Raw genomic sequence first — 57,250 nt, forward strand, 5'->3', positions numbered from 1 at the left:
GCGCATTATCGATTTGGTCGAATGCACGAGCAGCACCACCGTAAGTTTTAGCTAAAACTGTAGTGATTGCAGCAGTCAGAGTTGTTTTACCGTGGTCAACGTGGCCGATAGTACCAACGTTAACGTGCGGTTTTGAACGTTCAAATTTTTCTTTAGACACGACTATATTCCTTAATATCGCTCCCTCTCACAGAGGGAGCGTAAACTAAATTGAACTCGAAAGGATCTTATTTCGCTTTACGAGCTTCGATAATAGCCTGAGCGACGTTGCTAGGCGCTTCGTTGTACTTCAAGAACTCCATTGAGTATGAAGCACGACCCTGAGTTTGTGAACGCAGGTCAGTTGCATAACCGAACATTTCAGCCAGTGGTACTTGTGCACGAATGATCTTACCAGTAGGTAGATCGTCCATACCTTCAACCATACCACGACGACGGTTTAAGTCACCGATAACGTCGCCCATGTAATCTTCTGGCGTTTCAATCTCAACTTTCATGATTGGCTCTAACAGAATCGGTTTTGCTTTCATGAAACCTTCTTTAAAGGCCATAGATGCAGCAATTTTAAACGCGATCTCTGAGGAGTCAACATCATGGTAAGAACCGAAGTGCAGACGAGCTTTGATATCAACAACAGGATAACCGGCTAAAGGACCTGATTTCAGCTGTTCTTGGATACCTTTGTCAACAGCTGGGATGAATTCTTTAGGAATTACACCACCAACGATATCGTTGACAAACACATAGTTCTCTTCACCACCTGATGGTAATGGGCTAAGGTCAATAACAACATGACCATACTGACCACGACCACCAGATTGTTTAGCGTGTTTACCTTCAACGTCAGTAATTTCTTCGCGAATTGTTTCACGGTAAGCAACTTGTGGTTTACCTACGTTCGCTTCAACTTTAAACTCACGACGCATACGGTCAACTAACACGTCTAAGTGTAGCTCACCCATACCTGCGATGATAGTCTGTCCAGACTCTTCATCACTAGATACACGGAAAGATGGATCTTCTTGAGCCAGACGGTTCAGAGCGATACCCATTTTTTCTTGGTCAGCTTTAGTCTTAGGTTCGATAGCAACAGAGATTACTGGCTCTGGGAATTCCATACGTTCTAAGATGATTGGTGCATCAATTGCACACAGTGTATCACCTGTAGTAACGTCTTTCAGACCGATAGCAGCAGCGATGTCACCTGCACGAACTTCTTTAATTTCTTCACGTTTGTTAGCATGCATCTGAACGATACGGCCAAAACGTTCTTTTTTGTCTTTAACTGGGTTCAGAACTGTGTCACCAGAGTTTACAACACCGGAATAAACACGGAAGAACGTTAAGTTACCAACAAATGGGTCAGTTGCGATTTTAAATGCCAGTGCAGAGAATGGCTCTTCATCGCTTGAATGACGTTCTGCTGGAGTATCTTTACCATCTGGTAAAATACCTTTAATTGCAGGTACATCTGTTGGTGCTGGCAGATATTCAATAACTGCATCCAGCATTGCCTGAACACCTTTGTTCTTAAATGCAGAACCACAGGTAACCAGGATAATTTCGTTATCTAGAACGCGTTTACGCAGCGCAGATTTAATTTCTGCTTCTGACAGTTCTTCACCGCCCAGATATTTGTCCATCAGATCTTCTGATGCTTCAGCCGCAGATTCGATCAGGTTGTTGTGCCACTCATCTGCTAAATCTTGTAGTTCTGCAGGAATGTCTTCGTATTCGAAGGTGACGCCTTGATCTTCTTCATTCCAGCGAATCGCTTTCATTTTGATCAGGTCAACAACACCAGTGAAATCTTCTTCAGCGCCTACTGGGATTTGCAGTGGAACTGGATTTGCAGCTAAACGTGTTTTGATTTGTTCAACTACACGTAAGAAGTTTGCACCCATACGGTCCATTTTGTTAACGAACGCGATACGTGGTACATGATATTTGTTAGCCTGGCGCCATACTGTTTCTGACTGAGGCTGAACACCACCAACTGCACAGTAAACCATAACCGCGCCATCAAGAACACGCATAGAACGTTCTACTTCGATAGTGAAGTCAACGTGTCCCGGGGTGTCGATGATGTTTACACGGTGAGGCTCAAACTGTTTAGCCATACCAGACCAGAATGCAGTAGTTGCAGCGGATGTGATAGTGATACCACGTTCCTGCTCTTGCTCCATCCAGTCCATTGTTGCTGAACCTTCGTGAGTTTCACCAATTTTATGGTTTACACCGGTATAAAACAGAATACGTTCACTTGTAGTGGTTTTACCGGCGTCGATGTGCGCACTAATACCGATATTACGATAACGTGCTATGGGGGTTTGACGAGCCATTTTTTCCTCTCTCGTGGGCGTTCAATTCAGGTAAAGGACAGCATAGCTGTCCTGAAAAGAGTTGCGACTACTTCGCGGATTACCAGCGGTAGTGTGCGAACGCCTTGTTTGCATCTGCCATACGGTGAACGTCTTCACGTTTCTTAACAGCAGCGCCTTTGTTTTCAGCCGCATCAGATAATTCATTTGCCAGGCGAAGAGCCATGGATTTATCACCGCGTTTACGAGCAGCTTCAACAATCCAACGCATTGCTAATGCATTACGACGAACTGGGCGTACTTCAACTGGAACTTGGTAAGTTGAACCACCAACACGGCGGGATTTAACTTCCACAGTAGGACGTACGTTATCTAATGCGATTTCGAACGCTTCCAGTTCAGTTTTGCCTGAACGCTGAGCCAGGGTCTCTAGCGCATTATAAACAATAGATTCTGCAGTAGATTTTTTACCGTCTACCATCAGAATGTTAACAAATTTGGCCAGTAGTTCTGATCCGAACTTAGGATCTGGCAGAATTTTACGTTGACCAATTACACGACGACGTGGCATGGAAATACTCCGTTTAAAATTCAGGGTTGTCCAAAACTCGATGAGTTTATTTTGACATTAATTGTGAAAAAATGTTTGGCCTTACTTAACGGAGAACCATTAAGCCTTTGGCTTCTTCACACCGTACTTAGAGCGACCTTGTTTACGGTCTTTAACACCGGAACAGTCCAGCGCGCCGCGAACAGTGTGGTAACGCACACCTGGTAAGTCTTTAACACGACCACCACGGATAAGGATTACGGAGTGCTCCTGCAAGTTGTGGCCTTCACCACCGATGTAGGAAGAAACTTCGAAACCGTTAGTCAAACGAACACGGCATACTTTACGCAGTGCTGAGTTTGGTTTTTTAGGAGTGGTAGTATATACACGAGTACATACGCCACGTTTTTGCGGGCAAGCTTCCAGAGCTGGAACGTTGCTTTTAACAACTTTCGAGCTACGAGATTTGCGCACCAGCTGATTAATAGTTGCCATTTAAAAAAAGCTCCTGGTTTTTGCTTCGTAAACACGGATTTGAACTCTGTCTTGTCGACAAGACAAAACATGAGGACGCAGAATTTTATTGCTGACGAGCTCATGTGTCAAGAATTATACAGCAATTCTACGCGCCCCAGTGAATTTGTTGGGGGTGTTTTACCGTTAAATCGACAAAATCACCATAATTGATAAGTTTAATCTGATGAGAAACCTGATCTTTTAGGCCTCGCGCGAGAACATCATCAATTAATGCATAAACAGAAATTTGCTGAGCCAGACAATAAATTAATAAAGGATTATCTTCAAGAACGGCTAGTACACCATCTTGGATTAATAAAACTTCATCATGCTTTGTCAATAAAGACAAAAATGCGTCCAAATCACTTTGGTAAATAGAGACGGAGTAAGTATACAACATAACCGTTCATCCTTCTTGACTAACTCATCATTAAAAACGTAATACCACGTCATAGTGACTCAGTTTCTGAGCAATCTCTTGAGCTGTTATAACCTTGGCGTCAAGAATAAACATTGTTTGTGACGATAAACCACGATGAGCTAGATCTTCTTGTGATATATAGACGTTTGTCACATCATACAAGGGGAGGACTTTAAATGTAGCTGCATGATGACGAGAAAGAACGCCTTCAGGCTGTTGATTTTCCAGTAATTGGAACACGCCATCAGAAAGAAAAAAAACACCTATATTTTCGGTTAAGGCGGAAGTTGCTAATAGCGCATCTAAACCTTCACGCCCAGCACTATTACCATGAGGTGCCTGAGTAAAGATAAACGCCACAGAATTCATTTTCTTCATTAAAACTGCACCACACGATCACAAGTTAACATCGCTTGAGCGAGGGCTCCTAAGCCACTTAGCTCAAACTTTGTTGCCATATTGCTGCTCAGTAACCCCTGCTCTTTAGCTTGTTGCTCATCAACAACACCACGCCGTAATGCTGCAGCAACACAAACCTGCAAAGGGATATTGTAGCGTGAAGCCAATGCTATCCAGGCTTTTGGCAAGTCAAATTCATCACTTGCGGGTGAGACCAATTGATTAGCATTGGACACACCTTCACGATAAAAAAATACTTGTGCGATGTGATGACCTTTTTCAAGTAACGCTTTAGCAAATAAATAAGCGCTAGAAGCTTGTTCCGTGCCATAATGTGGCCCAGTCACCAGCAAGCAATATGTCAGATTCATCGTATTACTCTACTCTCCATTTTTAAATTGGCGGATATAGAGATACACAGTATGTTTAGAAATATTCAGTCTATCAGCAACTTGATTTATCGCGTCTTTGATATCAAAGATCCCTTTCTCATAAAGATTTAACACCACTTGTTTATTTTTCGCATTATTAGCCACTTCACGATCGTTATTCACTTCTTCAATCGTAAATTCAAGTGTTTGTGCCACGAGATCATCGACAGAAGAAGCAAAATTCACATCAGAAGCCACTTCATGCGTTTCTTCAGGAATAAAGGTTTTAATAATCTCAGAGAATGGGACATCAAGGTTCATATTAATACATAATAAACCAATAACACGGCGCTCACGATTACGAATAGCGATCGTAATTGATTTCATCAAAGCGCCACTTTTTGCACGGGTAAAATAAGCTTTTGAAAAACTTGAATCTTCATCTGTAATATCATGCAACATTTGTAATGCTAAATCGGTAATAGGTGAACCAATCTTACGGCCTGTATGTTCCCCATTCGCAATTTTAACCGCTGAACATTTCAAATCTTCCAGAGAGTGCAATACGATTTCGCAGTGATGACCAATTAACATGGCTAAACCATCTACTGCAGCCTCATATGACTTTAAAATTTCGTGATCAGTTTGAGTAAAAGGTCGGCTATCTAGTTTTTCAAACTCGTTGCTGTCACCATAGAATAACGGGCTAGACATTTGATTATATAATCCTTAAAGGCTTTAATTATGATAATGACTTGAGGTCTTATTATTTATAATGATTCATCTTCATGAATCAATTCAATATTAAAATTTAAATATAAAGTCCTGTACAATCTTGACGTTAAATCGTCAAGGGATCTACGTCAAGAGTCTTAGAATAAGAGCTTTGTCATAGGTCACAGCTTTGCTTTATTTTCTTTCTATTTTTACATTACTCACGCATTTCTCTTGAGAGAATTACCCTATTTCGGGGATCAAGAAAAAGATCAATGAAGCTAAGCACATCAGCTATATTTAAATATTATGCTATTTTAAGAAGTTGTTAACCCTATTAATATGCTAATTATCTAAAAATTTTAACAAATATCATAAAATATCGATCCGCTGGTGAAACCGACTATATCTACATTTTCTCTCGCTTATTTTATGCAAAAGTTGCTAGAGAAACAGTTTACCTTTAGCACTGTTATGCACTTCTATAATTTATCTGGCTAGAATATATTCATTACTATATGTATGTAGAGAGATTATTACTATTGATTCTCCTATCAGAATGACATAACCGTTATCTCGATATTACTGCTGTTTCTACACACTTTTACAGGTTTACTTATGTTTTTAGGTCAATATTGGGCAAAGTTTGCCCCTACTACGCTTTTTGTTCTACTTTGGAGTAGTGGTGCTATTTTTTCTCGTTGGGGTTTAGATAATGGCAGTTCATTTGCCATTTTGACTTGGCGTTTTGTTATTGCATTACTGTTTCTTACCCTACTTTGTCTCCAACGTCGCCAATTTCTTCCCCCTAAAGGAAGCCGTTTAAAAACAGCATGGGTTGGATTGCTCATTATCGGTGGTTACTCTATTTGTTACTTGTTAGCGCTCGCTAACAGTATTACACCAGGGATGCTCGCCACTATTATGGGTATTCAGCCGATCCTCACTTTATGGATCATTGAACGACACTTTACTGCGAGTCGGTTATTAGGACTATTTATTGCTTTGATAGGATTAGTATTAGTGGTTGCGCAGAGTTTATTTAATACTTCACTCTCATTAACAGGAATGATTTATGCACTCATTGCACTCCTCTGTATGAGCTTTGGCGCAATTTCCCAAAAGAAATTACAATTAGCGCCTATGGAGGCATTGCCGATACAATATGTGGTTAGTTTAACGCTATGCTTATTATTTATTCCATTTCAACCTATGCAGCAATCTTGGGATATTGGTTTTATTGTTCCCGTACTTTGGCTAGCAATTATTATTTCTGTCGTGGCACAATTACTACTCTACCGACTGTTAACTGCAGGTAATCTGGTTAATGTGACTAGCTTATTCTATTTAGTACCGGGAGTAACTGCGTTAATGGATTATATCTTCTTAGGCAATAAAATGTCTTGGCTTAGCTTAGCGGGGATGGGCGCCATTATTATTGGTCTTATTTTTGTATTTAAAAAGTCTAACTCGATGATTGTTGAAGAAAAAATAAAATAAACAAACAAAAATGCTGGAATAGTACTCCAGCATTTTTTCATTAAGCAACTGATTATTTGTCGCTTTCAACACTCAGCAATTCAACTTCAAAGACTAATGTTGAGTTAGCTGGAATGCCACTCGTTGCACGTTGACCGTAACCTAATTCAGGTGGAATAACTAACTTAATTTTTCCGCCTTCTTTAATGTATTTCATACCTTCAGTCCAACCTGGGATAACACTTTTCAGGCTAATAGTTAAAGGCTCTTTACGATCATAAGAACTATCAAATTGTTTACCGTCAATCAGCATACCTTTATAGTTCACAGTAACGCGATCGGCATCTGTTGGTGTTTTACCTTTACCTGGATTTTCAACTAAATACAGTAGGCCTGATTTAGTTTTAACAACACCTTTTTCAGCCGCAAATTCTGTACGGAATTTATCACCAGCAGCTTTATTCTCTGCAGCTTCTTTTTCCATTTTCGCCGTTGCAACCGTACGTACTTGATCTTCAAAAGCTGCCAGCGTTAATTCAATTTCTGCATCTGATAATTTAGATTTATTATTAAAGGCATCTTGAACACCGGCTAATAATTGTTTTGAATCTAAATTAATACCGATATTTTTTTGTTCTGTTAATGCAGCTTCCATATAGCGACCCATTGACGCGCCTAAAGCATATGCATTCTGCTCATCCTGAGTTTTAAACGCGCTATTTAATGTTGGTACTTTAGCTGTCTCTTCTGCCAGTGCATGAGGTGCACTAAATGCAAATGCTAAACTTGTTGCCAACAACGTCGTTTTTAATAAAGATTTCATCCCGTTCTCCAGTTTATGTTAGTGAGTCACTACGCGTTGCAAACGATCATCTTAAATCTTAGCAAATACGTTTTGCATCACTTCTTTCTGTCGTTGCGGAGTAGATCTCATCCGCGGGTAACAATTTTATATGAATTAAAAATATTTGCCGACACCCACAACCGTTAATGTTAGGATTTTCGTCAGCACAGCGTGTTACCACATTAACAAAATAGTCTTTTAACTCAAACCAGATTTATGTCTTACTGTGTATATATCAGTAAATAATATTAAATTTTACTCAGTAATTCACTATATTAGTCATTATATGACATCACATAACAAGGAGAAAAAACCATGGACATTAAGGAAATAGAAGAGTTACTTATTCAATTAGAGAGTAAAATTGCTTTCCAAGATGCCACCATCGAAGAGTTAAATCAGGTGGTCACACAACAACAAATTGAAATTAGTCGTTTTAAAGAGGCCTTAAAAATCGTCACCGAACGATTGAAGTCATCCCAATCGTCAATGCTCGCTCGCCCTGAAGATGAGACCCCACCACCTCATTATTAACTTCAAGTGAGACTGTAGGCAAGAACAAAAAAGGAGCGTTATCACGCTCCTTTTTCAATGGTTTCACAAGATTAATGTTGGCAACCACAACCGCCATGACCGTGGCCGTGACCACCTTTTCCATGACCGCCACCACAACATCCACCTTCTTCACCGTGATCGTGATCATGACCACCACCACAGCATCCGCCTTCTTCACCGTGGCCATGTCCGCCACAACACTCATGACCTTCATCTTCACCATGAACATGACCATGAGCTAATTCTTCTTCCGTGGCTTCACGGATAGCAACGATTTCTACATGAAACTTCAGGTTTTGACCCGCTAACATGTGGTTACCATCAACGATAACTTCGTCACCCTCAATACCGGTAATTTCTACTGGTACTGGGCCTTGATCTGTATCAGCTAAGAAGCGCATACCCACTTCTAACTCATCAACACCAACAAAAACATCTTTCGGTACACGTTGAACTAAGTTTTCATCGTATTGGCCATATGCGTCATCAGAAGCGACTTCAACGTCGAACTTCTCACCAACTTCACGACCCGTTAATGCATTTTCTAAACCACTGATTAAAGAACCACGGCCATGTAGATAGTCTAGCGGTGCACTCACCGGGGACTCATCAACTAAAACACCGTCTTCTGTTCTTACTTGATAAGCCAGACTAACTACCAAGTCGTTTGCTACTTTCATGACATCTCCTACATACCCGTGGGCAAAATTTTCCCGATTGTAACGAAAAATAAATCGTCTGTATCGGGTTATATCAAAAAAACCTACATTTATTGTGGTGTAAAGATCCCGATGACCTGTTCATTTTCACGCACAAGTGCACTAACCTCACCGTCTGTTTGCCTTTGCTGATGACCACATTGAGCGCATTCCACAATATCCACTTTATCTTCTCGCCACATTTTGAGTGTATCTTGGGCTTGACAGTGGGGACATACTGCGCCAGCAATAAAACGCTTACGGGTTGCAGACATGGGGTCAGTTCTCCTGTTTATCAATGGGTCTTTTTTCTCTATTTACTTGAGGGATAGCATCAGTTAACGATTCGTCCCAAATATCAGGCTGGTGGTGCTCTTGTCTCATCTCTTCATTAAACAGCTCTTCTAATTCACGACGAGCCTCTTTAACACGTGAAACATTCGAGACTTCTTCGGGTGATTCGTCCACCAACTTTCTTAATAACTGCATATCTAGACGACGAAAATGCTGTTGTGCACGATAGGCCTGATGTGGATGCATACCAAGTTCAATTAAAGTTTTACGTCCTAGCTCTAAAGCACTCGAGAAGGTTTCTCGACTAAACTCTGTTACCCCTGCTTTTAACAGCTCATGTGCTTCAACCCGTCCTCTTGCTCTCGCAATAATTTGTAATTGAGGAAAATGGCGCTGGCATAAATGGACAATTTCCATTGTCGCCTCAGGCTCATTACTGGTGATCACAATGGCTTTCGCGTGTTCAGCCCCCGCAGCACGTAATAAATTCAAGTCTGTCGCATCGCCATAATAAACTTTATAACCATATTTACGCATGGTACTTAAACTACCAACGTCATGCTCTAATACGGTCACATTGACTTTATTTGCCATAAGTAGGCGCCCGACTACCTGCCCCATACGACCAAAGCCCACCAGGATCACTTCTGGATGGTTATTTTCAACAAAAGGCTCTTCGTCTATCTTTGCATCATTATAACGGCGCGATAACACGGCGTCTGTCATTTGCATCACAAGTGGCGTAGTCATCATTGAAAGCGTTACGACAACCAAAAGCAATGCCATCTGTTCACTATTTAATACCCCCATCGCCATAGAGGTAGAAAAGACGACAAAAGCAAATTCACCGCCTTGGCTTAATACGGCTGAAAACTGTAAACGTGTCGAAAAACGTAATCTCGCTAACCAAGCGATACCATAAAGTACCAACCCTTTAATCAAGACTAAAATAACAACGCCCAGTAACACTTGCGGTAAATAATGCCACAATATACCTATATCAAGGGACATGCCGACGGAGATAAAAAACAACCCTAGCAATAAGCCTTTAAAAGGTTCAATCGAGATTTCTAATTCATGACGATATTCAGAGTCAGCTAATAATACCCCTGCAATAAAAGTTCCCATCACCATGGAAAAGCCAATCATTTCCATAAAGAGTGCTGCCCCTAATACCACTAATAGCGCACCGGCGGTAAAAACTTCTCTCACACCCGATTTAACAATTAAGCGAAATAGTGGGCGCAATAAATAGCGGCCACAAATTAATAATGCAGCGAATGAGACTATTTTTAGGGCAATACGATACCAATCACTACTGGCTGTTTCGCCAGCAAGTAAAGGGATCACCGCAAGAATAGGAATAACGGCCATATCTTGAAAGAGTAAAACCGCAAAACCCAACTGCCCTCCTTCGTTATGATTCATTCCTTTTTCATTCATCAATTGTAAAGCCATCGCAGTTGATGACATGGCGATACCTAGGCCACCAATCAATGCCGCTTGCCACGAAAAAGAAGTTAAGAGTAAAAGTAGCCCTGTGATAATAGATGCAGTAAAGACAACCTGCATGGCGCCGACACCAAATATTGCTCGCCGTAACTCCCAAAGCTTAGCTGGATTTAACTCCAGCCCAATCAGGAACATTAAAAAAACAACCCCTAATTCAGAAAAGTGTAAGATGTAATCAACATCTTTAAATAATCCTAATCCCCAAGGGCCAATCGCAATACCAGCAATTAAATAGCCTAATACCGCACCAATTTTTAAGCGTTGTGCGATGGGGACCATAATCACGGCAGCACATAAGAAAAACAGCACGGCTTTTATCATCCAATTACCTTCCATCCGCGTGTTCCCCCTCTAACGGTGCTTGTAACCATTGGCGATAAGCATCACTAATATGCCCTAGTGTTGTTTTGGACTGTTGCCTTGCGGAGTAAATAATCATCGGCGATAACCAGCGCATACCACACATTTCCGCCATTAACTCGATAGGACGCAATAATTCAGAGAGTGTGTAGTGATTTTTACCATTATGTTGATAAGCATGTTCAGGCTCACCAGTAGTCACCACACAACGGAATGTTTTTCCTTTAAGTTGAGCTCGCCCAACTTTATTAGCAAAAGGGCGCGTGAGCACTCTATCTTGCCACTCTTTTAATAGCGCAGGACAACTATAAGTTTGTAATGGAAACTGAAATACAATGACTTGGTGTTGACACAATAGTGCTTGCTCACGGTGAATATCGATAAAAAAATCAGGGTAAGTGGCATATAAATCATGAATTGTTATATTTTCCAGATCCCTCACCGCACGCAACAACGCTTTATTGGCGATAGATTGACGCGGCTCGGGATGGACATACACCAGTAAAACATTTGATGCGTTTGACATCATTCCTCCTTACAAAACGTGTCAGAAACCTTTTTTTCCGTTACCATGCACGCATTGTGACCAACTGTTACGAACAACTTACTCTATATATTAATTTACATACTCTTAATAGACGACATTTATGATTGTTTTTTCTTCTTTGCAAATTCGCCGTGGTGTCAGGGTATTACTTGATAATGCCAGCGCAACGATTAATCCAGGACAAAAGATTGGTCTTGTGGGTAAAAATGGCTGTGGCAAAACCACACTGCTCTCTTTATTAAAAGGGGATCTACAAGCTGAAGCGGGTAATGTGACGTTTCCTAGCACTTGGTCAATGGCATGGGTAAATCAAGAGACACCCGCTTTAGACGTTCCTGCCATTGATTATGTTATTGATGGTGATAGAGAATACCGCGAATTGGAGCGTCGTCTACAACAGGCGAACGACAATAACGATGGTCATGCTATTGCCCTGATCCACGGCCAACTCGATGCTATTAATGCGTGGACTATCCAATCACGTGCAGCCACATTACTTAATGGCTTGGGATTCAGCCAACAACAACTCACTGAGCCCGTAAAATCATTTTCTGGTGGTTGGCGAATGCGCTTAAACTTAGCACAGGCACTAATTTGTCGTTCTGATCTATTACTACTTGATGAACCGACTAACCACTTAGATTTAGATGCGGTAATTTGGCTAGAAAAATGGCTAAAAAGTTATAATGGTACGTTGATTTTAATTTCCCACGACCGAGATTTTCTTGATCCGATTGTGGATAAAATCTTACATATTGAACAAGAGAAAATATTTGAATATTCAGGTAACTACTCTTCGTTTGAAATGCAACGTGCAACAAAATTGGCACAACAACAAGCACTCTTTGAAAATCAGCAAGCAAAAATTGCCCATTTACAAAGTTTTATTGACCGCTTTAAGGCAAAAGCGACTAAAGCCAAACAGGCACAAAGCCGTGTCAAAATGCTTGAACGTATGGAGCGAGTGGCGCCTGCGCACTCAGATAACCCGTTCCAGTTTAGTTTTCGCCAACCAGAAAGCTTACCAAACCCGCTTCTGTCTATGGAAAAAGTCAGTGCCGGTTACGGTGATAAGATTATCCTTAATAACATCAAACTTAACTTAATTCCCGGCTCACGAATTGGGCTCTTAGGCCGTAATGGTGCAGGTAAATCTACATTAATTAAGCTGTTAGCTGGAGAATTAGCTCCACTACAAGGAAAGGTTGCCCTTTCCAAAGGGATCAAATTAGGTTATTTCGCCCAGCATCAGCTGGAATATTTACGTGCCGATGAATCTGCATTACAACATTTAACTCGTTTAGCGCCACAAGAGACTGAGCAAAAATTACGTGATTATCTAGGAGGGTTTGGTTTCCATGGTGATAAAGTCACCGATGCATGTGGCCAATTTTCTGGTGGTGAAAAAGCACGTTTAGTTTTATCGCTACTGGTTTGGCAACGCCCAAATTTACTACTAATGGATGAACCAACCAACCACCTTGATTTAGATATGCGACAAGCATTAACACAAGCGCTAATTAGCTTTGAAGGTGCGATTGTTGTGGTATCCCATGACAGGCATTTATTACGCTCAACCACAGACGATTTATATCTCGTCCATGACGGTCAAGTAGAGCCATTTGAAGGCGACCTTGATGATTACCAGCAATGGTTAGTCGATCAAAATCGCCAAGAAACTCAAGCTAATAAAACGCAACCCGATCAAGAAACAACAAACGCCTCGAACTTAACGGCTCAAGATAAAAAAGAGCAAAAGCGTAAAGAGGCGGAGTTTAGACAACAAACTCAACCTTTGCGCAAAAAGCTCACCACATTAGAAAGTAAAATGGATAAGCTTAGCCAAGAGCTGACCGCCATCGAAACTGAGCTTTCTGATAGTCAAATTTATGAAGCGAAGAACAAGGCGACGCTTACCGATTGCTTAAGCCGTCAAAGTATTGCCAAATCGGCTTTAGAAGAAGTTGAGATGGCGTGGATGGAATTACAAGAAAAACTAGAAGAGATGACCAACGCTTTTGAGTCTCAATAACTATTTTTCATTAATGCCTAAAAAGGAACTATTAAAATAATATAGTTCCTTTTCATTAAAATACATTTAAAAAATTTATATAACTCATTTAACTTAACGCCTTTATTTCCTGTCACATTAGCACGTTTTACACAAAATTATATCCTCACCTTGTACGCAATTATCCAATTTAAATAGTTATCTATCATTTATTTACCCATTATTTGTATTAAGTAAGGGAAATACTCATTTTCTAGCTAAAGTTTTTAATCTACCAGCCGAATTAATCATTCTGCTAAGTGGAACTCCCACTGGCGAAGAAAAAGGCCAAGCTAATAGGTAGGGTTATGTTAAAACGAATTAAAATCTCTCAAGGTTTAATGTGTGTCCTGACTCTGTTTTGTATTATTCAGGTAATATCTGGAGTACAAAGCATTCACGATGCCTACCAAACTCAAAACAAATTAAAACAAATCTCATACAGTTTCGACCAGTTACGCACTATGGATAACACCTACGCGGCGTTAAATACTTTACGTACTGATATTATTGCGCAGGCGTTTAGTTATATTGCTAATCCACAGGTGGAAGATGCCAATATTACTACATTCATACAAACGATGGATGCACGTAAGGCGGAGGTGGATACGTTGATGAATGAATATGTCGAACTATCTGCACAAACTGGATTTGATCAGCAACGCATGGCAGAGATCAAACAACTTTATCAAAAAAGTCGTTATGACTTAGATCTTCTTGTGCAATATTTAAATGAACGTAATACCAATGCAATTCGTTTGATCTTAAAAAGTCCAGCCAACGATAACTTCACTAATTCATTATATGAAGCAACAGATTTCATTACTGATGACGTTGTTAATCCGTCAGTGATTGAAGCAGAAGATAACTATCACGAGATGCTATGGATAGCCTCCCTATTCATGGGCATATTCCTGATATTTACGACATTAGTGCTCTTTTGGATCCGTAAACATATTATTGTACGCATTAACCAAATGATTGAATATCAAGAGGCGATTGCTAGTGGAGATTTAATTAGTCGCATTGACCATGATATTACAGGCCGCAATGAAATAGACCAACTTATGTTGGGTTTACAACAAATGCGAGCGCGCTTAAAAGAAATGGTTAGCGCTATCCGTAACAGTAGTACAACGATTTATAGTGGTGTTCAAGAAATTGCCGCAGGTAATAACGATTTATCAAGTCGTACCGAAGAACAAGCCAGTGCTTTAGAAGAAACGGCTTCCAGTATGGAACAGCTTACCGCAACAGTCAGAAATAATACCGAAAGCGCACGTGAAGTCACTCAGTTAGTCATGAGCACAGCAGATATTGCCGTTCAAGGTGGTGAGCATAGCAATAAGATGGTGATGACCATGACAGACATTGCCGATCGTTCGCAAAAAATTGGTGAGATCACCGCAGTGATTGATGATATCGCTTTTCAAACCAATATATTAGCACTCAATGCCGCAGTAGAAGCAGCCAGAGCCGGTGAGCAAGGACGCGGTTTTTCTGTGGTAGCCAGTGAGGTACGTAATTTGGCGCAACGTAGTGCGGAGGCGGCAAAAGAGATAAAAGAACTCATTGAATCAACTATTTTACGAGTAAAACAGGGTAATGATCTTGTTGAACAAGTCAGCTTATCTATGGGAGAGATCGTCACATCAGTTAACCATGTATCAGGCTCGATGAAAGAGATTTTAGCAGCATCAGAAGAGCAAACTCGTGGCATTGCTCAGATTAGCCTTGCAGTTAATGAAATGGATAAAGCGACACAACAAAATGCCGCGATGGTGGAACAATCTACAGCTGCTTCAGCAACACTAAGTGAACAAGCCTCAATGTTAGATATGATTGTAAATACCTTAAAGGTAGAACAAGTCGCGGTTACATCACCACGATCACCAACATTCTCGGCTAAGCCAGCTGAACCGGAAATAACAAAAACAGCAACGACATCCACAATAAAATCCCATCATCATGAAGCCGATGACAATTGGGAAAGTTTTTAAGCTAAATAACCTACAATAATATTAACCTGCGACAAAGTTTAAATAACACGTTACATCTGTATTAAAGACCTCTACCGTTAATACCTTCAATCAAATAAGATTGGAGGTATTTCTTAAAATCAATTATAAATTTTCCCATTTTATATAGGTTATAAAAGTCAGACAGCACTTTGCTTGCTGATACTTTTCTTTCTCATCAATCATTAGAAACTTTTAATTACTAATAATTCGCCTTGCTAATAAATCATTTTTTTCCCTAGCACCTTACACCAATCATTAGAAAATTTTAGTTATTAGCGGTTAATTAAAGCGAAAAAAAGCAAAATAAGTCGTTTTCAGTCACAAAATAGATAAAAAAAGTAAAGTTTTCAATTATTAAGCCGAATAAATTTAACTGATGTATGTTTGTCGTTCCTTGCTCTTTATCCTACAAATTAATGAAATAGGTAAGGCTATGCTTAAACGAATAAAAATATCTAGTGGCTTAATGTTTATTTTGATCTTGTTTTGTGCCATTCAGTTGTTTTCTGGTGCTACAGGCATTCGTGATGCTTATTTAACTAATAAGCGAATTTCACAGTTAGCCGATGGTTTTGAACAGATAAAAACCATGGATTATGGTTATGCCGCATTAAATAAATTACGTGAAGATATGCTTAATGTAATGTTTGATGCTCATCTCACCCCAGATCTTGCTGAAAGCAAAATTACAGATTTCCTCTCCTCTTACCCTCAACGAAAAAAAGAAGTCTCTAGCATTATTACCCAATATTTTACCTCCGCTGAAAATGCCGATTTTGATCGCGAAAAAGTGGCGAAAATGAAAAAACTATTTCAGCGTGTCATTTACGATCTTGACCAGCTCGTTTCATGTTTAGAAATACGAGATTATTACGGTTTCCAATCGCTTTATGCTCACAATACGAATGAGCGGTTCACACAATCACTTTATGAGGCAACGGATCATCTTAGTGATAATGTCGTCAACCACGCGATAGAAGCCGCACAGGGTAATTACCAACGCGCGTTGATCTTCGCGTTTATTTTTATGTCGGTATTTATCTTATTTACGGTGTTTGTCATGTTGTGGATACGCCACCATATCGTGTTACGTATTAAACAAGTCATTGATTATATGTCAGATATCTCACAAGGGAATTTACTTGAAAATAGCACCATAAAAGCCAAAGGTAATAATGAGATAGACCAACTTATTAATGGAATACAGTATATGCGGTCTGAATTATCACTGATAGTCAATGCTATTCGCGGAACAAGTCATCATATTTATAATGGTGTACAAGAGCTCAGTGCTGGTAATAATGATCTATCTAGTCGTACTCAAGAGCAAGCGAGTGCTTTAGAAGAAACCGCTTCTAGTATGGAGCAACTAACCGCCACAGTAAAAAATAATACTGAAATTGCTCGTGAAGTATCACACCTTATCAATCAAACCTCTAATATTGCCAGTAAAGGGGGGGATGTTACCCATAGAATGGTAAAAACCATGAACGATATTGCACAAAGCTCTCAAAAGATTGGCGAGATCACAACGGTTATCAACAGCATTGCTTTTCAAACCAATATATTATCACTCAATGCTGCGGTAGAAGCGGCCAGAGCAGGAGAGCAAGGACGTGGTTTTTCTGTTGTTGCCACAGAAGTAAGAGAATTGGCGCAACGTAGTGCAGAGGCGGCAAAAGAGATCAAAGAGCTTATTGATGCGTCGATTAACCGCGTCAAACAAGGTAATCAACTGGTTGAACAAGTCAGTACTTCAATGGATGAGATCCTCACATCAGTTAAACATGTTGAAAGCTCAATGACTGAAATTTTATCTGCATCAGAAGAACAAACGCGAGGCATTTCTCAAGTCTCCTTAGCCGTCACTGAAATGGATAAAGCGACACAACAAAATGCCGCAATGGTGGAGCAATCTTCTGCTGTAGCGAGTTTACTAACCGAAGAGACGGGTGATCTTGAGCAAATTGTTGAGCAATTTAAAACAGCGGAAAGTCTATTTTCGAAGAAGAGTACATTAACAAAACCCGTTGAGAAATCAGCAAATATTGGGTTATCGCCCATAAAAGAAAATCAACAAGACTCAAGAATAAAAGAGCCAAAAAACCATAACCAATCGACATTCAAAGAAGATGAAGATGATGATTGGACAAGTTTTTAACAAGTGCTAATCTATTTATATGTATATCAACACCTCATAAAAATGAGGTGTTGATATACTATTATAAACTGTGAAATTGGGCTTTAATACTATGTGTGATTTAGCGATTAAAATAATACTGCAATATTTTTATAGTATTTAACAGAGAAGTTTAAGTAGTAAATTCGCTCATTTCGCATCATGATTCTTATCTGAGTCTAAATTGTTAATTAAACATAAGGATATTTGCATGGATGATGATATAAATATTAGACCTTTTGATTATAATGATATTGGTAGAGTCTATGACTTTAAATCACCATTAGTTGAAGGAGAGTATTTTGCTCTAGAATTAACTGACACTATACCATCAGGGTCAGTACCTGTCGTCGATGAAGATTCCGGAATGTGCATAGGCTATCTATATGGCATATCTGGAGTTTATGATGTTTATGATGCAACTGGTGAATATTTAGGTAAATATGAACTACCTTTAGTATCACCATTAATTGATCCTTTAGATATAATTTTACTTGGGGGATGGTTTGTTAAAAATGGAGCGAAGCTCACTACTTTACTTAAAGGAGGTGGTACATCTTTAGTCAAAGCAGGAACTATTAAATTAACAGATCATTTAATTTCACTTTTACGTGGACGACTAAAAATAGGATTATCACCTAGAACTTTAAAATTCACACCTAAAGCCGCATCTCACATGGCTGAAGCAGAAAGATATGTTCCAATAACAATTATTGAAAAAGCAATAAGATATGGTCAGAGAGGGATAGACACTAAAGGTAGATCTGCTTTAATACTTAAAAGATATATTACCAAAATAAAAAAGTATCGTTACTCATCAAAAATAAAAAATCTTAATGGTAAAAATATAAATGAAGTAAAAGAATATACTTTAGAAGTTGTTGTTGATGAAAAAACATGGACCGTTACTCATTTTATGTATAAATAGAGGTAATATGTTTAGTATAAACAATGAAATAAATAATATAAAGTTTTCTATTATTGATATACACGATTTCTCTATTGATAGTGAACAATACTCTGAATATGATAAATCATTTACTTTTAATATAGAATTAACCCTTAAAAACGGTTTTTTTAATGTTTTTAATTGTGAATTTTATTATTTTGAATTAAGTGATTTTGTCGATAATATTTTAGATATTATAAACAACGTTAGTCATAAATGTTTATTCACAGATGAGAGAAACATAATTAACATTTCCTTTAAAAAAATAAAAAACTCTAGCGACATTTCAGTTCACTACAAGTTATTTGAATACTTCGATAGTGACTGCTATATAACTGGAATATTTATTATTTCTAAAGAAAAACTATATGACATTATAAATGATATAAAACCTTATCTATTAGAGAAGAAAGCATCTACTTAGTAGATACTTTCTTCTCTAATACTATATCCTGATGTGGATGCCGCTAAATGCCTCCATGTGATATCTCTATAATCTAACAATATGATTTCTTCCGGTTGTCTGTCATTATGAGATATTGAATTAGGATAATCATAAGTTATATTTTTTATGGTGGCCTGTTGTAATGATATACTGTAGTACTTTTCTTGAGCGCCATTTTGACTAGTTCTAAAAAATTCTAGTTTGCAATCTATTAACTCATTATTAGATATGGCGACACCTAGCAGTGGCGATGATTTATCGATGGGTTTTACTATTTCGAATGGATGATGATGAGAGTTTTGGGCTCGAGATATCGAATGTCTAATAGCTAATACAAGTATTTCATCCTCATGACCTTTTTGGTATTTATTTCCAATTGAATCATATGTTGAACACCCTTTAGATATTAATCCTTGTTGTTCCCCAGTTAGGGTCATGTATATAATGTTAGCCATGTGATTTTCCTATTTTATATTTTCAATATTTTATATATAACTTAAGTCAGGACAAAAAACAATCAAAAATCCAAATATAGTAAAATCTCAAATGAAAGAAATAAGAGACACTATTTTTTCCATAATTAATTATTTAATACAATTTAATCAAATAATTACACCTCATAAAAATGAGGTGTTTTATATTATCTGTAAGATCTCTACCTATTTTCTCTCTTCTACTTTTCTTATTATTTAGTGAAATACATGAATGGCTTTTACTAAATAATTCGTTTGTTCTTTCATTTCTCCGGAAATTAACGACGCTTTAGAGACATAATCTGCATTTTCATGTGTTATTGATTCTAACTGCTCTACAGCTCGACCGAGCTCTTTTAATCCTGCACTTTGTTCTGATGATGCAAGGCTGATTTCACCAATAAGACTCGTGACATTTTTTACATGAACCACAATATTTTCCATTGTTTCCACCGTCTCATTTACTTGCTTTGAGCCAATCTTAATATTGTTACTTGATGTATTAATCAATGTTTTGATCTCTTTTGCCGCCTCTGCACTGCGTTGCGCTAAATTACGCACCTCACTGGCTACCACAGAGAAACCGCGTCCTTGCTCTCCTGCTCTGGCGGCTTCCACCGAAGCGTTTAATGCCAATATGTTGGTTTGAAATGCAATACTGTCAATGACACCAATAATATTACTGATACGCTCAGAACTTGTCGCAATATCGTCCATCGTATGCACAATAGTATCCATTGCTGTTCCGCCTTGTATTGCTGCCTTGCAAGTCATATTAGATAAATTATTAGCCTGCCCTGCCGTTTCACTATTATTACTCACCGCTGTGGTTAATTGATTCATGGTTGACGCAGTAGTCTCAACATGACTTGCAGTTTGTTCAGTCCTCGTATAGAGATCACGATTCCCCGCAGCTAGTTGATCACAAGAAAAAGCAACTTGATGAATTTGATGACTGACATCGTTCACAAGCCAACGAAACATCCGCCCTAATTGATTTACAGAACGTTGAGTCATACCAATTTCATCAATACGATCAAGATAATCAACGTTGTGTTCATCACCTGTAGCCACCCGATTAGCATGTTTATTAAGGATCATAATCGGCTTCACTATTTGAAAATAAAAAATTCGCTCATTGGCTATCAATAGTGAAAGTAAGATAGCGGTATGAATGAATAAACCCCAACCATTTAAACCAGCAAACCAAACACTTAATAATATAAAAGGAAATGGTAATAAAAGAAGTAAGCGTACACGCTGCTTTAGTGAGAGTGTTTGTTTCCATGAGCGCCAACTTTTCCAGCCCTTATAAATGAAAGCCCCCTTAGAAAAAGTGTGAGAGGGATATTTACCTTGGTTAAAAGCGGCATACAGTGCTGCGGCTTGTTCTACTTCTTCTTTTTTTGCCGCCGTCCTCACTGACATAAAACTTTGAATTTTACCTTGACGAATAATAGGGGTGACATTAGCCCTTACCCAATAATGATCGCCATTTTTGCGCCTATTTTTAACTATTCCCGTCCAAACCTCCCCCTGTTTTAATGTTTTCCACATGTCTCTAAATACATCAGCAGGAATATCTGGATGTCTGACAATATTATGGGGTTGCCCCATTAACTCTTGTGCTGAAAAACCACTGACTTCAACAAAATCCTCATTAGCATAAATAATATTGCCATTAACATCGGTTGTTGACATCAGTGTTGCGTTTTCAGCTACCGGATATTCTCGCTGTGTCACCGGTTGATTGTTACGCATTAGTTACTCTCCTCGTCATTGAAATGAGATATCTCAATAAAAAAACACGTGCTAAATAACTAACGTTTCGGCTACAAAGAGAATAACTTTAGAAATAAGTGTAAATATTAACTTTTAAATATTAAAAATTTGAATCAGTTCAAATAAATTAATCATCCAGACTATTAATTAGTGCTTGAGAGCTTAATACTAAAGCCTTCGCATTTTCATCACGCTTCTTTAATAATGCCATAAAGATAAGATCGGTAATGGTGTTTTGTGCAGTGCGAGAAGAAATAGCAGCACTACGCCACTCACCTTCATCAGCAATAGTTTCTAATATATAATCGGCCATCAGACCTAGTGGTGAATGTTTTTCTCCTGTGATCGCTATAATTTTAGCACCTTGTTTTTTAGCCACAGATGCAGCGACCAGCATATCTTTTCTTTTGCCACTGTAAGAGATCACAATTTGTAAATCCCGAGGGCTTAACATCTGAGCAACAGAAATTTGTACATGGTGATCAGTTTCAATTAAAGTCGTAATACCTATTTTCTGTAATTTATAACTTAAATCTCTGGCAACTAAACCTGATCCACCAATACCTATAATTTGTACCCGAGAGGCGTCATCAATCTGTTGGATCACTTGTTCAAACTGGTGATAATTAATTTGACGTGTGGTATCCCGAATTAAATTATTTTTTTCTTGTGCTAATTTCTGCGCAATAACAACCAGGCTATCCTCTGAATCTATTTGGTTATGTAATATGCTGGAATTTTTTTCTGAATTAGCATTTTTTCGGCCTAAATCTTCACTGATAGCCAGCTTTAAAGAAGGAAATCCTTTAAATCCTATCTTTTGACTAAATTTCACTATTGCTGATTGGCTGACTCCCATAATTTCGGCTAATTGCTGTGATGATAAAGTCACGATTTTTTCAGGGTGTTCTAAAATATAATCCGCTATTTTACGTTGATTTGTCGCCATCCCTGGTTTTATCCACGCTATCTTCGTTAATGTAGGCATAATGACATAATCCACTTAAATTATACTATTTTTATAATGATTTAATTATTAACAAATTTAATTGTATTAAATAATTAATTATTGATGGTAAAGTGAATAAAAAACATCATCTACTCAATAGAAAATGTTAATAATATTAACAATACCTTTATAATAATTCTGTTTATGATTTTATCTAAAATTTTACGTATAAGCACATCTATTTTTAAACAAATTATAAATAATGCTTAAATTTTTTTAGTTTTTTGAAATAATTTATTCCTTAATATCACTGCAGATAAAACTCCATTAAATATCAATATATAGCATAATAATAAAATTTTATCCCATTGATAAATAATCATAAAATTAATGTTAATAAAAATAAACAACCAATAAACACTCAACAACTATGGTCAATCAAACGGAATAAATAATTCCTTGTCACAGCTACGATTAAAATTAAAGATAAAATAATCAAGAAATACACAAAACAACACTTTAATCATACTTAATATTATTAATAGATAATCATCAACAACGGTAATAAATAATTATGTGTAATGTGTGATTAAATAACATATTTGGGTATAATAATAATCGTAGAAAATGACTCAACATAGCTAAATTAGCTAATTAAACGCAATACAACAAAACAAGAGACTAACTAAACTAAAAAAAATATTATTTACAACAATAAAAAGAAATTAAATCATTTATTTTAGTCTATATTTATTCAATCCAAATCAATGGAATACACATGGCGGTTAATATCCCCATTATAATATTAAATAAGAACCATGCTCGTCTGCTTTGTAAAAAACGACTGATAAATGTTCCACCTAAAATCCATACCATACCAGCGATAAAATTAACCAACAACATCACAACACTAATCACACCAATCGATCCCAAATAACCATCACCGGCTAAACTAAAACTTCCTACGGCGCCTAGCCCCATCATCCAAGCTTTTGGATTTAAAAATTGCAATAATCCACCTTGAAACGCCGTCACTGTTTGGGGCACTTTACTTGAAATATCTAATCGTTGATAAGAAGCGGTTGCTGTTTTCCAAGCTAACCAACAAAGATAAATGCTACCAATAATCTTTAAACCGATATGCAATGCAGGATAAATAATCAATAATGTCGCAATACCAAACGCAGAGCTAAGTAATACACATTGCATTCCGACGATAATGCCTGCCATCAACGTTAAAGAGCGTTTTAAACCAACATGAGCCCCCGAAGAGGTTAATAGTAAATTATTAGGTCCGGGCGTAATGGCTGCAATAAAAAGGAAAACGCTCAACGAAACAACTAGGCTATTTGTCATAGTGAAATGCTCAAAGATGTGACAGATGTTTTATTTTCACCGAAAATAGCAGTATGTTATTTAGCAAACAAGCATTAATTCATTTTAATAAACGGAACTATGTCTCAATATTTTGATCCAATACCTTGGGCTAAGAATCCCCATTTACAGACACTTTTGCCTCGAATAGTGCGAAGAACGCCGCTATTAACGCCTTATTGGCAACGGCTTAATTTGCCTGATAATGATTTTGTCGACTTAGCATGGAGTGAAGAACCCAAAACAGCGCAACATAAGCCCCGTTTAGTTATCTTTCATGGTTTGGAAGGTAACTTTAATAGCCCTTATGTTCACGGCATGCTAGCCGCGGCGAAAGCGCGAGGATGGCTAGGTGTTGTCATGCATTTTCGAGGCTGCAGTGGCGAACCCAATCGGCAAAAACGTATTTATCATTCTGGTGAAACAGAAGATGCCCGCTATTTTCTGAATTGGTTAAAAGAGCAATTTGGCGAACAACCAACCGCAGCGGTAGGTTACTCTTTAGGAGGCAATATGCTGGCCTATTATCTTGCCGAAAGTGGTGAAAATGCGGTATTAGATGCTGCTGTTATAGTGTCAGCACCTTTGATGTTAGAACCTTGCTCAACCAAAATAGAGCGAGGATTTTCGCGCTTCTATCAATGGTATTTACTGAAAGGGTTAAAACGCAATGCAACTCGCAAATTGATCCGCTATCCCCAATCGTTACCTATTAGTCTATTAACCATTAAATCCATTAAAAAGTTACGTCAATTTGATGATCTGATCACGGCAAAAATTCACGGTTTCAAAGACGCCCTTGATTATTATCGTCAATGTAGCGCTCTCCCTTTACTCAATCAGATCAAAAAAAATACACTTATCATTCACGCCAAAGATGATCCCTTTATGTCTACAGAAGTGATACCTGATATCACAACATTACCCAAAAATATTGAATACCAATTAACAGAATTTGGTGGGCATGTAGGTTTTGTTAGTGGAAAACTCTCTAAGCCTGTAATGTGGCTTGAAAAACGTATCCCCGACTGGCTATCAACCTATTTGGAGAAAGTAAAATGATCATCCCTTGGCAAGAACTATCAACCGAAACGCTAGATAACTTGATTGAAAGTTTCGTTTTACGAGAAGGGACTGATTATGGTATGCAAGAGAAAACGCTTGAACAAAAAGTTGCCGACGTAAAAAAACAACTCGTCTCGGGTGAGGCCGTGTTAGTGTGGTCTGAGCTTCATGAAAGCGTCAACATTATGCCAGCTGCACAGTTTCGCCCTGATTGATCTTACCTAAGTTGGCACTATCACATCACATTTAACAATAAGGTATAGCCCTTATTTTGAAAAGGAACATGATATGTCAATCAAACACCCTATTATTGCTGTTACTGGTTCAAGTGGTGCAGGTACTACTACAACCAGCCAAGCTTTTCGTAAAATATTTCAGCAACTCAACGCCCATGCAGCCTCTATTGAAGGGGATAGTTTTCACCGTTATACACGCCCTGAAATGGATATGACCATTAGAAAAGCGAAAGAGCAAGGACGGCATATCAGCTATTTTGGCCCTGAAGCCAATGACTTTAATTTATTAAGTTCAACCCTAAGTCACTATAGCCAAACAGGGCAAGGGCAATTTCGCAAATATCTTCATTCTTATGATGAAGCAACCCCTTATAACCAATTACCCGGGACATTTACACCTTGGGAAGCATTGCCAGAAAAAACAGATATTTTATTTTATGAGGGATTGCATGGTGGAGTCGTTACCGATCAACATAATGTCGCTCAACACGTTGACCTATTAGTCGGTGTTGTGCCTATTGTTAACCTTGAATGGATACAAAAATTAATTAGAGACACCACAGAGCGCGGGCACTCTCAAGAAGCGGTGAGAGATTCTGTGGTACGTTCGATGGATGATTATATCAGTTACATCATTCCACAGTTTTCTCGTACTCATATCAATTTCCAACGCGTTCCTACGGTGGATACCTCTAATCCCTTCTCAGCTAAAGCTATTCCAACACTGGATGAAAGTTTTATTGTTATTCGCTTTCGTGGCTTAACCGATATCGATTTCCCTTATCTATTGGCAATGTTGCATGGTTCATTTATGTCGACTATCAATACTATTGTTGTTCCAGGAGGGAAATTAGGCTTAGCGATGGAATTAATCATGGCACCACTGGTGAAGAAATTATTGAATGGTGAAAAAATTAGCTAAAATAGATATGTTATTTTTGACGAAAATAATATCCCCGTATTTTAGGGATATTATTTTATATATTAAAATTTATTTTAAAATATCAAATTTATTCAGGATCTTTAATTTCAAAAGAGTGCGTAATATTGGCCGCTTTTCCTAACATTAAAGAAACAGAGCAATATTTTTCTGCTGATAATTGTACAGCTCGCTCAACAATTTTATCTGTCAACGCTTTGCCGGAAACAATGAAATGTAAATTAATATCAGTAAATAAACGAGGTGCCTCTTCACGACGCTTTGATGTTAATTTTACCTCACATTCAATGACTTGGTGGCGACCTTTACGTAAGATACTCACCACATCAATAGCACTACAACCACCCGCAGCAATTAATACCATTTCCATCGGACTAGGCACTTTATCACCTGAATTACCATCCATCATAACTTGATGGCCGGAAGATGATTCGCCAACAAAAGATAAATCTTCAACCCATTTAACACGTGCTTCCATTTTATTTTTCCCCTAAATACAACTAAGACTAAAAGAGTACATTCTCATAATTCAACTAGCAATTAGCAAATAGGTTTATTATGCTGACTGCGTAAAACGAGACTTAATGCGTTAACTGTGTTAAAAACAATATCTGCTTGATGATAGTGGTTAAGATCAATGCATTATTTTCTCATTTATTATAATCTATTCCTTATTAACTTTCCGAATTCTCAGGAAGTTAATCGGTAAAGATAGGATTTTAAGCACGCTGTATCAAAAGGGTGTCAATCCGTTTTGAAAGGCTGCATTAACGTACAGAGGATAACGCGAATGGTTCTCGGCAAGCCGCAAACAGACCCGACTCTTAAATGGTTTTTGTCACACTGCCATATTCACAAATATCCATCCAAGAGCACGCTGATCCACCAAGGTGAAAAAGCGGAAACACTTTATTATATTGTTAAAGGTTCCGTGGCTGTTCTTATTAAAGATGAAGAAGGAAAAGAGATGATCCTTTCCTACCTAAACCAAGGTGACTTCATCGGTGAACTTGGATTATTTGAAGAAGATCAAGAACGTAGTGCATGGGTTAGAGCAAAAACAGCCTGTGAAGTAGCAGAAATTTCCTATAAAAAATTCCGCCAATTAATTCAGGTCAATCCTGACATTCTGATGCGCCTTTCCGCTCAAATGGCGAATAGATTACAAACCACATCAGAAAAAGTAGGTAACCTTGCTTTCCTTGATGTAACAGGTCGTATTGCACAAACTTTATTAAATTTAGCTAAACAACCTGATGCAATGACGCATCCTGATGGCATGCAAATTAAAATTACACGTCAGGAAATCGGTCAAATTGTAGGTTGTTCACGTGAAACTGTAGGCCGTATTTTAAAAATGCTGGAAGATCAAAACCTCATTTCAGCACACGGTAAAACTATCGTTGTTTACGGTACTCGTTAAGTTGCATTGAAAACAGCCCATTTAACTGATGGACAGTGATTATTTTGTATGAAGCCCCATCGCAATGATGGGGTTTTACATTTGAATTCACTCTGCTTTTACAAACTCATCAAGCGCTTTTCGTAACGCATTCATGCCCTCTTGTAACTCTTCGAGGGTAATAATCAACGCTGGCGTAAAGCGTATTACATCAGCCCCGGCATTTAACATCATTAAGCCATGCTTAGAGGCCAGTGCAAGTAACTCTTTTGCTTTACCTGCATACAGTGGTGCTAACTGCGCGCCAATTAATAAGCCTTGTCCACGAATTTGAGAAAACACAGCATAAGTTTGGTTTATCGCCTGCAATTCATCCACTATCCAACGATGACGCTCACTGACACCTTCTAATACCGCCTGAGTGTTGATTAAATCAAAAGCAGCATTGCCTACTGCACAGGCTAATGGGTTCCCCCCATAAGTCGTACCATGTGTTCCTACCCCCATTACCGAAGCGATATCCTCGGTGGTTAACATCGCACTGAGAGGAAAACCACTACCTAATGCTTTGGCACTGGTAATAATATCGGGCTGTATATCATAGTGCATATAAGCAAATAGTTTGCCGGTTCGCCCCATACCCGTTTGTACTTCATCAAGAATTAATAGCGCTTGATGCTTATCACATAGTGTACGTAAGCCATGCATAAACTCCGCTGTCGCCGGTGTCACTCCGCCCTCACCTTGGATAGGCTCCAGTATTACGGCACAAGTATGAGAGTCAATCACGGCTTTTACAGCATCAAGAGAGTTAAAAGGGACATGTATAATATCCGCAGGTTTAGGACCAAAACCATCCGCATATTTAGGTTGTCCCCCAACAGAGACTGTAAAAAATGTTCTACCATGAAAGGCGTGGTGGAAGGCAATTATCTTCGTTTTATAAGGATTATGACGGGTAATAGCGTAATGTCGTGCTAATTTAAGTGCGGCTTCATTCGCTTCTGCCCCAGAATTGGCAAAAAAGACACGCTCAGCAAAAGTATGTTGGATTAATTTCTGAGCTAAACATAATGCTGGCTCATTAGTAAACACATTACTTACATGCCAAAGCTTCTCACTTTGCTCTTGCAGTGCTTTATTCAATAGTGGATGCGCATGCCCAAGCGCTAGAACAGCAATACCACCAGCAAAATCAATATAGGATTTTCCCTGTTGATCCCAAACACGGCTACCTTGCCCTTTAACAGGAATAAAATCTGCTGGTGAATAAATTGGCAACATTACCTGATCGTAAGTTGCCCTATTAATACGTTGATTTATCATTACCCCACCTGACCGACATTTAGCTATACAATGAAAATATAATCACTAAATATGAATAAAAAATCAAATAAGGTTTGATATAAAAGTGGATAATGACGCTAAATTTTCATTATCCAATTAATATTTAAGAAAATTATTTAATAACTCATGCCCTTGTTCACTCAGAATACTTTCAGGATGAAATTGCACACCTTCAATGGGTAAAGTACGATGACGTATCCCCATAATTTCATCAACATTCCCGTCATGTTGGCTCCATGCTGTAACCTCAAAAGGGACAGGCAAGGTTGTCGCATCAATCACTAAAGAGTGATAACGGGTAACGCTTAAAGGTCGATTAAGCCCTTTAAACACCCCTTGCTGATTATGGTGTATTAATGAATTTTTGCCATGCATCACTTCACGGGCTCTGATAACGGATGCACCAAAAGCTTGCCCAATCGCCTGATGACCAAGGCAAACACCTAAAATAGGTATTTCCCCGGCAAATCGCTGTATCGCCTCAAGAGAGATCCCTGCTTCATCTGGCGTGCAAGGTCCCGGAGAGATAACAAGATGTGATGGCATCATCTTTTCTATCTCTTTAAGCCCAATCTCATCATTACGTTTAACAACAACCTCCGCCCCCAGTTCACAAAAATACTGGTAAAGGTTGTAGGTAAACGAGTCGTAATTATCAATAAGTAACAGCATATTAGCTTATCCGACTGATTTTATTATCATTATCTGTTTTAATGCTATTTTGAAACCGTTATATCCCTGACAAAATAGCTCGTTATTCAACCGACCTGGATACAACGAAGCCGATTATCATAGCACAGGTGTAAAATATAAATAGTAAGTAAGAAAAGCTGTTGATTTATTGCGCAATAACAATAATGACGGTGATTATTCATCAATTAAGAGATAAATAAAGCAAACAAGCGCGGTACTAGAAGATCATATGTCAAAAACAAAGATCAGAAATAATTTTTTTGATCGACAATATCCAGAATGTGAGAACGCATTCTGGATATCTGTTCATTGACTGACTTAGGCTAGAGAAGTGTCTAACCTAATCACCCATTATTCTTTAACCACCTCAGCGGATAAAATCGTCACGGTTTTAACGGGTACATTTTGGTAAGGACCAATATTGCGGGTTTGCACTTGTGAAATTTTATCGACAACATCCATGCCTTTCACTACTTTACCAAACACCGCATAACCAAAATCACGTTGACCGTGATCTAAAAAGGCATTATCAGCAACATTAATAAAGAATTGGCTTGTGGCACTGTCTTTATCTGATGTACGAGCCATTGCAATGGTGCCTTTTAAGTTACGTAAGCCATTATCAGCCTCATTCTTAATCGGCTCTCGTGTCTGCTTTTGTTGCAAATCTGCCGTAAATCCCCCACCTTGGATCATAAATCCGGGGATCACTCGATGAAAAGTGGTCCCGTTATAGTAACCATCTTCGACATACTGAATAAAATTTTTCGTTGTGATAGGGGCTTTTTTATTATCCAGTGACAGTTCAATATTGCCTTCAGATGTGACTAATTTAACAAAGGTCTCTCCCGTTGCAGCCATTGCAAGGCTTGTTGTTGTCAAGGTGCAAGCGGTAACGAGAGTGACAAAAAAACGTTTTAACATGCAGGGATCCTTTACTTTAATAGTCTACAACTTACTTAATATGCAGCGATTTTAATTCGCTGGGGCAAATAGTGCCAATCATTTACCTTTATTTACGCACAATAAACGCATTTACATCATAACAGGGTAAATTTTCATGTTTAATTACTGTTATAAGTCGCTAAATTACGCCAAAATAGAGGGAATAGTTAATTAATCGATTTTCGATTCTCTATGCAAAACTCATCTTAGTATGCATGAGGAAGCGCATTATTTCAGAGAGGCTTATACCATAATGACCCAATTTAATTACCAAAAAGCACATTTCATTATCAGTGCACCTGATATCCGCCATTTACCACCAGATACAGGAATTGAAATTGCCTTTGCGGGTCGTTCTAATGCGGGTAAATCCAGTGCATTAAATGCACTAACGCAACAAAATGGATTGGCAAGAACCAGTAAAACACCCGGTCGTACTCAACTTATCAATCTGTTTCAAATTGAGGAAGGACGACGTTTAGTCGATTTACCTGGCTACGGATATGCTCAAGTCCCCGAAGAGATGAAACGCAAATGGCAACGCTCTTTAGGTGAATACCTGCAAAAAAGAGAGTGCTTAAAAGGAGTTGTTATTTTAATGGATATCCGTCATCCATTAAAAGATCTCGATATGCAGATGATTGATTGGGCGGTGGATTCAGAGCTTCCGACTCTCGTCTTGCTCACTAAAGCGGATAAATTAGCATCAGGGGCACGTAAAAAGCAGTTAATGGCGGTACAAAATGCACTGTCAGAAAAATCAGGTGATATACGTGTTGAATGTTTTTCTTCTTTGAAAAAAATAGGCATTGATAAATTACGTAATACGTTAAATGAGTGGTTTACTGATACTAACGAACCAGAGACAGAAGCTTAACTCACTATCCGCTTTATTAGGGGAAAATATGGCTTCCCCTTCCATTCTTAGCATTAATCACTCGTGCAAATTTTAGATAAAAAAATGCCCCAGTCGAAATAAAGTCGACTGGGGCAGCTAATATTCAGCTAAATCCGATTACGTGAAGTAAAAGGTCTGAAAGATAGAACATCTTACCTCTGTACCCTACAAGAGATAATGTACTCTATTTTTTTGGCTAATAAAAGCCCTTTTGTAATTTTTTTTCACATGCAAACACGATTCAGCTTGATGTTTATGTATTCAAACGCTCAATAAATGTAGTTTAATTACATATTTATGAGATCTAAATCACCTGTAAAAAGTGCTTAAAAATAAAACAAATCACACAAAATGTGCGGTTTATACAGACTAATTTTGTGATAGGCTTATCGCGAGACCGTAATAAATTTGTAAATTAGCGATAAAATGAGGTATTCATGGCTGTATTAACGCTACTGCATTTTCCTGATGAGCGACTACGCAAAGTTGCTACACCTGTGGAAAAAGTAGATGACGAAATACGCACATTAATCGATGACATGATTGAAACCATGTACGCAGAAAGAGGAATTGGCTTAGCGGCTCCTCAGGTTAATGTCTCTAAACGTATTGTCGTTATTGATGTTTCTGAAAATAGAGATCAACCCATTGCTCTTATTAACCCAGAAATTATCAGTACTGAAGATGAAATAATGGATATGATGGATGGTTGTCTTTCTATCCCAGACTCTTTTGCTCCCACACAACGCTTTCGCTACTTAAAAGTCAAAGCACTAGATAGAAATGGTGATGAAATCGAGCTAGAAGCAGCCGATCTCTTTGCTGGCTGTATTCAACATGAGCTAGATCACCTCAATGGTAAACTATTTATAGACCATTTATCGCCGTTAAAACGTCAACGTATCGAGAAAAAACAGAAAAAATTAAGCAAACTCAACAGCACCCAAGTTGCTTAATGGAATGTATTTAACTTTTGATATTGTTAATACTAATGACTTTTATAGTGTAAGCTCAGTCAAACAACTGGGCTTTTTATTTTTTATCCCCCCACACTTCCTATTGTTCCCCTTCCCTAGCTTTAAATATAGCAAAGCGGGAAAACCTTATGGCTATCCCGCTTAAATTCATCAGTTAAAAAACCATTCTGATATCTATTATAAACAAAGTGTTATCTCGTCATTAATGGGCTTCATCCCAGTTATTACCGACTCCGACTTCGACCTTCAGTGGAATAGCAAGCTCCATGCTACTTTCCATGAGCTTATGGATCATCGCATTTGCTTTTTCTAAATATGACTCTCGTACCTCAAACACTAATTCATCGTGTACCTGCATAATCATATGTACATCATCAGGGCATTCATGACAGATCCAATTATCCACCGCAATCATTGCTTTTTTAATGATATCGGCTGCCGTTCCCTGCATAGGTGCGTTAATCGCTTCACGCTCTGATGCTTTACGTCGGATCGCATTTTTAGAGTTAATCTCTGGCAGATATAAACGGCGTCCATCTAACGTTTCCACATAGCCTTGCTGTGACGCTTGTTTACGGGTACGCTCCATATAATCTAATACCCCTGGATAACGTTCAAAATAGAGATCCATATATCGCTGTGCTTCTTTTCGTTCAACACCAATTTGTTGAGATAAACCAAAAGCACTCATCCCATAAATCAGACCAAAATTAATTGCTTTAGCGCTACGGCGTTGCTCAGCGGTGACTTCGTCTAAAGGTATACCAAACACTTCAGATGCAGTAGCTCGGTGAATATCTTTCCCTTGAGCAAAAGCATCAAGCAAACCTTTATCTTGCGATAAATGCGCCATAATACGTAATTCGATTTGAGAATAGTCGACAGCAACTATTTTAAAACCATCACGGGCAATAAACGCTTGGCGAATACGACGCCCCTCTTCATTTCTTACTGGAATATTTTGCAGATTAGGATCACGAGAAGATAAACGTCCTGTCGCAGTCACCGCCTGATGATATGAAGTATGCACCCGCTTAGTTTTACTATTGACCATCAACGGCAATTTATCCGTATAAGTCGATTTTAATTTTGCCAATCCACGATGTTCTAAAATTAAACGAGGTAACTCATGACTATGCGCTAACGCTTCTAACACTTCTTCATTTGTTGAAGGAGCACCTTTTGGTGTTTTCTTGATAATAGGAAGATTGAGTTTTTCAAATAAAATCTCTTGTAATTGCTTAGGTGAAGAGAGATTAAATTCTTGCCCTGCTAACGCGAATGTCTCTTTTTCAATCTCAGCTAAACGTTGAGTGATTTCTTGGGATTGCATGGCAAGCACTTGTGCGTCAATCAATACGCCCTTACGCTCCATGCGTGAAAGCACAGGGACTAATGGCATCTCAATATCGTGATAAACGTGTTTTAGCGGTGCAATCGCCTCTATTTGAGGATAAAGCGCTTGATGCAGTAACAAGGTAATGTCAGCATCTTCCGCTGCATATAAGGTCGCTTGTTCAACCTCAATCTGATTAAAGGTAAGTTGCCCCTTACCTTTACCAGCAATCTCTTCAAATGTCGTCGTTTTATGATTTAAATGCTTTTCCGCTAAGGTATCCATATCATGGCGGCTACTCACACTATTTAAGACATAAGACTCCAACATGGTATCAAAATAAATACCGTTTAATTCGATGCCTTCATTTTCCATAATGCCGCGGTCGAATTTCAGGTTTTGCCCAATTTTTAAGATGGTTTTATCTTCTAAAATCGGTTTTAAAGCAGTTAGTACCTCATCAACAGGTAATTGCTCTGGTGCATCTAGATAATCATGACGCAATGGAATATAAGCGGCCTTGCCTGGCTCTACCGCAAATGACAGACCGATTAAACGTGCATCAATATTATTCAAGCTATCTGTTTCAGTATCAAAAGCAAAAGCGGGCGCTTTTTTCAGTACCTCAACCCAGCGCATTAAGCTTTCATGAGTCAATATAGACTCATAGTTCTCTTGAGAGATAACCGGGAAATTGTCTGCAGCTGGCTGCTCTTTGGGTGTTGCGACTTCTGCACTATAGGGGACTGGCGCTTTACGGCTACTGCGTTGAGCTAACCAACCACCATTTTGTAAGTCACTTATCCAGCGTTTAAATTCATAACGCGTAAACATTTCAAGTAACTTATCTAAATTAGGTTCATTAACCACTAAGTCATCAAAGGTTTTATCAAGCGCTACATCTGTTTTAATTGTCGCTAATTGATAAGAAAGTTTGGCAACTTTCTCATGTTCAACCATTTTAGCGCCAAGTGTTTTCGCACCTCGGAAACTCAATGTGGCTATTTTATCAAGCTGTTGATAAATATCCTCTAAGCTACCAAGTCCTTGCAATAGCCCTAATGCTGTTTTTTCACCCACCCCTGGAACACCGGGAATATTATCTGATGAGTCACCCATCAGGGCGAGAAAGTCGATAATCAACTCCGGTGGCACCCCATATTTTTCTTTAACTTCATCGGGGCCTAAAATAACATTCGTCATCGTGTTGATAAGTGTGATATTGGGCGTAACTAGCTGTGCCATATCTTTATCACCGGTACTGATTAACACATTACGACCATCACTGGCTGCTTTTAATGCCAATGTGCCAATCACATCATCAGCTTCGACGCCAGTAATAGAAAGTAACGGTAAGCCCATCGCTTGAACCATTTCATGCAAAGGCTCAATCTGCTCACGCAGATCATCTGGCATTGGTGGGCGATTAGATTTATATTCCTCATACAACTCATCACGGAATGTTTTGCCTTTAGCATCAAACACAACCGCCACATGACTAGGCTTATACTGAATTATTAGGCTGCGTAGCATGTTTAACACACCATACATCGCCCCTGTGGGTTCTCCTTTGCTATTAGTTAGCGGAGGAAAAGCATGATAGGCACGATAAAGGTATGAAGAGCCATCTACAAGGATAAAGGGGTTTTCTGCTATCTGGACCATAATCTGTTCATCATTGTTCTGAGGTTCATTGATATGACTAGAATGCCACATTGCAACGCAATAGACGAATATTACCTGAGATTATTGACAAACTTCTTATCACGATAGACAGATATAATTATCGGTTAGTCACCGACAATCATTGATTCGAATAAATCAAGCAGATCAATTTTATCTTAATAAAAAGACGATAAATATTATTCGTTTTTATACAAAATAATGACTAAAAATAATATAGAAACACCTCAATAATATATGGTTATTTATATTCTCTATATTATTTTTAATAAAATACGGTAATAAAACACGGTATAGTTAATTAATTAAATAATTGCAGTAAGGCAAGCAATAGTACCGAATAGAATACCGGGAGCATTAGCAATCGCAACGGGATATTCTTTACTTTTCACGCCATAATAAGTCCATAATAAACAGTTTATGGCTGCAACAAAAGGCTGGAATGGGCTAGTTTTAATGCCATTAAGATTGTCCATTATTTGTGGAATATAAGAGACATACATACCACAGGCAGTGACTGTTGCTATCCAACTGACTAATGTGACAATATTAATTTCATTTAGCGTGCCGAGTTTCTGTTTAATTTTCCTCATTAATTTATTTATTGGGTTATTCGCTAATCTAATTCCACGATAAGGAACAAGGCTTGTTGAGGTAGATTCATCGAGTAAAGTAAGATTTTCAGGATCTGTTTCGTTTTGCATCACGCCTCCTACTGTTATTTATCCAATATATAAGAATGAATTTTTTATATTGGATAATAAATATAACTATTACCAGTTCTAGCATAAGTAAAAGAATATTGTCAAATAAGCAAAATGGGAGAATAAAGCAGTTAAATTAAATGCTAAATAATCATTATTAACATAAAATCTACATTTTTCATTATTCTAAGAGGTTAGCTATTTAACATTTCCAAACACTAAGCAATTACACTTAGCAGCGAAAAATAATAAACTAAAATATAACAAGTTATTGCTTCTTTACCTAAAAAAATTAGCGCAACACAACCATAAACAAGGAACCAAAAGAGTCAGTTCGTTAATATTGATTTACAGTAATATTACAGACTATTTCCCTGACATTACATTGTTTGTGTTATTCATGAATATCCTGTGGATAACTCTGTGAGTATTTTTGTAACCCTATCTATATTAAGTGATTAAGTCTATTTTCACTTTATTAACATAATTAAAAAATCAATGACTTACGATGCATTACTAATTATATTGAATTAATTAGATATACATCAATTAATGTGGATAGTTATATTATGAAGGAAATATGAAGAATAAAAAAATGGCACTCACAAACAGTGGGTGCCATTTTTATCTAACATTGGTAGCTATTTCTACTTATCTATCAATTAGCAATAATTGATCAATTATTTTTTCATCAGTAATTGATTGACGACATCAGAATAAGCTTTTGCATACTCTTCTGGTGATTTAGCACTAATGCCATCATTTTTCATTTTATATTTACCATCAATAACCATTGCCGGTACACCATTAATTTGGAAATCAGTTACCGCATTTTGTTGTTGGCTTACCAATGAGTTAACCACAAAACTATTAATTGCTGCATCATAATCTTCCGCTTTTACCCCTGCATTAATAAAGGTAGTGCGAATATCATCAACAGAGCGAATAGATTGTGTTTCTTGTATTCCTTTAAATAAGGCTGGAGAGACTTGGTCTTCAACACCTAATGCAATAGCAACCGCCCATGCACGGGTCATCTCTTTACCTAACGGCCCTAAGAAGTCAACGTGGTAACGAGCCATTTTGGTGTTTTCTGGTACATTTTTTTCAACTGTGCTATTGACCTTATACACTTCAGAAAACTGATAGCAATGAGGGCAATAAAAAGAGAAAAATTCAACCACTTGTGGAGCACCTGCAACAGGCTTAGAAAGGTTTGTATACTGCTTACCTTCAGAAATATCGGCAGCTGAAACACCAAATGCTAACACCATACTTGCTAACGCCAGCCAAATTTTTTTCATTTCGTATTATCTCCTAAAAATTAATACATTGGGCTAAGTTGTAAAGGTGGCTCATTTAATTGCTCCACTTGCCCTTTAAATAAAGCGAGTTGTTTAAACCAAAAGTCTTGCTCTTGAAACCAAACAAAGGTTCTTGGAAAAGCAGGATCCTTCCAGCGCTTTAATACCCATGCGATATAATGCACCATTCTCATCGCACGTAGAGGTTCAATTAATGATAGTTCTCTCACATCAAAATCTTGATATTCATTATAAGACTCAAGCAATGTATCTAGCTGTATAAGCTGATCTTGCTTTGAGCCACTTAATAACATCCAAAAATCTTGAATTGCACTTCCCATACGAGAATCATCAAAATCAACCATAACGACTTCATCACGCCACAATATATTGCCGGGATGACAATCCCCATGTAGTCGTAATTTTTTCCATGTTGAGTCTGATAATTTAGGACTCACTTCATGAATAATTTTATCAATAGCATCAATAAATTGAGATTTTAATTGCGTTGGAACTAAATCACTTTGTTCAAATTCTAATTTTGGCGCGACCAAATAGTCCGCAACAGACAGTGTCGGCCGATATTGATAGCTCTTTTTTCTACCTATTTGGTGAATACGTCCTAATGTCCGCCCCACCTCTTCAAGCTGAAATAGATTATCAGTTTCATATGCTCTTCCCCCAATACTTGGGAATAATGCAAAATAAAACCCTTCATTAGAAAGATGAACTGTTTCGCCTTTTACCTCGATAGGCGCTGCGACAGAAACCTGTGCCTCTTTTAGCGCTAAAACAAATTCATGTTCTTCTTTTATTTGTGAATAGCTCCAACGTTGAGGACGATAAAATTTCACCACATAACGTTGTTTGTGCTCATCCATAAACTGAAAAACACGATTTTCGTAGCTGTTTAATTCCGTCAGCCCTGAATCAGGATAAAACCCAATATTAATTAGCGCATCCCAAATACTATCGGGAGACAATCCTTGAAAATTAAATGAGGCAGATATGGCCATGTCCTATCCTGAAATTAATCTTTAATCACACCGCGAGCACGTAAAATAGCTGTTTTGAAATCTTCTTCATAATCTTTCTTCAGCCCAGGAATAACATCTGTGGGTGCGGTATTGCGCATTTTTAGATGATAGATCAAAATATCATCAGTTAGATCAGCAAGTTGACCTTTAAAACCTGCTTCATCCGCCAGTTTCTGTAATAATTGAACTAAGTTTAAATCAGAATGCTCTTCCCATACTGGGTGCAATAATTCCATCACTTCATTAAGACGGTGACATTTCATACAAAAAATCCTTATTATTAAAATAACAACAAAGTACCAAGTATTCTCTAAGAGAAAAAGACAACCTCTGTCAATCTGCGTAAATATTACGCTTTTTTAAAAAAATTGCTGTTGCTTTACATGTAACCAGAATAAGTTCGTGCTTTCTATTACTATATCGTCTTTACTTGATAAGTATTGTTCGCAATTTTTCGCAAACTCATTCACAAATATTGACTATGAAAAACCAGAATATCACAGGCGGTATACTCGCCGGTGGCCAAGCTACTAGAATGGGAGGCGCTGATAAAGGGCTTCAACTCTTACATGGGCTACCTTTATACCTCCATATTGCCCAAAAGTTATCACCACAGGTTGCCTCTATTCTGATTAGTGCAAACCGTAATCTGGAACGCTATCGCCAAAGCCAGTATCCTGTTATCACCGATGAAACCAGTGATTTTTCCGGTCCTTTAGCTGGAATGCTGGCATTATTAAAACAAGCTCAAACCCCTTGGGTTGTGTTTGTTCCTTGTGATGTCCCCTATTTTCCTAGCAACTTGGTTGAAACGCTCTATCGTCACAAAGGGGATGCCTTAGCCGTCTATGCCGACGATGGGCAGCGAGAGCATCCAACACTGGCACTGTTAAATCGTTGTCTTATTCCAACACTTGAGGCTTATCTCGCTCAAGGTGACCGTAAATTAATGCTATTTATGCGCCAAATCGCCGCTAAACCGGTTTTATTTGCTAATCAGGCCACAGCCTTTATTAATTTAAACACACCTGAAGATATAGCAAACGCCAATCACATAGCAAAATAGGAGCTCATAAGATGACACAAAATCAGTTACCGCTGTTAGGGATCACCGCTTGGAGTGGTACAGGTAAAACAACCTTACTAAAAAAACTTATTCCTTTGTTGCGTAACAGAAATATTCGGGTTGGTATGATAAAACATACCCATCATGATATGGATGTCGATAAACCAGGCAAAGACAGCTATGAACTTAGAAAAGCCGGAGCCGAACAAACATTAGTCGCTAGTCAACAACGTTGGGCATTAATGACCGAAACCCCTGATTTAGCTGAGCTGGATTTGTACTATCTCGCTTCTCGTTTTGATGCAAGTAAACTCGATATGATTTTAGTGGAAGGTTTCAAAACAGAGGCTATCCCTAAAATTGCACTTTACCGCCATATCAATGAGCGAAGTGTTAATGAGTTACTGGATGAACATGTGATTGCACTAGCTAGTGATAGTGATTTAGACACATCCCTCCCACTGCTAGATATTAATTCGCCAGAAGCTATTGCTGATTTTATTATTCAGTGGCTAACGGAAAAAAAATAGCCATAAAAAACGCTAAAGAAAGTTGCCCTTCTCTAGCGTTTTATAAAATTGGTTTACCTTAAAATAAGGTAAAATACAGGGTGTCTTTATTTAGCAGGACGAACTACAATCACTTCAATTTCTACACGCCATGCTGGATTAGCCAACTTAGCCACTTGGAATGCTGAACGTGCTGGTAATTGATTGGTTTTTGAAGCGTCATAGAACTTAGAATAACCGTTCATAAAGCCTTTAAAATCCATAGTGCCGTTATTCTCTTCACCACCAACTAAGAATACTTGCATCTTAACCACGTCTTTCATATCAAGACCAAGGTTATTCAGGTTAGTTTTGATTTGTTCTAAAACATTAATAGTTTGCTCTTCGGTATTACCGTAAGAAGCTAATTCACCTTCTGGTGCATCTGCGGATTTCTTAGTAGGCACTTTACCACTTAAGAAAACCAGATTATTACCTGCGTTAATTTCAACTGCTTCTGAAATAGGCATACCGTCTAATTTATGATGCACAACATTCTCCGCTGCATTTGCACTTGCTACACCGAACACGAAAGGTAAAGCAACAAGTAGACTTTTATAGCGCATGAAAACTCCTTAATGTGTTTAATTACAGTAAAACAAGGGTTTACTTCTTAAAACGATCCAAACTAAACGGCGTTGGATCAATAACAGGTTTCTTGCCCATGACAATATCAGCGGTCACTTCACCCGCTGCTGGGCCTTCTGTCATACCCCACACTGTTGCCGTGTTAATCACTAAGCCTGGGTATTCTTTGACCTCAGAAATGATAGGTAATTCATCAAATGTTGGACTCACAACAGCACCCCAACGTTCAACAACTTCTGATTTTTCAAATACTGGGAATTCTGTTTTCATTCTTTGGAAAACAGCATCTAAGTGTTGCGTATTTTGTGTTGCCGTGGCAACTCGGAATTGTTCGAATGGTGTTTTTTCATCTAAATTCCAAGAGGTCGGCATTTTAAATGAATTAAATAGATCTTCACCAATAGAGAATTCCAACGGTAACTCTCCGCCACCTAATAAGTGCATAAATTTAGGCCCTAGCAGGAAGCTATCTTTGACTATTGAACTCGTAAAGATACGTGGTGCAACAGCATAAGTACCATCCGCTTGTTCGCGGAAATGAATACCATTAGGTAAATGCACATTACCACGTGGTGCACCAGGAACCCCTGAGACACGTTGTTGTGATAGATATACATTGAGCGTTGGGATATCAATACCCATATTGCCCATAAATAAACGCGACCAGATACCCCCAGCGAGTACAACTTGAGACGTTTTAATCGCCCCTTTCTCACTCACCACATCAGAGATTTTACCACCCGCAGTTTCAATACCTCTTACTGCACAGTTGGTATAAATTTTCACACCGATTTGTTTGGCATAACGAGCGAGTGCAGGTGTGCCTGTTTCAGGATCAACAGAGCCTGAATCTTCTTCAAATGCAGCAACAGTCCATGGCGTTTGAGCACCGACTAAGCGATTTGATAGCTCTTCACCTTTAATGATGCGAGTATTTAATGGTGTATCAAAACCTGCCGCTTCTTTAGCTGTTTTGATCCACGCTTGAGCTTTATCTAATGCTTTTTCATCCGCCAGCGCTTCTACACGACCTTGAGTACGATAACTGGTATCTGCACCAATTTTCTCATTCATGCCACGCCATAATATTTTCCCATAATGGTGTAATGGGAAGATTTCTGGTGATGTTTGGTAACTAATAATTTGGCTGTATGCACGGCCTGATTGCTCACCGGCAATCTGACCCTTTTCTAAGATAGTGACACTCATACCACGTTCAGCAAGGTTAATAGCGGTCATGATCCCCTGAATACCGGCACCAATAATCACTACATCTGCTTCTTTAGGAAGAGCCCCTTGCGTACCTTCAACAAATGATGCTCTAGATTTAGCTTCCACAAATTTGCCGTCACGGCGAACCATTGGAACTAAAGCCGCACCACCTGCTAAAACGCCCGCAGCACCAACACCTAAAAGTAGCTTTCTCCTTGAAATGTTCATCTTTTACCTCAGTAATAGTCTTACTATTTATATTGTTATTAGATTATTTTTTAGAGGCTTTATAATATCATGTTTTATTATAATGTTAATGAATATAATAATTTGTTAATAATACTAATAAGACATAATACCATTAGAAACATTATGGTTACTTATAAAAAAAAACCTATTGATAATAAAGTGGAACAAAAGAGTCGAAATAAGTATTAACTTGAATTAAAAGGAAAAGTATGTCTTAGATGGAGGTATTGATAAGAAAGGGCATAAATATTTTATTAACATTTAACGACTGATGTTGTATTTAAAGCGACCATTTATGCAGATAAAATAAATAGACTCGATAGCACGATTAGCTAAAATAAAAAGCGAATACCACTATAGTAGTACTCGCTTTTTAATTAAATGTGAAAAAATTAACGCATTGTCACAAATTCTTCCGCCGCCGTTGGGTGGATAGCAACAGTATCATCAAAATCTTTCTTCGTGGCACCCATTTTTAATGCCACTGCAAAACCTTGCAACATTTCATCCATGCCAAAACCAATACCGTGGATACCGACAATTTTTTCTTCAGCACCCACACAGACTAATTTCATCCGACAAGGCTGACGATGGCGTGTCACTGCACTATACATGGCAGTAAAAGAAGATTTATAGACTTTCACTTGCTCAGCGCCATATTGCTCAATAGCTTGAGGTTCCGTTAAACCCACAGTACCAATAGCTGGGTGACTAAATACCACTGTTGGAATATTGGTATAATCTAAATGTTCATTAGGTTTATTATTAAATAATCGCTCTGATAAACGACGTCCAGCGGCTACCGCAACAGGGGTTAATTCTACCGCACCTGTGTTATCACCTACGGCATAAATACCGGGCACATTGGTATTTTGGAATTTATCAACCTGAATATACCCTTTTTCATTTAGCTTAACACCCGTAGCCGCTAAATTGATATTATCTGTAGCAGGTTCACGACCAATCGCCCAAATTAAAGTATCTACCGTCTGCTCTAAGCCATTTTCAAGTTGTAACGTTAAGCTACCGTCGGCATTTTTAACCACAGCTTTAGGAACTGCATGGGTGTGTAATTTAGGCCCTTCCGCTTCCATTACTTCCACCAGCGTATCGACGATTAGTGGATCAAAACTACGTAATGGTGCATGTTTACGCACAAATAAGTGTGTTTCACTCCCTAACGCATTTAATACACCCGCTAATTCAACAGCAATATAGCCGGCACCCACAACAGCAACACGTTTTGGTAATGCGCTAAGTTCGAAGAAACCATCAGAGTTAATACCATATTCAGCCCCTGGAATGTTTGGCTGAATAGGACGGCCTCCCGTGGCAATAAGTATATTATCTGCGGTAATTTTTTCACCGTTTACTTCAATAGTATGCGCATCAACAAAACGGGCAAAGCCTTGGATAACATCAACTTTATTATTACCTAATACACGTTCATAAGATTGGTGGATACGATCAATATAAGCAGTACGGCTACTGATTAATGTATCCCAATCAAAACGGTTTACTGTAGTATCAAAACCATAATCAGGACCGTATTGATGAATTGCTTCGGCAATTTGCGCAGCATGCCACATCACTTTTTTCGGGACACAACCGACATTAACGCAAGTGCCACCTAGCGCTTTCGCTTCAATTAATGCACATTTTTGGCCATACATAGCCGCTCTATTGATTGATGCGATGCCACCACTACCGCCACCGATGGCGATATAATCGTAATGTTTGCTCATAATTGATCTAATCCATTTATCTGTAGAAAAATAGGTACCTAACAGGCTAATTCTTTCATGTAATAAAGTCTATTATGACAAATTTTATTACTTAGCAGGTTAGGTTTTCGCTTTTACAGTAATAGGTAAAACAGTAATAAATGACTTATTCTGGTACAACCCATTCAACTAATGTGTGTCCAGTACCTTCAGGAACCAAGGTTTTATGTAGCCAAGGCAAGATAGACGCCATTTGTGATGCCAATTTCCAAGGTGGGTTAATAACAATCATACCTGATGCTGTCATACCTAGTTGATCACTATCTGGTTTCACTGCCAACTCAATTTGCAGAATTTTACGAATACCGGTGGCCTCTAGCTCTTTTAGCATCCGTTTAATTTGTTGGCGATGCACAACAGGATACCAAATTGCATAGGTCCCGGTGGCGAAACGTTTATAGCCTTCCACAATGCCTTTAACAACCGCACTATAATCTTGTTTAAGTTCATAAGGTGGATCAATTAAAGCAAACCCACGACGACTGGCGGGAGGGAGTTTTGATTTTAATTGTCCAAAGCCATCTTCCCGACACACTCTCACACGTTTATCGCGGGAAAATTCCGTACGTAATAAAGGGAAATCGGTGGGGTGTAATTCAGTTAGCATTAACAGATCTTGCTCACGCAGTAATTTAGCAGCCAATAAAGGAGAGCCGGGATAATAACGTAACTCATCAGATGTATTTAACGAACCGACCGCCTCCAAATAAGGCAAGATAAGTTCAGGCACCTCTTCTTGTTGCCATAAGCGTGCAATGCCTTCTAAGTATTCTCCCGTGCGAGTCGCATGTGCATTGGTGAGCTGATAACGTCCAGCGCCAGCATGAGTATCCAAATAAAGAAACGGTTTTTCTTTCTCTTTTAAAGACTCAATAATCAGGGTTTGAACAATATGTTTTAATACATCGGCGTGGTTGCCAGCGTGGAAACTATGACGATAGCTCAGCATTCTTTATCTTCCGTTAGAAATGGGCATAGCAAAGTAATTAACTTACTCTGAAAAGAGTGAATAAGCTAAGTGTATCAGAAAAAGCTGAACTTCTTTATTGAAAGAAAAAGAAACATTGAGTCTTGGCAGGCAGAGGTTATGATAAATCAATATTTAACTTAAGTCAGATAAAGGAATAGAATGAAAAAATATATTTTTACTGCAATTATTCTTAGTTTAACAGCTAGTTATGCATCAGCAGAAACAGCGGTTAATGGTTGTGACATCAAAAAACAGAATATTCAACGACAAATCGACTATGCCAAAATGCATGGTAATCAATATCGAGTACAAGGCTTAGAGCGAGCACTTAATAAAGTAGAACGTTATTGCACTCCAGAAAAGGTTGTTGAAGATACCCGCCTAGAATTACGTGAAAAACAACTGGAAGTGAAAGAGCGTGAATTAGAATTAAAAGAAGCGCAACTTAAGGGAGAGCGCGATAAAATTACAAAAAGAGAAGATAAACTTGCGCAAGCAAAAGCTGAGTTGAAAGCAGCTGAAGAAGAGTTAGAGCTACTCACAAAAAAATAATGCCCCGTAAATTCCCATTATGTTAAGCCATATAATGGGAATTATTATTCATTCGAACTACCTGCTAATCATAGGTTTGCTTAGATAAAAAGCGCATAACTGTTAAAAATATCATCATACTTAAGCCAAAGCAGACAACTCTGCTACCCTAATAGATAGCTAATGATAATAAGCATTAAGTTATGTAATAGGCATAACCTTATGCTATTTTTCAATAATCATTATCATAATAGTACTCAATTCTTAAGAATGGACTGATTTAATTAAAGAGGATATATGTCAGAAGAGACACAGAAAAAGGCATCCAATAAAAACACTCAACTGACTCAGCCCATTAAGCATGGGTTAGAAAAAGGGCTTCACGGTGGAAAAAAAGCCATTGGTATTGGTATAAAATTCACTAATTTTGTTACCAACATTCCCTTTATTGCTCACCTTATTCGAGCGGCAGAGCGTTTTACTGACCGAATGGGAAACCAGTTTGGTGCGGCTATCACTTACTTCTCATTTTTATCATTAATTCCTGTACTAATGCTCTCTTTTGCTTGTGCGGGTTTTATTTTAGCTTCAAACCCTGATTTGTTGGCCAAATTAATTACGGGAGTTGCCAATAGTATTGATGATCCAACTTTAGCCTCAACCGTTCAACAAAGTATTGATACTGCGGTTCGTCAACGTACAACCGTAGGTTTAACAGGGTTAGCCATCGCCTTGTATTCTGGTGTTAACTGGGTCGGGAACTTACGCCAAGCCATTTTGGCTCAGTCTCGCCCGATATGGGAACGCAACAAAGAGGATCAAGAAAAAATTTACTTTCGTTATTTTCGCGATTTTTTAGCCCTTATCGGTTTACTTGTTGCACTTGTTATCACTATTACACTAACCTCCGTTGCTGGCTCCGCACAAAAATTGATTGTGCATACATTAGGTTTAGATGGTATTGAATGGCTCACACCTGCTTGGACAACCATTGGTTTAACTATCTCTATTAGTGCCAATTATCTGTTATTTTTGTGGATATTGTGGATCTTACCTCGTCACCAACCTAAACGTATCTCATTATTAAAAGGAACGCTTATCGCCGCAATTGGCTTTGAGATCTTAAAGTCGGTGATGACATGGTTATTACCTAGATTAGCCAGTTCACCTTCTGGTGCAGCTTTTGGCTCTGTGATTGGTTTAATGGCTTTCTTCTACTTTTTTGCACGACTAACACTCTTTTGTGCCGCTTGGATTGCAACAGATGGACCTAATATGCGCAAAGAAAAACACAAGAGTGAAACGCAATCTATCACCTAAAATTGTAACCTCACGAGATAGGGTTAATTCCCTGCATTAACCACCTATCAATAATGTAAAACGTAATAAGGAAAAATAAATGCCATACGTTAATATTAAAATTACCCGCGAAGGTGCAACAGCAGAACAAAAAGAACAATTAATTACTGGGGCAACACAGCTTTTAGTGGATGTGTTAGGCAAAAATCCTGCGACAACTGTCGTCGTTATCGATGAAGTTGATACAGATAACTGGGGGATAGGTGGTAAAACAGTAACCGATTTACGTGCCAGTGCAAAAAAATAAGCTAGCGGTTTAACATATAACGATAAAAAAGCTGAAAATAGCGTTAGGCTATTTCCAGCTTTTATTTATTAAGTTAATGCCGTACTACTTATCTATTTTGTCTGTTGTGCATCTGCCTGCACCGAAGCTTTTTCACCAGTAGTTAACGATGTTTTAGCCGTGTTTGAGCTATTCGCTGTTTCTGGGTGAACTTGCTTTTCAAATTGCACACGCAATTCACCCAAGTTTACCGTTGGCGTCTCGCTACTTTGCGTTAATACAAAAGTGATATCCTCAGATAGAATTCTCGATAACTCTTGATTTAACATCTCTTTCGTTAAACCCGCTAAAAATGCTTGGCGTAAACGCTGATATTGCTCTGGTGGAATATCAATAATATTGCTTTGCTGAGACAATAAACGCTGATTAATTAAGATAGAAGTACTTGTTTTGGCATAACGCGCAAACAATTGAGTGAGTTGAATTTGCTTTTCTTGAAGTAAATCTTGATACAATTCATCACTGACACCTTGATTACGTAATTCGCCAAGCTCTTCCCCCACCCAAGTGGCAAGTGCAGGAATATTTGCCGTTGCTGTATCAACATTTAACGAGCAACTGGCTCGTTGATATTGCACTCGACAATCGATATTCACTTGCGTACTTTCTTTTTCTTTACGCTGTTCGAGACTACGACCTAAGTGCACAAAAATCACTTCACGCGCTAAATCACTTAACCAATAACGGCTCAGTGTGTCAGAATCTTTCACTGGTGACCAATCTAGATCCCAAATAAGAGAGATTTGGTCATTTTTTCGCATGGGTTCTTGCACATACAATGTTTCTGGTTTCATATCGGCAAGAACAGGCACAGGCACAGGTGTCACGCGTTTTCCTTCAAGAGAAGAAAATGCCTGATTAATACTTTCGGTTAAGATACGATTATCAACATTACCGGCAATATATAACGTCATCATATCTGGGGTATACCAACGCTGTTGATAATCTGATAACTCTTTTGTATTTACCGAATGATTAACCGGTTTACCTGGATTATGGCCTTTTAGATTTGAGCCTTCTAGACGTGAACGCCAGATAGGATCATCAATATTAGCGGGAAAAGTCACCACCGGAAGCGGTGATTGAATCGCATTTCGAACCGCATCTTCTGTATATTGTGCCGGTTTTGCTATGCCCGCCAATAATGCAAAGGCATCTTTTAATAATTCAGGCTGGTTATTAGGCAAGCTTAAGTTATAAACCGTAAAGTCATAAGAGACGATCATCGGTGGCAATGGATAATCAGGATCGAATGCATTTTTCCAAAGATTATCGCGTTTTTCTGGTGTTAATCCGGTGTTTTCTAACACATTCAGTTTTGACACCAGAGATGAAAACCCTGTTTCACTGCGCTTTTCTGATAAAGAGCCCGTATTCACTAATAAGCGAATTTGGATCCTATCATTTGGGCGTTGTGGTGTTTGTAAAATTTGCCATTGGAAACCATTTGCGAGTCGCCCTTCTTGCCAAGCAGGATCAGGCTGCAGTGCTTCAGCTTGAACCTGACAAATAGCAGCGCTGAACATAACGCTTCCCAATAAAATTCGTGTCATTGCACCCTGCATGTGAACCTCTGTTTTATTAATCCTTGGTATTAAACCACTTATGAGGTTTAACAATAAATGCCGGAAGACATGTTAGATGTAAAATGTCTGTATGTTGCGTTGTCATCTTTATCACCACAGAACGCTAAAATAAAATCACTCACGTGATTAGAGTCATAGTGGTGTAAGAAGGTTCAGATATCTGACTCTTTTTGATCAGATTTTTGTTGATTATATCCTTTAATCAGCAAACCAATCTCATCATCACGATGAGATTCTGAACACGACAACATCGAAACCTGATTACTTTTATTAAGAGTCACAGCAATGTGGCGCAACGGTTTTACCATAATACGATTAATACACCAGCTAATTGCAATAGTGAGGATAAGACCCATTAATAAATAAGTCGTCAACATCAGTGCGACAGTATTACTCGCAAAACGATAAAAACGGTTAGTATCTGCCTGTAAAATAAGATGACTGGTATAGGCTTTATCGTCAGCGGAGGTAATACCTAAAGGCTGTAAAGGGATAGTCACTTCAACAGGGATGCCAAACAGCCAACGTGAAAATTGAGAAACTGATTTTTTCGGTGCAAAATCTAAGTTCATCACCTGAACATTTTCGGGTTGTGTCACAATCGCTTTACCCAGTATCCCGGTCGTTTTTAAACTAATGATCAGTTGTTTGGCATCATTTAAATCTGAACGCAATAGCGCATCAGCTAGCGGTTGTTGTATACTGACTGCCGCATTAAATAGCTGATTTTGATAATCTTCTCGGCGTTGATCAATCAAATAAACAAGCTGAATACTAATAAAAATAGCAATAGTCACCAACGTGACACCTGCAACAGCTGCCATCTGTTTGATTGTTAGTGAACGTTTGAGATGAGGTTTCATCAGTGCTATTTCCAGTAACCATGCTTGAACAACGGTGATTATACTGTATTTTTTCGATTATGTATCACAATCAATAAAGAAAAAACACACGAAAGCCTGCATCTCTACTCAGGTTAAAATCAATAAAAAGAATTATCTGGCTATAAACACAAATAGCCAGATAATATTCATCTTTTTTAGATGATAATTTTATTACTCTTTTAATTGTTATTATTAAATATCATCATTTAAATTATTTAGTTTTATGTGGGTTAATATCGAAAATAACCTTGTCATTCTCCGTTATCTTGCTAGCGAACTTAAATAAGCTATATTCATTAATTAAAGAAGTTTTAAACTGACCTTTAATATTAATTTCATTATCAGCTATCAAATCTATATAAGTTTTGCTTAATCCATCATATGAAAGAGTTTCTTTAAATTTAACATCTGTTATATTTATGTTATCTCCATGTGCAAAAATTTGACCAAAACCAAGCATAGATAGTTTATTTAAATTAATATCATTAAGCTTATTTTTATCTAAGCTATTATCGTCGTTACCATCTCCTATCGGGATATTTCGATAACCTAAAAATCTGATACTGCTATTTCTCAGCGCAAATCTACCCGAGTAATTATTATCTTGATGGGCATTAAATGAGACACCAGAATTTCTGACATAAGAAATTGTTTTATCAATATCAACATTAATATTTCTCCCATTAAATAAAACTTCGCTATTTATAATAGCTAGTTTACCTTTAAAGTTAATATTGTCACTTTCTATATATTGAAGTGCTGATCCTATTTCTTTACCCTCAGCCTCCAACTTTCTTTTTTCTGCTTGTTTAGCTTCATCGATTTTAAGAACAGCACTCTGGATCTTGTTATATTCTGCTTGCTGTTGATCAGCAACTCTCCTAGCTTCAGTAGCTAGTTCTCTTATTTTCTTTAGTCTATTTTTATGTATATTATGAGGCTCTAACTCCATTATTTTTTCTTCTAATGCCTCTAATTCTAATGCTATTTCAGCTGATTTTTTTGCATCTATTTCAAGAAAATATAACTTCATAGATGCTAACATGAACATTAGATCTACTTCATTATATGCTCTAAATTCATTTTTTTTATTAATAATTCCGAATACTGATTTTTCATTAGCATTAATTTCTTTATTACGAATGATATTGATTTTTTTAGTGATTAGATCCCCATCAAGATTAAAAATGCCACCTTGTAGAGAGAAAAGATCTGTTTTTAATGAACTATTTTCTAAAATAGAGAGACCTTCTTGGTTATCTTTAGATAGCTCTTTTCCTTGGTCACCTTTCCAATCATAATCAACAAAACTAACCGTTTCATAGCCATTGATCACATTAAAAACTGGGATTTTATTTTTACCCAATATATTAATACGATTAGAAAAAACATTGATTGTTTGTTTTTCATTGAAATTATTAACATTCTTTAGATTAACATAACCATCTGATAAGTAAATTTTTTTGCCTGTAATACTATCTAACTTCCCTGAAATTAACATCACCTTATCTGAACCTGAAAATTGACATCCGTAGCAATCAATTCCATTTGGATTGGCGATAATCAATTCTGCATCTTGTCCTAAAACAGAGATTTTACCCTCTAATGAACTCGTTTTTTTTGAAGTCACTTCGTTAAGAATAACTTTTGCTTTTGCCTCGCTATTATCAATATTAACGCCTTCTTTTCCAACATTAAATTGTTCAAAATAGTTAACTGATAAATTCATATCGTTTGCTTTGTTGATAGAAATAGTTTCTGAACCATCTCCATTCTTGCTCACTGTTGTGTTTGCAGATTTTCCTGCATCTACAATAACGTTATTGGCTACTGCACTATTATGTATAAAAGCAAATGAAATAGAGATAACTAGAAGATTTAATGATGGCAATTTTTTATAAAACATAACGTCCCTTTTATTTAGTAAATTTAAAGGGAGACTAAATAATAAGAAACGCTAGTCATATAAAAATAAGAACAACACATAATATCATTGTTCTTATTTTATAAACCAAATTTATCAATCTATTGATTAAAACTCGCCGTGATCTTGCTCTACGGCAAAACAAGCAATCAACTGCCCATGATACTCTTTTAAAGTCGGTTGTAATTGTGTACACATTCCAAATGCGCGCCGACAACGAGCAGCAAAAGCACATCCTGGTGGTGGATTTAACGGACTAGGTAATTCACCCGTTAATTTAATTCTCTCTCGCCTTAATGTCGGTGTTAATCTTGGAGTTGCCGATAATAACGCTTGGGTGTAAGGATGTTGTGGGTTTTCAAATATCTGTGTTTTAGTGCCCTTTTCAACACAGCGCCCTAAATACATCACCACCACTTCATCTGCAATATGTTCAACAACGGAAAGATCATGGGAAATAAAAACATAAGAAAGTCCCATCTCTTGCTGGAGATCCATCATTAAATTAAGCACCTGAGCTCGCACAGAAACGTCTAGGGCAGATACAGGCTCATCAGCAACCACAATATCAGGTTCAAGCATTAAACCACGGGCGATAGCAATACGTTGGCGTTGTCCTCCTGAAAACATATGCGGGTAACGACTATAGTGCTCAGCCTTTAAACCTACTTTCGCCATCATAGAAAGTACTTTTTCTTTACGATCTTGTGCACTTAACGTGGTATTAATTAATAGAGGCTCTTCTAATATTTGCCCCACTTTCTTACGTGGATTTAATGATCCATAAGGATTTTGAAAGACAATTTGGATCTTTTGGCGCCGTAATTTTTCCGCTGATTTATCTTTAACTAATAAATTTTGCCCTTGATATGAAAGCTCTCCTGAGGTTGGTACTTCAATCATCGTTAATAATCGACCTAAAGTAGACTTACCACAGCCAGACTCTCCAACCACGGCTAACGTTTTTCCTCGCTCGAGCTCAAAAGAGACGCCATCTAGTGCCTTAACGGTTTTTTCCTTCGTAAAAAGTCCACCTTTAACGCTGTAATATTTGGCAAGATTAACCGCTTTTAATAAAGGCACTGCAGTATTCGGATTAACATTAGCCATATGTTGGTCTCCCTGTATCATCCAATGGTGTATGACATTTCACTCGATGTTTACCTATCTCTTTCAATTCGGGCTCTATCTGAAAACAAGTATCCTGTGCATAGGGGCAACGAGGATTAAGTAAGCACCCCATAGGTCTATCATAACGTCCCGGAACCACGCCCGGTAATGACTCAAGCCGAGCTTTATCACTCGCAAATTCAGGTAATGCTTTTAATAAAGCTTGCGTATAAGGATGGCGAGGCGCTTTGAAAATTTCTGTTGCGAGGCCTGATTCAACAACTTGCCCTGCATACATCACAATAATGGTATCTGCAGCTTCTGCGACTAATGCCAAATCATGAGTAATTAACACTAACGCCATATTTTCTTGTTTTTGTAATTCAAGTAATAGCTCGATAATTTGCGCTTGAATGGTGACATCAAGAGCAGTAGTTGGCTCATCAGCAATCAATAATTTAGGTTGGCAAGCAATTGCCATCGCAATCATCACCCGTTGGCTCATTCCACCCGACAGTTGATGAGGATAAACATTTAAACGTGATGCGGGATCAGGAATACCCACCAGCGTTAATAGATCAATCGCCCGCTGTTTACGCGTACGATGACTTCCTCCTTGATGAACTTTGAGGGCCTCCATAATTTGATAACCGACCGTAAAACAAGGGTTAAGGCTTGTCATCGGATCTTGAAATATCATGGCAACCTCAGCACCAACCAAATCACGACGTTCAGATTCAGAAATTTGCATCAGATCACGTCCATCAAATTGCAAGGCTTGTGCTGATACTCGACCGGGAAAATCAATAAGCCCCATAATCGCTAATGAACTGACTGATTTCCCTGAGCCTGACTCGCCAACAATGCCCACTACTTGACCTTCTTCTACTTGATAACTGATCCGGTCTACCGCTTTAAACGGAGTATCTTCATCACCAAAGTGAACTGATAATTGATTTATATTTAATAACGCCATGCTCTTACTCCGTTACTGCTTTAATTTTGGATCGAGTGCATCTCGTAGACCGTCACCCATTAAGTTAAAGGCTAAAACCGTCAACAAAATAGCTAACCCCGGAAAAGTCACTACCCACCATGCACTTTGGGTAAATTGCAGTACATCAGATAACATGGTTCCCCATTCTGGTGTCGGTGGCTGTGCGCCCATTCCCAAAAAACCTAAGGCAGCCATATCTAAGATGGCATTAGAAAAACCTAAAGAGGCTTGCACAATTAAAGGAGCAAGGCAGTTAGGCAAGATATTGATAAACATTTGGCGTATAGAGCCTGCTCCCGCAACACGAGACGCCACAACATAATCACGGTTAATTTCTGTTAACACTGCCGCACGCGTCAGTCGAACATAATGAGGTAGGGCAACAAAGGTTAAAGCGATTGAAGCATTAATAATCGAAGGCCCAAAAATAGCCACTAACACTAATGCTAATAAAAGACTGGGTAATGCCAGCATAATATCAACTACGCGCATAATGGCGATATCAACGATGCCACCAAAATAGCCAGCCATTAAACCTAAAATAATGCCTAAAATCAGCGAAAGTATAACGACAATGCAACCAACGAGTAATGAAAGGCGCGCACCATACATTAAGCGAGAGAGAATATCCCGCCCAACATCATCAGTACCTAAAATAAAACTCCAGCTTCCTCCTTCTTGCCATACAGGGGGCGTTAGAAGAAATTCACGAAACTGCTCATTAGGTGCATGAGGCGCTAAAACGCCTGCAAGGGCAGCTATCAACAGCATAATGACAATATAAATTAAGCCAACAACCGCCCCTTTATTTTGTTTGAAATAGTGCCAAAACTCTTGAAAGGGGGTCATTGGCACCGGTGCACTAATGACCGGTGTTACGTTATTTTCAGCCATGATGCACTCCTTATTTCTTATGACGGATACGTGGGTTAACAATGCCATATAGCACATCCACTAATAGATTCACGAAAATGATCATAGTGGCAATGAGCAATACTCCCCCTTGAACAACAGGGTAGTCTCGACGTTGTAGAGCATCAATTAACCAGCGACCTAACCCCGGCCATGAAAAAATAGTTTCTGTCAGTATCGCTCCGGCTAGCATCGTACCAACTTGTAAACCAATCACCGTCACAACAGGTAACATTGCGTTACGTAATGCATGGATCAAAATCACTCGTGCACGACTTAATCCTTTTGCTCTGGCAGTGCGAATATAATCTTCTCCCAATACTTCCAACATTGCCGAACGCGTCATGCGCACAATAACCGCTAATGGAATAGTCCCAAGCACAATGGCCGGTAAAATAATATGGTGTAGCGCATCAAGAAAATCACCTTCTTCCCCCCAAAAGAGCGTATCAATCAACATAAATCCCGTTAGTGGATAGCTATCATCTAGAAAGACACTATCCGCCAACCGGCCTGATACAGGTGTTAGATCAAGCTTCACTGAAACGAGCATAATCAGCATGATCCCCCACCAGAAGATAGGCATAGAATATCCTGCAAGTGACACACTGATTGCCGTATGATCAAAAATAGAACCTCGTTTTACTGCCGCAAGCACCCCAACGGGAATGCCCACTGAAACAGCAAAAATCATGGCACAAATACCTAGCTCTAAGGTTGCTTTAAATCGTGGCAAAAATTCATCCCAGACAGGAATACGACTTTTTAGTGAAATACCTAAATCACCGTGCATAATGCCGTTAAGGTAATTTAAATATTGTTGCCATAGTGGTTTATCTAGTCCTAATTCCGCCATTAAATAAGCGTGACGCTCTGGTGATAATCCACGCTCTCCCGCCATAATCATGACCGGATCACCCGGAATAAGATGGACAAAAATAAAGGTTAATAACGTAATTCCGATAAACGTTGGGATCACGAGCCCCAAACGCTGAAGGATAAATTGCAGCATATCCTAATTCTCTTTTTACACATCAGCTAAAAGATAGCGCTGATAAATCAGGGGAAAGCCCCTGCGCTCACAGTGTACTGAATGTATTGATTATTATTGGATAGCGGTACTTCTCTAAACGCTCAGAGAAGTACCGTGGTAAAGATAACTCAGCTCGTTAATATCACGACTATTTTAGAGAGACATTATTAAAGTGGTGTTTACCTAATGGGTCGACCACATAGTTCTCTACTTTTTTACTGATTGGTTCATATACCGTGGAGTGAGCAATAATCAGTGCTGGCGCTTGGTCATGCATCACCACTTGAGCTTGCTTATATAACTCAACACGCTTATCGTGATCTGCCGTGATCCGCGCAGGCTGGATCAGATCTTCAAACGGCTTATAACACCATTTCGAGTAGTTAGAGCCTTGCTCTTTCGCAGCGCAACTAAACAGTGTGGCAAAAAAGTTATCAGGATCACCGTTATCTCCCGTCCAACCCATCATCACAGCTTGGTGTTCACCTGATTTAGCACGTTTCAGATATTCACCCCACTCATAACTGACGATCTTGGTTTTCACACCAATTTTTTCCCAGTCAGCTTGTACCATTTCAGCCATACGGCGAGCATTAGGGTTATATGGCCGTTGCACTGGCATCGCCCATAAATCGATAGTAAAGCCATCTGCAAGGCCGGCCTCTTTTAGCAATGCTTTGGCTTTTTCAGGGTTATATTCATAATCGACGATATCATCGTTATAACCCCACATTGTCGGTGGAATAAGATTCTTCGCTTTCTGACCTGCACCTTGATAGACAGCTTCAATAATGGCGTCTTTATTCACCGCCATACTTAATGCTTGGCGTACTTTTTGGTTATCGAGCGGTTTTTTCTCCACATTAAAAGAGATATACCCCACGTTTAATCCGGGTTGTTCAAGTAGCTGGATATCTTTATTTTGTTTCATCTTGGCGATATCAGCAGGATTTGGGTAAGGCATTGCCTGACATTCGTTCTTTTGTAATTTGGCATAACGAACTGAAGCATCTGGCGTAATAGAGAAAACTAAACGATCTATATCAGGTTTTTTCCCCCAATATTTATCATTCGCTTTATAAAGAATACGTGAGTCTTTTTGATATTGTTGCAGTTGGAAAGGTCCCGTACCAATAGGATTGAGATCCACTTTCTCAGGAGTCCCTGCTTTCATCATATTATCTGCATACTCGGCAGAAAGAATAGATGCGAAGTCCATTGCCATATCAGCCAAGAAAGGCGCTTCTGAACGGGTAAGTACAAAGCGAACCGTATTGTCATCCACTTTTTCGATCTTCTCGATCATATTATTCATATCCATCCCAGTGAAATATTCATAACTTCCACCAGAGACTTTATGATAAGGATGATTTGGATCCATTTGACGCATAAATGTATATATCACATCATCTGCGTTAAATTCACGAGTGGGCTTAAACTCTTTGTTGCTATGCCAACTAACCCCTTTACGTAAATGGAAAGTATACACCTTACCATCATCGCTCACTTCCCAACTTTCAGCTAAGCCGGGAGTAATTTCAGTGGTGCCGAGTTTAAACTCAACTAAGCGATCATAAAGCGGTACTGAGCTTGCGTCATAAGTCGTACCTGAGGTAAATAGTTGGGGGTTAAATCCTTCCGGTGAGCCTTCTGAACAGTACACTAATGTTTTCGCTTGCACACCCGCTGAAATAGCCAAAGCGAGTAAGCCGATTGTAGCGGTTAGCAACCCTGTCTGTTTTTTGGAGCCTCTCATCATTATTCTCCGTCATTATTCTGTTGTGTTTTTTGGTTTCCTGTTTAAAAACGGAATACCTTTTTATTTTGTCATTGTTCAATTA

At 38.4% G+C, this 57,250-nt stretch carries 57 protein-coding genes; 18 read left to right on the forward strand and 39 right to left on the reverse strand.

Annotated features, from left to right (window positions below; translation table 11 throughout):
• From ACYUCW_RS11490 to ACYUCW_RS11525, 8 genes are all read right to left on the reverse strand, one after another.
• Positions 1-160, reverse strand: a 160-nt coding sequence (locus tag ACYUCW_RS11490; RefSeq protein ID WP_082239425.1) for a GTP-binding protein, incomplete at its 3' end; no start/stop codon positions are given.
• A 67-nt stretch (positions 161-227) separates the two neighbouring features.
• Positions 228-2,342 carry an elongation factor G gene (gene fusA / locus ACYUCW_RS11495; protein ID WP_004249125.1) on the reverse strand — a complete coding sequence of 705 codons (2,115 nt, stop codon included), beginning with the start codon at positions 2,340-2,342 and terminating at the stop codon, positions 228-230.
• A 79-nt stretch (positions 2,343-2,421) separates the two neighbouring features.
• Complete coding sequence (gene rpsG / locus ACYUCW_RS11500; protein ID WP_004246897.1) at positions 2,422-2,892, reverse strand: 30S ribosomal protein S7; 471 nt, start codon at positions 2,890-2,892, stop codon at positions 2,422-2,424.
• 99 nt (positions 2,893-2,991) lie between these two features.
• A complete protein-coding gene (gene rpsL, locus ACYUCW_RS11505; RefSeq protein ID WP_004246896.1) occupies positions 2,992-3,366 on the reverse strand; it encodes a 30S ribosomal protein S12 in 375 nt (124 codons plus the stop codon).
• A gap of 127 nt (positions 3,367-3,493) precedes the next feature.
• A complete protein-coding gene (tusB, locus tag ACYUCW_RS11510; RefSeq protein WP_004246894.1) occupies positions 3,494-3,787 on the reverse strand; it encodes a sulfurtransferase complex subunit TusB in 294 nt (97 codons plus the stop codon).
• A 30-nt stretch (positions 3,788-3,817) separates the two neighbouring features.
• A complete protein-coding gene (gene tusC, locus ACYUCW_RS11515; protein WP_004249124.1) occupies positions 3,818-4,186 on the reverse strand; it encodes a sulfurtransferase complex subunit TusC in 369 nt (122 codons plus the stop codon).
• Positions 4,186-4,578, reverse strand: coding sequence for a sulfurtransferase complex subunit TusD (tusD, locus tag ACYUCW_RS11520; RefSeq protein WP_004246892.1), 393 nt, complete (start codon positions 4,576-4,578; stop codon positions 4,186-4,188). Before tusD ends, tusC begins: the two co-directional genes overlap by 1 nt.
• Positions 4,579-4,587: 9 nt before the next feature.
• On the reverse strand, positions 4,588-5,292 hold the full coding sequence (locus ACYUCW_RS11525; protein WP_004246891.1) for a helix-turn-helix transcriptional regulator: 705 nt from the start codon (positions 5,290-5,292) through the stop codon (positions 4,588-4,590).
• Positions 5,293-5,910: 618 nt separating this feature from the next.
• Between ACYUCW_RS11525 and ACYUCW_RS11530 the strand changes: the two genes are divergently transcribed.
• A complete protein-coding gene (locus tag ACYUCW_RS11530; protein ID WP_004246890.1) occupies positions 5,911-6,792 on the forward strand; it encodes a DMT family transporter in 882 nt (293 codons plus the stop codon).
• Positions 6,793-6,844: 52 nt separating this feature from the next.
• On the opposite strand, the gene fkpA is transcribed toward ACYUCW_RS11530, so the two are convergent.
• The gene (fkpA, locus tag ACYUCW_RS11535; RefSeq protein WP_004246889.1) at positions 6,845-7,594 is read right to left on the reverse strand and encodes an FKBP-type peptidyl-prolyl cis-trans isomerase; all 750 of its coding nucleotides are present in this window, start codon (positions 7,592-7,594) and stop codon (positions 6,845-6,847) included.
• A 336-nt stretch (positions 7,595-7,930) separates the two neighbouring features.
• Here fkpA and ACYUCW_RS11540 point away from each other — a divergent pair, with 336 nt between their 5' ends.
• Positions 7,931-8,149: a SlyX family protein gene (locus tag ACYUCW_RS11540; RefSeq protein WP_004246888.1), complete on the forward strand. Its 219-nt coding sequence runs from the start codon at positions 7,931-7,933 to the stop codon at positions 8,147-8,149.
• 71 nt (positions 8,150-8,220) lie between these two features.
• On the opposite strand, the gene slyD is transcribed toward ACYUCW_RS11540, so the two are convergent.
• The 4 genes from slyD to kefG form a co-directional block, all read right to left on the reverse strand.
• On the reverse strand, positions 8,221-8,850 hold the full coding sequence (gene slyD / locus ACYUCW_RS11545; protein ID WP_004249120.1) for a peptidylprolyl isomerase: 630 nt from the start codon (positions 8,848-8,850) through the stop codon (positions 8,221-8,223).
• A gap of 89 nt (positions 8,851-8,939) precedes the next feature.
• A complete protein-coding gene (locus ACYUCW_RS11550) occupies positions 8,940-9,143 on the reverse strand; it encodes a YheV family putative zinc ribbon protein (protein WP_004246886.1) in 204 nt (67 codons plus the stop codon).
• A gap of 4 nt (positions 9,144-9,147) precedes the next feature.
• Positions 9,148-11,010: a glutathione-regulated potassium-efflux system protein KefB gene (gene kefB / locus ACYUCW_RS11555; RefSeq protein WP_460408634.1), complete on the reverse strand. Its 1,863-nt coding sequence runs from the start codon at positions 11,008-11,010 to the stop codon at positions 9,148-9,150.
• The gene (gene kefG, locus ACYUCW_RS11560; RefSeq protein ID WP_004246884.1) at positions 11,000-11,560 is read right to left on the reverse strand and encodes a glutathione-regulated potassium-efflux system ancillary protein KefG; all 561 of its coding nucleotides are present in this window, start codon (positions 11,558-11,560) and stop codon (positions 11,000-11,002) included. The genes kefB and kefG overlap by 11 nt, the downstream gene beginning before the upstream one ends.
• A 121-nt stretch (positions 11,561-11,681) precedes the next feature.
• Here kefG and ACYUCW_RS11565 point away from each other — a divergent pair, with 121 nt between their 5' ends.
• From ACYUCW_RS11565 to ACYUCW_RS11585, 5 genes are all read left to right on the forward strand, one after another.
• Positions 11,682-13,613 carry an ABC transporter ATP-binding protein gene (locus ACYUCW_RS11565; protein WP_004249117.1) on the forward strand — a complete coding sequence of 644 codons (1,932 nt, stop codon included), beginning with the start codon at positions 11,682-11,684 and terminating at the stop codon, positions 13,611-13,613.
• A 326-nt stretch (positions 13,614-13,939) separates the two neighbouring features.
• On the forward strand, positions 13,940-15,631 hold the full coding sequence (locus tag ACYUCW_RS11570) for a methyl-accepting chemotaxis protein (RefSeq protein WP_460408635.1): 1,692 nt from the start codon (positions 13,940-13,942) through the stop codon (positions 15,629-15,631).
• A gap of 454 nt (positions 15,632-16,085) precedes the next feature.
• Positions 16,086-17,813, forward strand: a complete 1,728-nt coding sequence (locus ACYUCW_RS11575; protein WP_460408637.1) for a methyl-accepting chemotaxis protein — start codon at positions 16,086-16,088, stop codon at positions 17,811-17,813.
• 229 nt (positions 17,814-18,042) lie between these two features.
• Positions 18,043-18,759: a hypothetical protein gene (locus tag ACYUCW_RS11580; RefSeq protein WP_004249113.1), complete on the forward strand. Its 717-nt coding sequence runs from the start codon at positions 18,043-18,045 to the stop codon at positions 18,757-18,759.
• A 7-nt stretch (positions 18,760-18,766) separates the two neighbouring features.
• On the forward strand, positions 18,767-19,204 hold the full coding sequence (locus tag ACYUCW_RS11585; RefSeq protein ID WP_004249112.1) for a hypothetical protein: 438 nt from the start codon (positions 18,767-18,769) through the stop codon (positions 19,202-19,204).
• On the opposite strand, the gene ACYUCW_RS11590 is transcribed toward ACYUCW_RS11585, so the two are convergent.
• The 4 genes from ACYUCW_RS11590 to ACYUCW_RS11605 form a co-directional block, all read right to left on the reverse strand.
• Entirely contained in the window at positions 19,201-19,680 is a 480-nt protein-coding gene (locus tag ACYUCW_RS11590) for an Hcp family type VI secretion system effector (protein WP_004249111.1), read from the reverse strand. The two genes, ACYUCW_RS11585 and ACYUCW_RS11590, sit on opposite strands and share 4 nt — an antisense overlap.
• A gap of 234 nt (positions 19,681-19,914) precedes the next feature.
• Positions 19,915-21,459 (reverse strand): methyl-accepting chemotaxis protein, encoded by a 1,545-nt coding sequence (locus ACYUCW_RS11595; protein WP_049203550.1) that lies wholly within the window; start codon positions 21,457-21,459, stop codon positions 19,915-19,917.
• Between the two features lie 148 nt (positions 21,460-21,607).
• Positions 21,608-22,468: an SIS domain-containing protein gene (locus ACYUCW_RS11600; RefSeq protein WP_285218959.1), complete on the reverse strand. Its 861-nt coding sequence runs from the start codon at positions 22,466-22,468 to the stop codon at positions 21,608-21,610.
• 711 nt (positions 22,469-23,179) lie between these two features.
• The gene (locus ACYUCW_RS11605; RefSeq protein ID WP_004249109.1) at positions 23,180-23,785 is read right to left on the reverse strand and encodes a LysE family translocator; all 606 of its coding nucleotides are present in this window, start codon (positions 23,783-23,785) and stop codon (positions 23,180-23,182) included.
• A 99-nt stretch (positions 23,786-23,884) separates the two neighbouring features.
• Between ACYUCW_RS11605 and ACYUCW_RS11610 the strand changes: the two genes are divergently transcribed.
• The 3 genes from ACYUCW_RS11610 (at position 23,885) to ACYUCW_RS11620 (ending at position 26,026) form a co-directional block, all read left to right on the forward strand.
• Entirely contained in the window at positions 23,885-24,865 is a 981-nt protein-coding gene (locus tag ACYUCW_RS11610; RefSeq protein WP_004246877.1) for a hydrolase, read from the forward strand.
• Positions 24,862-25,083, forward strand: coding sequence for a YheU family protein (locus ACYUCW_RS11615; protein ID WP_004246876.1), 222 nt, complete (start codon positions 24,862-24,864; stop codon positions 25,081-25,083). Before ACYUCW_RS11610 ends, ACYUCW_RS11615 begins: the two co-directional genes overlap by 4 nt.
• Positions 25,084-25,156: 73 nt before the next feature.
• Positions 25,157-26,026, forward strand: coding sequence for a phosphoribulokinase (locus tag ACYUCW_RS11620; protein WP_163748103.1), 870 nt, complete (start codon positions 25,157-25,159; stop codon positions 26,024-26,026).
• A gap of 88 nt (positions 26,027-26,114) precedes the next feature.
• Here ACYUCW_RS11620 and ACYUCW_RS11625 read toward each other — a convergent pair whose 3' ends face one another.
• The gene (locus ACYUCW_RS11625; protein WP_460408640.1) at positions 26,115-26,522 is read right to left on the reverse strand and encodes an OsmC family protein; all 408 of its coding nucleotides are present in this window, start codon (positions 26,520-26,522) and stop codon (positions 26,115-26,117) included.
• Between the two features lie 312 nt (positions 26,523-26,834).
• Between ACYUCW_RS11625 and crp the strand changes: the two genes are divergently transcribed.
• Positions 26,835-27,467 carry a cAMP-activated global transcriptional regulator CRP gene (gene crp / locus ACYUCW_RS11630; RefSeq protein ID WP_460408641.1) on the forward strand — a complete coding sequence of 211 codons (633 nt, stop codon included), beginning with the start codon at positions 26,835-26,837 and terminating at the stop codon, positions 27,465-27,467.
• Positions 27,468-27,554: 87 nt separating this feature from the next.
• Here the strand turns inward: crp and ACYUCW_RS11635 are convergent, their stop codons facing one another.
• The 3 genes from ACYUCW_RS11635 to ppiA form a co-directional block, all read right to left on the reverse strand.
• A complete protein-coding gene (locus tag ACYUCW_RS11635) occupies positions 27,555-28,772 on the reverse strand; it encodes an aspartate aminotransferase family protein (RefSeq protein ID WP_004249107.1) in 1,218 nt (405 codons plus the stop codon).
• A 117-nt stretch (positions 28,773-28,889) separates the two neighbouring features.
• A complete protein-coding gene (locus tag ACYUCW_RS11640; RefSeq protein ID WP_004246870.1) occupies positions 28,890-29,465 on the reverse strand; it encodes an aminodeoxychorismate synthase component II in 576 nt (191 codons plus the stop codon).
• Positions 29,466-29,837: 372 nt separating this feature from the next.
• Complete coding sequence (ppiA, locus tag ACYUCW_RS11645) at positions 29,838-30,410, reverse strand: peptidylprolyl isomerase A (protein WP_004246869.1); 573 nt, start codon at positions 30,408-30,410, stop codon at positions 29,838-29,840.
• 274 nt (positions 30,411-30,684) lie between these two features.
• Between ppiA and yihA the strand changes: the two genes are divergently transcribed.
• Positions 30,685-31,308, forward strand: a complete 624-nt coding sequence (gene yihA / locus ACYUCW_RS11650) for a ribosome biogenesis GTP-binding protein YihA/YsxC (protein ID WP_004249106.1) — start codon at positions 30,685-30,687, stop codon at positions 31,306-31,308.
• A 124-nt stretch (positions 31,309-31,432) separates the two neighbouring features.
• Here the strand turns inward: yihA and spfP are convergent, their stop codons facing one another.
• Positions 31,433-31,480 (reverse strand): small protein SpfP, encoded by a 48-nt coding sequence (spfP, locus tag ACYUCW_RS11655; RefSeq protein WP_438361642.1) that lies wholly within the window; start codon positions 31,478-31,480, stop codon positions 31,433-31,435.
• A 286-nt stretch (positions 31,481-31,766) separates the two neighbouring features.
• Between spfP and def the strand changes: the two genes are divergently transcribed.
• The gene (def, locus tag ACYUCW_RS11660; RefSeq protein ID WP_004246867.1) at positions 31,767-32,285 is read left to right on the forward strand and encodes a peptide deformylase; all 519 of its coding nucleotides are present in this window, start codon (positions 31,767-31,769) and stop codon (positions 32,283-32,285) included.
• 223 nt (positions 32,286-32,508) lie between these two features.
• Here def and polA read toward each other — a convergent pair whose 3' ends face one another.
• The 5 genes from polA to ACYUCW_RS11685 form a co-directional block, all read right to left on the reverse strand.
• Complete coding sequence (gene polA / locus ACYUCW_RS11665) at positions 32,509-35,307, reverse strand: DNA polymerase I (protein ID WP_460408643.1); 2,799 nt, start codon at positions 35,305-35,307, stop codon at positions 32,509-32,511.
• Between the two features lie 323 nt (positions 35,308-35,630).
• Positions 35,631-36,029: a SemiSWEET family transporter gene (locus tag ACYUCW_RS11670; protein ID WP_163748105.1), complete on the reverse strand. Its 399-nt coding sequence runs from the start codon at positions 36,027-36,029 to the stop codon at positions 35,631-35,633.
• Between the two features lie 680 nt (positions 36,030-36,709).
• A complete protein-coding gene (gene dsbA, locus ACYUCW_RS11675) occupies positions 36,710-37,333 on the reverse strand; it encodes a thiol:disulfide interchange protein DsbA (RefSeq protein ID WP_004246863.1) in 624 nt (207 codons plus the stop codon).
• A 20-nt stretch (positions 37,334-37,353) separates the two neighbouring features.
• The gene (locus tag ACYUCW_RS11680; protein ID WP_004246862.1) at positions 37,354-38,349 is read right to left on the reverse strand and encodes a serine/threonine protein kinase; all 996 of its coding nucleotides are present in this window, start codon (positions 38,347-38,349) and stop codon (positions 37,354-37,356) included.
• Between the two features lie 14 nt (positions 38,350-38,363).
• Complete coding sequence (locus ACYUCW_RS11685) at positions 38,364-38,633, reverse strand: YihD family protein (protein WP_004246861.1); 270 nt, start codon at positions 38,631-38,633, stop codon at positions 38,364-38,366.
• A 218-nt stretch (positions 38,634-38,851) separates the two neighbouring features.
• On the opposite strand from ACYUCW_RS11685, the gene mobA reads away from it, so the two are divergent.
• On the forward strand, positions 38,852-39,436 hold the full coding sequence (mobA, locus tag ACYUCW_RS11690) for a molybdenum cofactor guanylyltransferase MobA (protein ID WP_049257554.1): 585 nt from the start codon (positions 38,852-38,854) through the stop codon (positions 39,434-39,436).
• Between the two features lie 11 nt (positions 39,437-39,447).
• On the forward strand, positions 39,448-39,966 hold the full coding sequence (gene mobB / locus ACYUCW_RS11695; RefSeq protein WP_004246857.1) for a molybdopterin-guanine dinucleotide biosynthesis protein MobB: 519 nt from the start codon (positions 39,448-39,450) through the stop codon (positions 39,964-39,966).
• Positions 39,967-40,052: 86 nt separating this feature from the next.
• Here the strand turns inward: mobB and ACYUCW_RS11700 are convergent, their stop codons facing one another.
• From ACYUCW_RS11700 to ACYUCW_RS11715, 4 genes are all read right to left on the reverse strand, one after another.
• Positions 40,053-40,550, reverse strand: coding sequence for a RidA family protein (locus tag ACYUCW_RS11700; RefSeq protein ID WP_460408647.1), 498 nt, complete (start codon positions 40,548-40,550; stop codon positions 40,053-40,055).
• 40 nt (positions 40,551-40,590) lie between these two features.
• Positions 40,591-42,012, reverse strand: a complete 1,422-nt coding sequence (locus tag ACYUCW_RS11705; RefSeq protein WP_004246855.1) for an NAD(P)/FAD-dependent oxidoreductase — start codon at positions 42,010-42,012, stop codon at positions 40,591-40,593.
• A 413-nt stretch (positions 42,013-42,425) separates the two neighbouring features.
• The gene (gene gorA / locus ACYUCW_RS11710; protein WP_004246853.1) at positions 42,426-43,778 is read right to left on the reverse strand and encodes a glutathione-disulfide reductase; all 1,353 of its coding nucleotides are present in this window, start codon (positions 43,776-43,778) and stop codon (positions 42,426-42,428) included.
• 145 nt (positions 43,779-43,923) lie between these two features.
• Complete coding sequence (locus ACYUCW_RS11715; RefSeq protein ID WP_004246852.1) at positions 43,924-44,766, reverse strand: 23S rRNA (adenine(2030)-N(6))-methyltransferase RlmJ; 843 nt, start codon at positions 44,764-44,766, stop codon at positions 43,924-43,926.
• A gap of 180 nt (positions 44,767-44,946) precedes the next feature.
• On the opposite strand from ACYUCW_RS11715, the gene ACYUCW_RS11720 reads away from it, so the two are divergent.
• The 3 genes from ACYUCW_RS11720 to ACYUCW_RS11730 all read left to right on the forward strand — a co-directional run bounded on the left by ACYUCW_RS11720 (position 44,947) and on the right by ACYUCW_RS11730 (position 46,924).
• A complete protein-coding gene (locus ACYUCW_RS11720) occupies positions 44,947-45,339 on the forward strand; it encodes a DUF1090 domain-containing protein (protein WP_004246851.1) in 393 nt (130 codons plus the stop codon).
• A gap of 276 nt (positions 45,340-45,615) precedes the next feature.
• The gene (gene yhjD, locus ACYUCW_RS11725) at positions 45,616-46,638 is read left to right on the forward strand and encodes an inner membrane protein YhjD (RefSeq protein WP_004246850.1); all 1,023 of its coding nucleotides are present in this window, start codon (positions 45,616-45,618) and stop codon (positions 46,636-46,638) included.
• A gap of 79 nt (positions 46,639-46,717) precedes the next feature.
• Positions 46,718-46,924, forward strand: a complete 207-nt coding sequence (locus ACYUCW_RS11730; protein WP_004250070.1) for a 2-hydroxymuconate tautomerase family protein — start codon at positions 46,718-46,720, stop codon at positions 46,922-46,924.
• 92 nt (positions 46,925-47,016) lie between these two features.
• Here ACYUCW_RS11730 and ACYUCW_RS11735 read toward each other — a convergent pair whose 3' ends face one another.
• The 8 genes from ACYUCW_RS11735 to dppA form a co-directional block, all read right to left on the reverse strand.
• Positions 47,017-48,489: a M16 family metallopeptidase gene (locus ACYUCW_RS11735; RefSeq protein WP_223293380.1), complete on the reverse strand. Its 1,473-nt coding sequence runs from the start codon at positions 48,487-48,489 to the stop codon at positions 47,017-47,019.
• 212 nt (positions 48,490-48,701) lie between these two features.
• Positions 48,702-49,412 carry a HAMP domain-containing protein gene (locus ACYUCW_RS11740; RefSeq protein ID WP_004246847.1) on the reverse strand — a complete coding sequence of 237 codons (711 nt, stop codon included), beginning with the start codon at positions 49,410-49,412 and terminating at the stop codon, positions 48,702-48,704.
• Positions 49,413-49,644: 232 nt separating this feature from the next.
• Positions 49,645-51,339 carry a two-partner secretion domain-containing protein gene (locus ACYUCW_RS11745; protein WP_163748107.1) on the reverse strand — a complete coding sequence of 565 codons (1,695 nt, stop codon included), beginning with the start codon at positions 51,337-51,339 and terminating at the stop codon, positions 49,645-49,647.
• Between the two features lie 126 nt (positions 51,340-51,465).
• On the reverse strand, positions 51,466-52,467 hold the full coding sequence (gene dppF, locus ACYUCW_RS11750; RefSeq protein WP_004249101.1) for a dipeptide ABC transporter ATP-binding subunit DppF: 1,002 nt from the start codon (positions 52,465-52,467) through the stop codon (positions 51,466-51,468).
• The gene (gene dppD / locus ACYUCW_RS11755; protein WP_004246844.1) at positions 52,460-53,443 is read right to left on the reverse strand and encodes a dipeptide ABC transporter ATP-binding protein; all 984 of its coding nucleotides are present in this window, start codon (positions 53,441-53,443) and stop codon (positions 52,460-52,462) included. The genes dppF and dppD overlap by 8 nt, the downstream gene beginning before the upstream one ends.
• A 12-nt stretch (positions 53,444-53,455) precedes the next feature.
• Entirely contained in the window at positions 53,456-54,358 is a 903-nt protein-coding gene (gene dppC, locus ACYUCW_RS11760) for a dipeptide ABC transporter permease DppC (protein ID WP_004249100.1), read from the reverse strand.
• Between the two features lie 10 nt (positions 54,359-54,368).
• Positions 54,369-55,388, reverse strand: coding sequence for a dipeptide ABC transporter permease DppB (gene dppB, locus ACYUCW_RS11765; protein ID WP_004246841.1), 1,020 nt, complete (start codon positions 55,386-55,388; stop codon positions 54,369-54,371).
• A 169-nt stretch (positions 55,389-55,557) separates the two neighbouring features.
• Positions 55,558-57,165, reverse strand: coding sequence for a dipeptide ABC transporter periplasmic-binding protein DppA (gene dppA / locus ACYUCW_RS11770; protein ID WP_460408650.1), 1,608 nt, complete (start codon positions 57,163-57,165; stop codon positions 55,558-55,560).
• Positions 57,166-57,250: the final 85 nt, after the last annotated feature.

The sequence above is a fragment of the Proteus sp. MB838 genome (assembly GCF_054767435.1).

Excerpts from the sequence above, each read along its gene's own strand:
- mobA (WP_049257554.1), top strand. The coding sequence starts at position 38,852 with ATGAAAAACCAGAATATCACAGGCGGTATACTCGCCGGTGGCCAAGCT.
- ACYUCW_RS11740 (WP_004246847.1), bottom strand. The coding sequence starts at position 49,412 with ATGAAACCTCATCTCAAACGTTCACTAACAATCAAACAGATGGCAGCT.
- ACYUCW_RS11680 (WP_004246862.1), bottom strand. The coding sequence starts at position 38,349 with ATGGCCATATCTGCCTCATTTAATTTTCAAGGATTGTCTCCCGATAGT.
- ACYUCW_RS11715 (WP_004246852.1), bottom strand. The coding sequence starts at position 44,766 with ATGCTGAGCTATCGTCATAGTTTCCACGCTGGCAACCACGCCGATGTA.
- def (WP_004246867.1), top strand. The coding sequence starts at position 31,767 with ATGGCTGTATTAACGCTACTGCATTTTCCTGATGAGCGACTACGCAAA.
- ACYUCW_RS11735 (WP_223293380.1), bottom strand. The coding sequence starts at position 48,489 with ATGTTCAGCGCTGCTATTTGTCAGGTTCAAGCTGAAGCACTGCAGCCT.
- yihA (WP_004249106.1), top strand. The coding sequence starts at position 30,685 with ATGACCCAATTTAATTACCAAAAAGCACATTTCATTATCAGTGCACCT.
- ACYUCW_RS11615 (WP_004246876.1), top strand. The coding sequence starts at position 24,862 with ATGATCATCCCTTGGCAAGAACTATCAACCGAAACGCTAGATAACTTG.
- ACYUCW_RS11720 (WP_004246851.1), top strand. The coding sequence starts at position 44,947 with ATGAAAAAATATATTTTTACTGCAATTATTCTTAGTTTAACAGCTAGT.
- rpsG (WP_004246897.1), bottom strand. The coding sequence starts at position 2,892 with ATGCCACGTCGTCGTGTAATTGGTCAACGTAAAATTCTGCCAGATCCT.
- ACYUCW_RS11595 (WP_049203550.1), bottom strand. The coding sequence starts at position 21,459 with ATGCGTAACAATCAACCGGTGACACAGCGAGAATATCCGGTAGCTGAA.
- ACYUCW_RS11705 (WP_004246855.1), bottom strand. The coding sequence starts at position 42,012 with ATGAACATTTCAAGGAGAAAGCTACTTTTAGGTGTTGGTGCTGCGGGC.
- dppA (WP_460408650.1), bottom strand. The coding sequence starts at position 57,165 with ATGAGAGGCTCCAAAAAACAGACAGGGTTGCTAACCGCTACAATCGGC.
- dsbA (WP_004246863.1), bottom strand. The coding sequence starts at position 37,333 with ATGAAAAAAATTTGGCTGGCGTTAGCAAGTATGGTGTTAGCATTTGGT.
- ACYUCW_RS11605 (WP_004249109.1), bottom strand. The coding sequence starts at position 23,785 with ATGACAAATAGCCTAGTTGTTTCGTTGAGCGTTTTCCTTTTTATTGCA.
- dppD (WP_004246844.1), bottom strand. The coding sequence starts at position 53,443 with ATGGCGTTATTAAATATAAATCAATTATCAGTTCACTTTGGTGATGAA.
- ACYUCW_RS11730 (WP_004250070.1), top strand. The coding sequence starts at position 46,718 with ATGCCATACGTTAATATTAAAATTACCCGCGAAGGTGCAACAGCAGAA.
- ACYUCW_RS11575 (WP_460408637.1), top strand. The coding sequence starts at position 16,086 with ATGCTTAAACGAATAAAAATATCTAGTGGCTTAATGTTTATTTTGATC.
- fusA (WP_004249125.1), bottom strand. The coding sequence starts at position 2,342 with ATGGCTCGTCAAACCCCCATAGCACGTTATCGTAATATCGGTATTAGT.
- ACYUCW_RS11625 (WP_460408640.1), bottom strand. The coding sequence starts at position 26,522 with ATGGAAGCACGTGTTAAATGGGTTGAAGATTTATCTTTTGTTGGCGAA.
- ACYUCW_RS11590 (WP_004249111.1), bottom strand. The coding sequence starts at position 19,680 with ATGGCTAACATTATATACATGACCCTAACTGGGGAACAACAAGGATTA.
- dppB (WP_004246841.1), bottom strand. The coding sequence starts at position 55,388 with ATGCTGCAATTTATCCTTCAGCGTTTGGGGCTCGTGATCCCAACGTTT.
- yhjD (WP_004246850.1), top strand. The coding sequence starts at position 45,616 with ATGTCAGAAGAGACACAGAAAAAGGCATCCAATAAAAACACTCAACTG.
- ACYUCW_RS11530 (WP_004246890.1), top strand. The coding sequence starts at position 5,911 with ATGTTTTTAGGTCAATATTGGGCAAAGTTTGCCCCTACTACGCTTTTT.
- ACYUCW_RS11540 (WP_004246888.1), top strand. The coding sequence starts at position 7,931 with ATGGACATTAAGGAAATAGAAGAGTTACTTATTCAATTAGAGAGTAAA.
- ACYUCW_RS11580 (WP_004249113.1), top strand. The coding sequence starts at position 18,043 with ATGGATGATGATATAAATATTAGACCTTTTGATTATAATGATATTGGT.
- gorA (WP_004246853.1), bottom strand. The coding sequence starts at position 43,778 with ATGAGCAAACATTACGATTATATCGCCATCGGTGGCGGTAGTGGTGGC.
- ACYUCW_RS11565 (WP_004249117.1), top strand. The coding sequence starts at position 11,682 with ATGATTGTTTTTTCTTCTTTGCAAATTCGCCGTGGTGTCAGGGTATTA.
- ACYUCW_RS11610 (WP_004246877.1), top strand. The coding sequence starts at position 23,885 with ATGTCTCAATATTTTGATCCAATACCTTGGGCTAAGAATCCCCATTTA.
- tusD (WP_004246892.1), bottom strand. The coding sequence starts at position 4,578 with ATGAATCTGACATATTGCTTGCTGGTGACTGGGCCACATTATGGCACG.
- polA (WP_460408643.1), bottom strand. The coding sequence starts at position 35,307 with ATGGTCCAGATAGCAGAAAACCCCTTTATCCTTGTAGATGGCTCTTCA.
- ppiA (WP_004246869.1), bottom strand. The coding sequence starts at position 30,410 with ATGTTAAAACGTTTTTTTGTCACTCTCGTTACCGCTTGCACCTTGACA.
- fkpA (WP_004246889.1), bottom strand. The coding sequence starts at position 7,594 with ATGAAATCTTTATTAAAAACGACGTTGTTGGCAACAAGTTTAGCATTT.
- ACYUCW_RS11570 (WP_460408635.1), top strand. The coding sequence starts at position 13,940 with ATGTTAAAACGAATTAAAATCTCTCAAGGTTTAATGTGTGTCCTGACT.
- ACYUCW_RS11685 (WP_004246861.1), bottom strand. The coding sequence starts at position 38,633 with ATGAAATGTCACCGTCTTAATGAAGTGATGGAATTATTGCACCCAGTA.
- ACYUCW_RS11700 (WP_460408647.1), bottom strand. The coding sequence starts at position 40,550 with ATGCGCTATAAAAGTCTACTTGTTGCTTTACCTTTCGTGTTCGGTGTA.
- tusC (WP_004249124.1), bottom strand. The coding sequence starts at position 4,186 with ATGAAGAAAATGAATTCTGTGGCGTTTATCTTTACTCAGGCACCTCAT.
- crp (WP_460408641.1), top strand. The coding sequence starts at position 26,835 with ATGGTTCTCGGCAAGCCGCAAACAGACCCGACTCTTAAATGGTTTTTG.
- ACYUCW_RS11585 (WP_004249112.1), top strand. The coding sequence starts at position 18,767 with ATGTTTAGTATAAACAATGAAATAAATAATATAAAGTTTTCTATTATT.
- ACYUCW_RS11635 (WP_004249107.1), bottom strand. The coding sequence starts at position 28,772 with ATGATAAATCAACGTATTAATAGGGCAACTTACGATCAGGTAATGTTG.
- tusB (WP_004246894.1), bottom strand. The coding sequence starts at position 3,787 with ATGTTGTATACTTACTCCGTCTCTATTTACCAAAGTGATTTGGACGCA.
- ACYUCW_RS11525 (WP_004246891.1), bottom strand. The coding sequence starts at position 5,292 with ATGTCTAGCCCGTTATTCTATGGTGACAGCAACGAGTTTGAAAAACTA.
- ACYUCW_RS11745 (WP_163748107.1), bottom strand. The coding sequence starts at position 51,339 with ATGTTTTATAAAAAATTGCCATCATTAAATCTTCTAGTTATCTCTATT.
- ACYUCW_RS11640 (WP_004246870.1), bottom strand. The coding sequence starts at position 29,465 with ATGCTGTTACTTATTGATAATTACGACTCGTTTACCTACAACCTTTAC.
- dppF (WP_004249101.1), bottom strand. The coding sequence starts at position 52,467 with ATGGCTAATGTTAATCCGAATACTGCAGTGCCTTTATTAAAAGCGGTT.
- ACYUCW_RS11620 (WP_163748103.1), top strand. The coding sequence starts at position 25,157 with ATGTCAATCAAACACCCTATTATTGCTGTTACTGGTTCAAGTGGTGCA.
- slyD (WP_004249120.1), bottom strand. The coding sequence starts at position 8,850 with ATGAAAGTAGCAAACGACTTGGTAGTTAGTCTGGCTTATCAAGTAAGA.
- mobB (WP_004246857.1), top strand. The coding sequence starts at position 39,448 with ATGACACAAAATCAGTTACCGCTGTTAGGGATCACCGCTTGGAGTGGT.
- rpsL (WP_004246896.1), bottom strand. The coding sequence starts at position 3,366 with ATGGCAACTATTAATCAGCTGGTGCGCAAATCTCGTAGCTCGAAAGTT.
- kefG (WP_004246884.1), bottom strand. The coding sequence starts at position 11,560 with ATGTCAAACGCATCAAATGTTTTACTGGTGTATGTCCATCCCGAGCCG.
- ACYUCW_RS11670 (WP_163748105.1), bottom strand. The coding sequence starts at position 36,029 with ATGCAAAACGAAACAGATCCTGAAAATCTTACTTTACTCGATGAATCT.
- ACYUCW_RS11600 (WP_285218959.1), bottom strand. The coding sequence starts at position 22,468 with ATGCCTACATTAACGAAGATAGCGTGGATAAAACCAGGGATGGCGACA.
- ACYUCW_RS11550 (WP_004246886.1), bottom strand. The coding sequence starts at position 9,143 with ATGTCTGCAACCCGTAAGCGTTTTATTGCTGGCGCAGTATGTCCCCAC.
- kefB (WP_460408634.1), bottom strand. The coding sequence starts at position 11,010 with ATGGAAGGTAATTGGATGATAAAAGCCGTGCTGTTTTTCTTATGTGCT.
- dppC (WP_004249100.1), bottom strand. The coding sequence starts at position 54,358 with ATGGCTGAAAATAACGTAACACCGGTCATTAGTGCACCGGTGCCAATG.